General features: G+C 60.6%; 50 protein-coding genes and 1 tRNA gene (2 of these 51 only partly in view). 27 read left to right on the top strand and 24 right to left on the bottom strand.

Annotated features, from left to right (window positions below):
* From AC2FNZ_RS10845 to AC2FNZ_RS10880, 8 genes are all read left to right on the top strand, one after another.
* Positions 1 to 765, top strand: the 3' end of a protein-coding gene (locus AC2FNZ_RS10845; protein WP_496840611.1) for a hypothetical protein. 858 nt of this gene lie to the left of the window's left edge; only the last 765 of its 1,623 coding nucleotides appear in the window; its start codon lies off the left edge, out of view; the stop codon is at positions 763 to 765.
* Between the two features lie 106 nt (positions 766 to 871).
* Positions 872 to 1,681, top strand: coding sequence for a glucose-1-phosphate cytidylyltransferase (gene rfbF, locus AC2FNZ_RS10850; RefSeq protein ID WP_093963249.1), 810 nt, complete (start codon positions 872 to 874; stop codon positions 1,679 to 1,681).
* A gap of 7 nt (positions 1,682 to 1,688) precedes the next feature.
* Entirely contained in the window at positions 1,689 to 2,816 is a 1,128-nt protein-coding gene (gene rfbG / locus AC2FNZ_RS10855) for a CDP-glucose 4,6-dehydratase (protein WP_496840612.1), read from the top strand.
* A 19-nt stretch (positions 2,817 to 2,835) separates the two neighbouring features.
* Positions 2,836 to 4,050, top strand: coding sequence for a DegT/DnrJ/EryC1/StrS family aminotransferase (locus tag AC2FNZ_RS10860; RefSeq protein ID WP_496840614.1), 1,215 nt, complete (start codon positions 2,836 to 2,838; stop codon positions 4,048 to 4,050).
* Between the two features lie 215 nt (positions 4,051 to 4,265).
* Positions 4,266 to 5,219, top strand: a complete 954-nt coding sequence (locus AC2FNZ_RS10865; RefSeq protein ID WP_496840616.1) for an NAD-dependent epimerase/dehydratase family protein — start codon at positions 4,266 to 4,268, stop codon at positions 5,217 to 5,219.
* Complete coding sequence (locus AC2FNZ_RS10870) at positions 5,216 to 6,217, top strand: glycosyltransferase family 2 protein (RefSeq protein ID WP_496840618.1); 1,002 nt, start codon at positions 5,216 to 5,218, stop codon at positions 6,215 to 6,217. Before AC2FNZ_RS10865 ends, AC2FNZ_RS10870 begins: the two co-directional genes overlap by 4 nt.
* The gene (locus AC2FNZ_RS10875) at positions 6,214 to 7,347 is read left to right on the top strand and encodes a glycosyltransferase family 4 protein (RefSeq protein ID WP_496840620.1); all 1,134 of its coding nucleotides are present in this window, start codon (positions 6,214 to 6,216) and stop codon (positions 7,345 to 7,347) included. Before AC2FNZ_RS10870 ends, AC2FNZ_RS10875 begins: the two co-directional genes overlap by 4 nt.
* 51 nt (positions 7,348 to 7,398) lie before the next feature.
* Entirely contained in the window at positions 7,399 to 8,592 is a 1,194-nt protein-coding gene (locus AC2FNZ_RS10880) for a glycosyltransferase family 4 protein (protein ID WP_496840622.1), read from the top strand.
* 230 nt (positions 8,593 to 8,822) lie between these two features.
* On the opposite strand, the gene AC2FNZ_RS10885 is transcribed toward AC2FNZ_RS10880, so the two are convergent.
* Positions 8,823 to 9,836 (bottom strand): sulfotransferase, encoded by a 1,014-nt coding sequence (locus tag AC2FNZ_RS10885; protein WP_496840623.1) that lies wholly within the window; start codon positions 9,834 to 9,836, stop codon positions 8,823 to 8,825.
* Between the two features lie 289 nt (positions 9,837 to 10,125).
* On the opposite strand from AC2FNZ_RS10885, the gene AC2FNZ_RS10890 reads away from it, so the two are divergent.
* Together AC2FNZ_RS10890 and AC2FNZ_RS10895 are read left to right on the top strand one after the other, a co-directional pair.
* Entirely contained in the window at positions 10,126 to 11,442 is a 1,317-nt protein-coding gene (locus tag AC2FNZ_RS10890) for a lipopolysaccharide biosynthesis protein (RefSeq protein ID WP_496840625.1), read from the top strand.
* Between the two features lie 64 nt (positions 11,443 to 11,506).
* On the top strand, positions 11,507 to 12,667 hold the full coding sequence (locus AC2FNZ_RS10895) for a glycosyltransferase (protein ID WP_496840627.1): 1,161 nt from the start codon (positions 11,507 to 11,509) through the stop codon (positions 12,665 to 12,667).
* A 12-nt stretch (positions 12,668 to 12,679) separates the two neighbouring features.
* On the opposite strand, the gene AC2FNZ_RS10900 is transcribed toward AC2FNZ_RS10895, so the two are convergent.
* The gene (locus AC2FNZ_RS10900; RefSeq protein WP_496840629.1) at positions 12,680 to 14,257 is read right to left on the bottom strand and encodes a carbamoyltransferase C-terminal domain-containing protein; all 1,578 of its coding nucleotides are present in this window, start codon (positions 14,255 to 14,257) and stop codon (positions 12,680 to 12,682) included.
* Between the two features lie 476 nt (positions 14,258 to 14,733).
* On the opposite strand from AC2FNZ_RS10900, the gene AC2FNZ_RS10905 reads away from it, so the two are divergent.
* Together AC2FNZ_RS10905 and AC2FNZ_RS10910 are read left to right on the top strand one after the other, a co-directional pair.
* Positions 14,734 to 16,509, top strand: coding sequence for a carbamoyltransferase family protein (locus AC2FNZ_RS10905; protein WP_302477784.1), 1,776 nt, complete (start codon positions 14,734 to 14,736; stop codon positions 16,507 to 16,509).
* Complete coding sequence (locus tag AC2FNZ_RS10910) at positions 16,506 to 17,369, top strand: polysaccharide deacetylase family protein (RefSeq protein ID WP_496840631.1); 864 nt, start codon at positions 16,506 to 16,508, stop codon at positions 17,367 to 17,369. The genes AC2FNZ_RS10905 and AC2FNZ_RS10910 overlap by 4 nt, the downstream gene beginning before the upstream one ends.
* Before the next feature lie 50 nt (positions 17,370 to 17,419).
* On the opposite strand, the gene AC2FNZ_RS10915 is transcribed toward AC2FNZ_RS10910, so the two are convergent.
* The 12 genes from AC2FNZ_RS10915 to AC2FNZ_RS10970 form a co-directional block, all read right to left on the bottom strand.
* Positions 17,420 to 18,526: a transporter substrate-binding domain-containing protein gene (locus AC2FNZ_RS10915; protein ID WP_093963261.1), complete on the bottom strand. Its 1,107-nt coding sequence runs from the start codon at positions 18,524 to 18,526 to the stop codon at positions 17,420 to 17,422.
* 44 nt (positions 18,527 to 18,570) lie between these two features.
* Positions 18,571 to 19,821: a type 2 periplasmic-binding domain-containing protein gene (locus AC2FNZ_RS10920; RefSeq protein ID WP_496840633.1), complete on the bottom strand. Its 1,251-nt coding sequence runs from the start codon at positions 19,819 to 19,821 to the stop codon at positions 18,571 to 18,573.
* Positions 19,822 to 19,843: 22 nt separating this feature from the next.
* Positions 19,844 to 20,629, bottom strand: coding sequence for a PP2C family protein-serine/threonine phosphatase (locus tag AC2FNZ_RS10925; RefSeq protein WP_170341641.1), 786 nt, complete (start codon positions 20,627 to 20,629; stop codon positions 19,844 to 19,846).
* 3 nt (positions 20,630 to 20,632) lie between these two features.
* Positions 20,633 to 21,640 (bottom strand): FHA domain-containing protein, encoded by a 1,008-nt coding sequence (locus AC2FNZ_RS10930; RefSeq protein WP_496840635.1) that lies wholly within the window; start codon positions 21,638 to 21,640, stop codon positions 20,633 to 20,635.
* Between the two features lie 207 nt (positions 21,641 to 21,847).
* Positions 21,848 to 23,989 (bottom strand): serine/threonine-protein kinase, encoded by a 2,142-nt coding sequence (locus AC2FNZ_RS10935; RefSeq protein WP_496840636.1) that lies wholly within the window; start codon positions 23,987 to 23,989, stop codon positions 21,848 to 21,850.
* A 340-nt stretch (positions 23,990 to 24,329) separates the two neighbouring features.
* Positions 24,330 to 25,613 carry a dynamin family protein gene (locus AC2FNZ_RS10940; protein WP_093963266.1) on the bottom strand — a complete coding sequence of 428 codons (1,284 nt, stop codon included), beginning with the start codon at positions 25,611 to 25,613 and terminating at the stop codon, positions 24,330 to 24,332.
* On the bottom strand, positions 25,610 to 27,652 hold the full coding sequence (locus tag AC2FNZ_RS10945) for a dynamin family protein (RefSeq protein WP_170365735.1): 2,043 nt from the start codon (positions 27,650 to 27,652) through the stop codon (positions 25,610 to 25,612). Before AC2FNZ_RS10945 ends, AC2FNZ_RS10940 begins: the two co-directional genes overlap by 4 nt.
* Before the next feature lie 71 nt (positions 27,653 to 27,723).
* On the bottom strand, positions 27,724 to 28,578 hold the full coding sequence (locus AC2FNZ_RS10950) for a hypothetical protein (RefSeq protein ID WP_496840638.1): 855 nt from the start codon (positions 28,576 to 28,578) through the stop codon (positions 27,724 to 27,726).
* Positions 28,579 to 28,604: 26 nt separating this feature from the next.
* A complete protein-coding gene (locus AC2FNZ_RS10955) occupies positions 28,605 to 29,006 on the bottom strand; it encodes a hypothetical protein (protein WP_170365737.1) in 402 nt (133 codons plus the stop codon).
* A gap of 126 nt (positions 29,007 to 29,132) precedes the next feature.
* Complete coding sequence (locus AC2FNZ_RS10960; RefSeq protein WP_496840640.1) at positions 29,133 to 30,851, bottom strand: dynamin family protein; 1,719 nt, start codon at positions 30,849 to 30,851, stop codon at positions 29,133 to 29,135.
* Between the two features lie 7 nt (positions 30,852 to 30,858).
* Entirely contained in the window at positions 30,859 to 32,871 is a 2,013-nt protein-coding gene (locus tag AC2FNZ_RS10965; RefSeq protein WP_496840642.1) for a dynamin family protein, read from the bottom strand.
* 2 nt (positions 32,872 to 32,873) lie between these two features.
* On the bottom strand, positions 32,874 to 33,302 hold the full coding sequence (locus tag AC2FNZ_RS10970) for a hypothetical protein (RefSeq protein ID WP_093963272.1): 429 nt from the start codon (positions 33,300 to 33,302) through the stop codon (positions 32,874 to 32,876).
* Between the two features lie 738 nt (positions 33,303 to 34,040).
* On the opposite strand from AC2FNZ_RS10970, the gene AC2FNZ_RS10975 reads away from it, so the two are divergent.
* Positions 34,041 to 34,125 (top strand) — tRNA-Leu (locus AC2FNZ_RS10975).
* A gap of 50 nt (positions 34,126 to 34,175) precedes the next feature.
* Here AC2FNZ_RS10975 and AC2FNZ_RS10980 read toward each other — a convergent pair.
* The 3 genes from AC2FNZ_RS10980 to AC2FNZ_RS10990 all read right to left on the bottom strand — a co-directional run bounded on the left by AC2FNZ_RS10980 (position 34,176) and on the right by AC2FNZ_RS10990 (position 36,434).
* Positions 34,176 to 35,018, bottom strand: coding sequence for an ATP-grasp fold amidoligase family protein (locus tag AC2FNZ_RS10980; protein ID WP_496833654.1), 843 nt, complete (start codon positions 35,016 to 35,018; stop codon positions 34,176 to 34,178).
* Between the two features lie 71 nt (positions 35,019 to 35,089).
* Positions 35,090 to 35,947, bottom strand: coding sequence for a class I SAM-dependent methyltransferase (locus tag AC2FNZ_RS10985; protein ID WP_496833655.1), 858 nt, complete (start codon positions 35,945 to 35,947; stop codon positions 35,090 to 35,092).
* The gene (locus AC2FNZ_RS10990) at positions 35,913 to 36,434 is read right to left on the bottom strand and encodes a winged helix DNA-binding protein (protein ID WP_093963275.1); all 522 of its coding nucleotides are present in this window, start codon (positions 36,432 to 36,434) and stop codon (positions 35,913 to 35,915) included. The genes AC2FNZ_RS10985 and AC2FNZ_RS10990 overlap by 35 nt, the downstream gene beginning before the upstream one ends.
* A gap of 182 nt (positions 36,435 to 36,616) precedes the next feature.
* On the opposite strand from AC2FNZ_RS10990, the gene AC2FNZ_RS10995 reads away from it, so the two are divergent.
* The 6 genes from AC2FNZ_RS10995 (at position 36,617) to AC2FNZ_RS11020 (ending at position 42,049) form a co-directional block, all read left to right on the top strand.
* Positions 36,617 to 37,588, top strand: coding sequence for a TRAP transporter substrate-binding protein (locus AC2FNZ_RS10995; protein WP_496840644.1), 972 nt, complete (start codon positions 36,617 to 36,619; stop codon positions 37,586 to 37,588).
* 64 nt (positions 37,589 to 37,652) lie between these two features.
* Entirely contained in the window at positions 37,653 to 38,204 is a 552-nt protein-coding gene (locus AC2FNZ_RS11000) for a TRAP transporter small permease (protein WP_367646480.1), read from the top strand.
* A gap of 9 nt (positions 38,205 to 38,213) precedes the next feature.
* Positions 38,214 to 39,509 (top strand): TRAP transporter large permease, encoded by a 1,296-nt coding sequence (locus AC2FNZ_RS11005; protein WP_170341618.1) that lies wholly within the window; start codon positions 38,214 to 38,216, stop codon positions 39,507 to 39,509.
* Positions 39,510 to 39,517: 8 nt separating this feature from the next.
* Positions 39,518 to 40,246, top strand: coding sequence for a 5-oxoprolinase subunit B family protein (locus AC2FNZ_RS11010; protein ID WP_496840646.1), 729 nt, complete (start codon positions 39,518 to 39,520; stop codon positions 40,244 to 40,246).
* Positions 40,243 to 41,259: a 5-oxoprolinase subunit C family protein gene (locus AC2FNZ_RS11015; protein ID WP_496840648.1), complete on the top strand. Its 1,017-nt coding sequence runs from the start codon at positions 40,243 to 40,245 to the stop codon at positions 41,257 to 41,259. The genes AC2FNZ_RS11010 and AC2FNZ_RS11015 overlap by 4 nt, the downstream gene beginning before the upstream one ends.
* Before the next feature lie 16 nt (positions 41,260 to 41,275).
* Positions 41,276 to 42,049, top strand: coding sequence for a LamB/YcsF family protein (locus tag AC2FNZ_RS11020; protein ID WP_496840650.1), 774 nt, complete (start codon positions 41,276 to 41,278; stop codon positions 42,047 to 42,049).
* Between the two features lie 22 nt (positions 42,050 to 42,071).
* On the opposite strand, the gene AC2FNZ_RS11025 is transcribed toward AC2FNZ_RS11020, so the two are convergent.
* Positions 42,072 to 43,085: a LacI family DNA-binding transcriptional regulator gene (locus AC2FNZ_RS11025; RefSeq protein ID WP_496840652.1), complete on the bottom strand. Its 1,014-nt coding sequence runs from the start codon at positions 43,083 to 43,085 to the stop codon at positions 42,072 to 42,074.
* Positions 43,086 to 43,304: 219 nt separating this feature from the next.
* Here AC2FNZ_RS11025 and AC2FNZ_RS11030 point away from each other — a divergent pair, with 219 nt between their 5' ends.
* The 8 genes from AC2FNZ_RS11030 (at position 43,305) to nadC (ending at position 52,157) form a co-directional block, all read left to right on the top strand.
* A complete protein-coding gene (locus AC2FNZ_RS11030; protein ID WP_496840654.1) occupies positions 43,305 to 44,612 on the top strand; it encodes an extracellular solute-binding protein in 1,308 nt (435 codons plus the stop codon).
* A 63-nt stretch (positions 44,613 to 44,675) separates the two neighbouring features.
* A complete protein-coding gene (locus AC2FNZ_RS11035; protein ID WP_093963282.1) occupies positions 44,676 to 45,557 on the top strand; it encodes an ABC transporter permease subunit in 882 nt (293 codons plus the stop codon).
* 36 nt (positions 45,558 to 45,593) lie between these two features.
* On the top strand, positions 45,594 to 46,478 hold the full coding sequence (locus tag AC2FNZ_RS11040; RefSeq protein ID WP_093963283.1) for an ABC transporter permease subunit: 885 nt from the start codon (positions 45,594 to 45,596) through the stop codon (positions 46,476 to 46,478).
* Positions 46,479 to 46,488: 10 nt separating this feature from the next.
* Positions 46,489 to 47,529 (top strand): ABC transporter ATP-binding protein, encoded by a 1,041-nt coding sequence (locus AC2FNZ_RS11045; protein WP_496840656.1) that lies wholly within the window; start codon positions 46,489 to 46,491, stop codon positions 47,527 to 47,529.
* A complete protein-coding gene (locus tag AC2FNZ_RS11050) occupies positions 47,529 to 48,539 on the top strand; it encodes an endonuclease/exonuclease/phosphatase family protein (protein ID WP_496840748.1) in 1,011 nt (336 codons plus the stop codon). Before AC2FNZ_RS11045 ends, AC2FNZ_RS11050 begins: the two co-directional genes overlap by 1 nt.
* 143 nt (positions 48,540 to 48,682) lie before the next feature.
* Positions 48,683 to 49,735 carry a quinolinate synthase NadA gene (gene nadA / locus AC2FNZ_RS11055; RefSeq protein ID WP_496840658.1) on the top strand — a complete coding sequence of 351 codons (1,053 nt, stop codon included), beginning with the start codon at positions 48,683 to 48,685 and terminating at the stop codon, positions 49,733 to 49,735.
* A gap of 8 nt (positions 49,736 to 49,743) precedes the next feature.
* Complete coding sequence (locus AC2FNZ_RS11060) at positions 49,744 to 51,336, top strand: L-aspartate oxidase (RefSeq protein ID WP_496840660.1); 1,593 nt, start codon at positions 49,744 to 49,746, stop codon at positions 51,334 to 51,336.
* Complete coding sequence (nadC, locus tag AC2FNZ_RS11065; protein WP_496840662.1) at positions 51,309 to 52,157, top strand: carboxylating nicotinate-nucleotide diphosphorylase; 849 nt, start codon at positions 51,309 to 51,311, stop codon at positions 52,155 to 52,157. The genes AC2FNZ_RS11060 and nadC overlap by 28 nt, the downstream gene beginning before the upstream one ends.
* 7 nt (positions 52,158 to 52,164) lie before the next feature.
* Here nadC and AC2FNZ_RS11070 read toward each other — a convergent pair whose 3' ends face one another.
* The 6 genes from AC2FNZ_RS11070 to AC2FNZ_RS11095 form a co-directional block, all read right to left on the bottom strand.
* Positions 52,165 to 52,983, bottom strand: a complete 819-nt coding sequence (locus tag AC2FNZ_RS11070) for a M90 family metallopeptidase (protein WP_496840663.1) — start codon at positions 52,981 to 52,983, stop codon at positions 52,165 to 52,167.
* A gap of 41 nt (positions 52,984 to 53,024) precedes the next feature.
* Complete coding sequence (locus tag AC2FNZ_RS11075) at positions 53,025 to 54,869, bottom strand: amidohydrolase (protein ID WP_496840665.1); 1,845 nt, start codon at positions 54,867 to 54,869, stop codon at positions 53,025 to 53,027.
* Between the two features lie 98 nt (positions 54,870 to 54,967).
* The gene (locus tag AC2FNZ_RS11080) at positions 54,968 to 55,699 is read right to left on the bottom strand and encodes an amino acid ABC transporter ATP-binding protein (RefSeq protein ID WP_496840667.1); all 732 of its coding nucleotides are present in this window, start codon (positions 55,697 to 55,699) and stop codon (positions 54,968 to 54,970) included.
* The gene (locus AC2FNZ_RS11085) at positions 55,699 to 56,532 is read right to left on the bottom strand and encodes an amino acid ABC transporter permease (protein ID WP_496840669.1); all 834 of its coding nucleotides are present in this window, start codon (positions 56,530 to 56,532) and stop codon (positions 55,699 to 55,701) included. Before AC2FNZ_RS11085 ends, AC2FNZ_RS11080 begins: the two co-directional genes overlap by 1 nt.
* A gap of 1 nt (position 56,533) precedes the next feature.
* On the bottom strand, positions 56,534 to 57,349 hold the full coding sequence (locus tag AC2FNZ_RS11090; RefSeq protein WP_496840671.1) for an ABC transporter substrate-binding protein: 816 nt from the start codon (positions 57,347 to 57,349) through the stop codon (positions 56,534 to 56,536).
* 105 nt (positions 57,350 to 57,454) lie between these two features.
* Positions 57,455 to 57,671, bottom strand: partial view of an FAD-binding oxidoreductase gene (locus AC2FNZ_RS11095; RefSeq protein ID WP_496840672.1) — the 3' end only. Its footprint extends 1,199 nt past the window's final position; the window shows 217 of its 1,416 coding nt (coding positions 1,200-1,416); the start codon falls outside the window, past its right edge; its stop codon occupies positions 57,455 to 57,457.

Raw genomic sequence — 57,671 nt, forward strand, 5'->3', positions numbered from 1 at the left:
TTGGCCTATTCGGTCTGGTTGGGTGGGGCGGCACTGGTTTGCCTGTTCGTGGTTGCCTATCTGGCAGTTTTGGCCAGATCTGGCGGCATGCTGCTCTCCGAGCTCGGCGCGGTTCTATTGGTTTTGGTCCTGATCGCCGTGACCGCCGCCTTCAGCTTTGTGCCGTCGCCCGGGTTTCCGCAGTACTACATTCAGCCCTTGGTCATGATCCCCCTACTGGGCGCGTTGGTTTTCCGAAAGGTCGGGTCAGAGCAGCGTTCGCAGGTCACCCCGGTCCTTGCTGCCGGTTTCGTTCTGCTGGCAGTGCTGGGGGCGCCGCGCCTCGTTCCCGGTCTGGCAGCGCTGAGCGATCGCAGCGGCTTTACGACTACCCGAGTGGCGCAGGGTGGCGAAGCGTTAAAGGCCGCGCTTGAATCGAGTGCCCATCCAGACGGACCCGTGGCGACGATCATGCCGATCTACCCGCTTGAAGCGCAACTGCCGGTCTATCCGGAACTGTCTACTGGCCCTTTTGCCTATCGGATCGCGCCTTATACGGAACCTGACTTGGCCGCGAAATACGTGATGGCGGATGCGGCCGGGTTGCAGGCAGTGTTTGATTCCAACCCTCCCTCCGCTTTCCTGCTGGGATATGATCCGGCTCTTGAGCAGCCATTGTTGCGCTATGCGGAAACAAACGGCTACCAGCCCGTGGAAATTTCGGGATTGGGCAACCGCTACGGGCAAGGTGTGGTATACTTGAAGCCATCGGGAGCAACGGAATGAGCCCAACCCGATCCGCGGTCTCTGTTGGCCGGTTCGTCAAGCGGCCGGTGTGAGGCCCACGCAGACATGCAGATTTTAGTAACAAGTATTTGAGGGAGTGGCACGAATGAAAACGATACTGCTTGCTGGCGGTCTGGGGTCTCGGCTGGCCGAGGAAACAGTCTCGATCCCCAAGCCGATGGTCGAAATCGGCGGCCGGCCGATCATCGCGCGCGTCATGGATATCTACAGCCATTTCGGGCATCGCGATTTCGTCGTAGCCGCCGGATACAAGGCGCTTTTGCTCAAGCAGTTCTTCGCGAATTACCACCTCATCGCCAACAATATCTCGGTCGCTCTGGATACGGGAGAGCTCAAGCTGGTGCCTTCGGCGCCCGGCGGTTGGAACGTGTCGGTCGTCGATACCGGGGCTCATACCATGACAAGCGGGCGCATTCGGCGTCTCAAGGAATGGCTGGATCCGGGCGAGACCTTCATGTGCACCTATTCTGATGGCTTGGGGAACATCGACATCAACGCGTTGATCGATTTTCACAAGTCGCACGGCAAGCTGGCGACGGTCACGGCGGTTCAGCCGCCCGCGCGTTTCGGCAACATCGAGTTGAAGGGCGACCGCGTGGACGCGTTCACCGAAAAGGTGCGTCGCCGCGAGACCTGGATCAACGGTGGGTATTTCGTGTTCGAGCCCGGGGTCATGGATTACATGGTCGACGATATGGAGCCGCTGGAACAGTCGCCGCTTTCTCAGATGGCCCGCGACGGTGAGCTTATGGCCTATCGCCACGAGGGTTTCTGGCATCCGATGGATACCATCCGCGACCGCAACGCGTTGGAGGCCCTTTGCGAGGATGATACGCCGCCTTGGCTGCAATTTGATGCCAAGCCCTCGTCTGATTACCCCGCCATAGCGATCTGAGGAACGAATGACTGGTCAGTCCGATCAGATTTTCGGCGGTCAATTCACCGGCCGCCGGGTGCTTGTGACAGGGCATAGCGGGTTCAAGGGCGGGTGGATTTCAACCTGGCTGAACCGGCTGGGCGCGCAGGTCACAGGCATTGCCTTGCCGCCCGAGCCCGGGCCTTCCTTCTATCAGGCGTGCGCACTGGATCGGACCATGGACAGCCGTTTTGCCGATATTCGCGATCCGGCGGCCTTGGCACGGGCGACCGAGGGTCTGGATGCCGAAGTGGTGTTTCACATGGCTGCGCAACCTCTGGTGCGCAAATCCTACCGCGAACCGGCCGAGACATTTGCGACCAATGTCCAAGGTACGGTCAACGTTCTGGAGGCCGTGCGTCGAATGCCATCGCTGAAGGCCGTGGTCGTGATCACCAGCGACAAGTGTTATGACAATCGGGAGTGGCTGTGGGGTTATCGCGAAAACGACCCTTTGGGCGGCAAGGATCCGTACAGTGCCTCCAAGGCGGCAACCGAGCTTGTGGCCCAGTCGTATGCGCATACTTTCTTTTCTGACACGAGTGGCCCTCAGCTTTCGACGGTTCGGGCGGGCAATGTCTTCGGCGGAGGAGACTGGGGTGAAGACCGGTTGATACCGGACATCATTCGAGCCTGGCATGATGGCCAGCCGGTAACCATCAGAAACCCGGATAGCATTCGGCCATGGCAGCATGTGCTGGAGCCTGTCGCAGGGTATTTGCTGCTGGCCCAGAAGATTCTGAGCGACGGACAGCGTTTTGCAGGGGCATGGAATTTCGGGCCAGACGTTTCGGGCACCGTCAATGTCCGGGATCTGGCGGATATGATGTGGCGCGCCTGGGGGGCAGGCGCGCCCGGGTTCCGTTTCCCGGATGAGTCCGCAACGGCGCCCCACGAAGCTGGCATACTTCGGTTGGACAGCACCAAGGCGCAGACCCGTTTGGGCTGGCGGCCTCGGCTTGAACTGTCTCAAGCCATTGAACTGACAACCGACTGGTACAAGGCCCACGCTGCGGGCGACGACATGGGCAAGGTCACCCAATCGCAGATCACCGTGTACCAAGACCTCATGTCCGGCACGAGTTGCGACCAAACCGAGCTGGCCGCACAGTAGATTTCCAGGAGATTTTTTGATGAGAGTGAATTACGGACAGACAGTCCACGGCCAGGAAGAGATCGACGCCGTCGTCGAGGTTCTGAAAACATCCACCCAAATGGGACCCAAAGTCCGGGAGATGCAGCAGAAAGTCGCTGCACTGTTTTCGAAGGCACATGGGATCATGGTCAATTCCGGGTCCTCGGCGAACTATCTGGCCGTCGAAATCCTGGATCTTCCCAAGGGGTCCGAGGTGATCACCCCGGCTTTGACGTTTGCCACCACGGTCGCTCCGCTGGTGCGGCAAGGGCTTGTGCCTGCATTCGTTGATGCGGCCGAGGGAACCTACAACATAGATGTCGAACAGATCGAGCGGATGATTTCGCCCAAGACCTCGGCGATGATGATCCCCTCGTTGATAGGCAACCTCCCGGACTGGCGTCGGATCCGGGAACTGGCCGATGCACATGGCCTGAAGGTCATCGAAGACAGCGCCGACACATTGGGTGCCACGATCGACGGTGCCAGCACGGGCATCTGGTCGGATGTTTCGACCACCAGCTTCTACGGTAGCCATGTCATCAACGGCGCAGGAAATGGCGGAATGCTGTGCGTCAATGATGACGAGTTGGCACGCAAGGCATTGCTGATGCGGTCGTGGGGGCGCAGCTCGTCGCTGTTCGTCGAATCCGAGGCCATCGAGAACCGCTTCAACGTTCAGCTGGATGGGATCGAATATGATGCCAAGTTCCTGTTTGAGGCGCTCGGCTACAATCTTGAACCCTCCGAGATCAGCGCCGCTTTCGCCCTGGTGCAACTGGGCAAGCTTGAGAACAACATTCGGGTCCGCGAGGAAGCCTTTGCAGCCCATCGCGCGTTCTTTGCGCAGTATGAGGAATGGTTCATTCTGCCCGAACAGCTGCCGGGCGCACGCACCGGTTGGCTGGCGTTTCCGCTGACTCTGCGAGAAGGCTCTCCGTTTACCCGTCGCGAGATGCAGATTTTCCTGGAGAAGGCGGACATCCAGACCCGGCCGGTCTTTACCGGCAACATTTTGCGCCAGCCGGCCATGAAAGATGTTGAGTATCGCGCGGATACCGCAGGTTATCCTGTGTCTGATGCCGTGATGCGCGGCGGCATTCTGTTGGCATGCCATCACGGTCTGACTCAGGCTCATATCGACTATATGCATGAAAAGACGCAGGAATTCCTCAAGCCGTATATGACCGGGATGCCGCGCAAGGCATCTTGATCCGAGGTCTTCCAGCGGTCGCTTTCCGTCTGCGGTTCGTGGGTGCGGAATGATCGGTGTTGGCGAAACTATCCCAAGGGGTCCAAATTCCATAGTATCGAAGGGACCGGCCAGGGCGCAGGAATGAAACTGATGGCAACTGATCATGATACGGGTAACCCGCAAAGCGCGGATTTCACCAATCTGGCCCAGAACATGGCCGGCGGCGGGTTGTCATGACGAGGCGCGTTCTGATCACCGGGGCCGGAGGGTTCATCGGACAGCATCTGCTCCGAGCCTGTTTGGACAGTGGGGATCAGGTCGTGGCCTTGGTCCGACCCGGATTCCTCTCTGATGGAATGCCCGATGTCGAATTGCAGCGTGTCGACCTGAGCGACAAGGATACTTTGCGCCGCGTGTTTGACACGTCCCGGCCAGAGGTTGTGTTTCATGCGGCGGCAAACACCCGGGCTGTAGCGCGGCCCGGCCTCAAAGATGCCGAAACCAGCGTGAGCGACAATCTTGTGCCATTGATGGCAGTGTTGGGTGCCGCTGCGACCTGCGACGCACCGCCGGATGCGTTCATCCGTCTTGGAACCATTGCCGAATACGGTGAGGTTCCTTCTCCCTACACTGAAACCCAATGCGAAATGCCGCGCGACAGCTATGGGGCATCGATGCTGGCGGGGACCAAGTACTTGACCATGCTGCGGCCGCGCCTGCCATTCACGGCAATGACGGCCCGGCTTTCACTGACTTATGGTCCGGGTCAGACCGGGCCCCAGTTGGTCCCGTATCTGATCCGGACTTTGCTGAACGGGGATGCCGCGCGCATCGGACGCCCCGATGATATCCGGGATTTTCTGCATGTCGGCGATGCCGTGCGCGCCCTTTTGATGTTGGCGGACGCACCGCGGGTTGACGTTCCGGTAGTGAATGTCAGTACCGGAGTAGCTACTCGAGTCCGTGATGCGGCCGCGATTCTGGCTGAGCTGACCGGTTCCGGACCCGGGAAGCTCGACTATGCCGACCCGTCAGGTGAGCCGATGCACCTGGTCAACGATCCCGGACTTATCCATTCCCTTTATCCCTGGACCGCGCGGATCGCGGTGGAGGACGGCCTGCGAGACACAGTCGATTGGGCTACCTCTTCGGATGCGCAGAAGAACATGGCAGGACAAAACGCATGACGGTCATTTCCATTCTGATCCCCGCCTACAACGAGGAAGACAACGTCCGTACGGCCTATGAGCGCGTGCTGGCGGTGTTCGACAAACTGGATGGGTACGAGCCTGAAATCATCTTCACCGACAATCATTCCGAGGATCGGACGTTTGAAATCCTGTCTGAAATCGCGGGGAAGGACCCTCGGGTCCGAGTGATCCGCTTTGCGCGGAACATGGGGTACCAGGCTTCGGTTCTGACAGCATACAGGTCAGCGACCGGTGCCTGCGCGGTGCAGCTCGATTGCGATATGCAGGACCCGCCCGAGTTGATCCCTCAGATGTTGGACCTGTGGCGGCAGGGGAATCATGTCGTCTATGGTATTCGCCGCAGCCTGCCCGATGGCCCTGTTGTTGCCGCCGCCCGGCGGGGGTTCTATGCACTGATCGACATGATCAGCAACGATAATCTTCCGCGCAACGCGGGTGAGTTTCGTCTGACTGACAGACGGATATTGGACGAATTGCGCCGGGTCGATGACCGCTCGCCTTATGTTCGCGGACTGATCAGCGGCATGGGGTTTTCGCAGATTGGATTCGAATATGATCGCGCGGCCCGGACAGCGGGTGAATCCAAGTTTCCGGTCCGGGCGATGGTGGCGCTTGCTGTGGACGGGTTGATCAACCATTCCCTGCTCCCGCTGCGCCTGGCTTCGCTGATAAGCCTGACAGTAGGGCTGTCGATGTTCCTGTTGATGATCGGCTACCTCATCGGCAAACTGTTTTTCGGCCAGGATTGGCCCGCAGGTTTTGCAACCACGACCATCCTGCTGCTCTTGTCGATGACCCTGAATGCGATGTTCCTTGGCATCCTTGGGGAATATGTCGGCCGAATTTTTCTGCAGGCCAAAAACCTCAACCAACCCGTGGTTGAAACCGAGCTGAATGGCCCGGTGGAACAACTGGACACGTCTGGGAAACAGAACCGCGCCGACAGCGCGCAAATGGTGGAGCGGGCGCAGTGAAGATACTGATCGTTCAGGGTGGGTTCGGAGCTGGCGGTGCCGAAAAGATCGTCTCGGTTCTTGCAGCCCATCGGATCGGCCTTGGCGATCAGGTCTCGGTTGCGGGCATGACCATGCCCGAGGACGGGTCGTATTTTTCTTTCCCTGACAGCGTAAGCCTATTGGTCGCCGAAGGCGGATACGACGGGTTCAAGGGGCTGAAACAGCTGGCCCGCCTGCGCCGGATTCGTCGCTTCATCCGGGACGAGAACCCCGACGTGGTGGTATCCTTTCTGACCAAAATCAACGTCCTGACGCTCGCTGCAGCTCTGGGGCGGGGTGTTCCGGTGATCGTTTCAGAACGGAACAACCCGATTGTGCAAAACGCCAACCCTGTCTGGCGCCACGCTCAAAACATCCTTGGACATCGAGCCAGCACCGTGGTCATGCAGACTGAGCGGGTACGCCAGGACCTGCCGCCGTCATTGCGGAGCAAGGCGCGGGTCATTCCAAACCCCTGTGCGCCAATCGAAGGTGCAGCCCAGTTCCTTGGTTCGGGCGGCAATCGGCTGGTCGCGGTGGGGCGGTTGGATCCGCAAAAGGGGTTCGATCTGTTGATCGACGCAATGTCGGAAATCATCCAGAAAAACCCGGACGCGCGCCTGACGATTTTCGGGGAAGGCCCGGAACGTGCCGCGCTCGAGGCGCAGAGGGACCGGTTGCGACTGCAGGGCGTCATCTCCTTGCCCGGCGCGAGCGACACACCCGGAGCGTGGATGAAGGGCGCAGACATACTGGTGTTTTCCTCCCGCTTCGAAGGGTTTCCAAATGTGGTGGCAGAGGCGACCGTCGCAGGCTTGCCGGTTGTGTCTTTTGATTGCCCCTACGGACCGAGAGAGTTGATCCGACACGGTGAGAATGGATTGCTTGTTGCGCCCGAAGACACGGCGGAACTGGCCCGCGCAGTGCTGCAGCTGAGCGACGATCCTGAATTGCTGGACAAGATGCGTCAGGGATACCAACACAACAGGGACTGGCTGGCCCCAGACAGTATTCTTGAGAAATGGGACCGGATCATTGCCGATGCTGCTCGTCGCAGGGTTGGAGCGGGGGTCGAACATGGCCATAGCACCTGTCGCCCGGAGAGTTGAACCAAACCAGGCGGGCCGCAGCGCCTGCTCTGCCATCAGGAGTTGGCATTGTTGCAAAAGTTGAAACCGCAGGTCTCCCTCCCCACCCGGGCGCGACCACGGATCGTGGTTGTCGCCAATCTGACTGCGTCTTTGCTGAATTTCCGCTATGATCTGCTGAAGGAGCTGTCGGAGCGGGCTGAGGTCGTCGCCTGCGGTCCCGAGCGCCATGAAGCGACGGAAACTGCGCTCGCAGAAATCGGTGTGGAGTTCGTGCAGTTTCCGCTGTCACGTGCCGGGATGAACCCGGTTGAGGACATGCGCACGCTGCGTGCTCTTGTGCGCGTTTTCAAGGAATTCAAACCCGACATTGTCTTTGCCTACACCATGAAGCCGATCATCTATGGTTGCCTGGCCGCAAAATGGGCGGGAGTTGACCGGATCTATGCCATGAACACCGGGTTGGGCTATGTCTACAGCACCCATGGCCTGACTTTTCGGAGGCAGGCGGTTCGTGCCGTGTCATCGGTTCTTTATCGTATTGCGCTGAGAGGTGTGGACGAAGTGCTCGTCTACAACCGCGCAGATGCCGAAGAGTTCCGAGAAAGGCGTCTTGTTGCACCAGATGCCAAGCTCAGCATCGTGCCCGGGTCTGGCGTAAATCTGGATCGCTACGGATATACCGATTCCCCAGCTGGACCGCCTGTATTTCTGATGATCTCGCGCCTGCTGCGCGAGAAGGGCGTGTTTGATTTCGTTCAGGCTGCCCGTTTACTGAAAGAAACGCACCCCCAAGCAAGATGCCAATTGCTTGGTCCGATGGACGCCAACCCGGATTCCATCGGCCAACGCGAGATCGACGAATGGACGCGCGAAGGCGTGATCGAATACTTGGGAGAAACTTCGGACGTCCGGCCCTATCTGGCGGCGTGTTCGATCTTTGTGCTGCCGTCGGCCTACCGCGAAGGGATACCGCGCACGATCCTCGAAGCGATGTCCTCGGGGCGGGCTGTCATCACGTCAGATGCGCCGGGTTGCGCTGATCCGGTCATCAACGGCGAGACTGGTTACGTCGTGCCGGTCCGAAACCCCGAGGCCCTGAGCCGCGCCATGGCCTCGTTCGTCGAGAGTCCTGATCTGGTGGCCCGAATGGGTCTGGCATCGCGGAAACGTGCCGAGGATTCGTTCGACGTCCGTCGGATCAATGCGATCCTTCTCGGCAAGATGGGATTTTCGACCAATACCCGAGAGGATGAGGCAAGTTAAGGGGAGGCGGCTCTTCCAAGCATTTGTTATTTAATGATAAATGGGAATATTTGAAGGAATTCGCGGAAACTACGGGAAACCCCTAATTTCCAGGCCGCCTGAGACTGGCTAACTTTATTTCAACAGCGGAATTCGACCGGTGGGGCCGTTGGCCCGACCACTCACTCGACAAATGACCAGCATATGGGGTGCTGGTCATTTTGTTTTTTGGGGGGACAGAAAAGCGCAGTTCAGTCTGTGCTTGTGGTCGAAGGCAGCTGATATCCGAACTGACCTAAATCGAGGCCAGTCAAGGATTGGAGTTCGGCGTTTGACTCAGCAAAGGCACCGTCAAATCGGGACTGAATTCTGCCGACCAGCCGGTCTTTGAGCATCTGATCCAACTTGCTGGGAAAGATGCGTCCGATCGGCCGGCTCAATTTTCCAAATCTGCGCGTTGCGTTCGGAAACGGCAACAATGCGCCTTTGCTCAGCTGGTTGTCGCTGAGCGTGAAATTAACAAATCGCTGCAGAATCTGAAAACACTCCGATCTCTTCTCGTTCGTGACTTCAAATTCGCGCTTCTTGTGCTCGACGCCGACGAAATTGCACAGGGTTTCCACAAAGGAATCCGGCTCGGAAATGAACTGTTCGTAGGCCAATCCAAGCACACGATCCTTGCCAAACTTGTCTTGGTAAAATTTGAACAAGCGGTGATACCGGTAGAACTCCTCCGAGAACATCGGCGCGCGCCGCAGATTCGGTTCAGGTTCGGACAGATATGTCTTCAGCGATCCGTGGCCGCCATCGGTAATGTACTGGCTGTACATCGAGAGGATCGACGACAGCTGCTCGCGGAATACGACCAGGATGTAGGCGTCGGGAAAAGTGCGTTGCAGACGGTCGGCAATGATGGTGCTGTCGAACCCGCCGCTGGCCGGGTAACCCGAGAATCTCTCGTGAGAGAACACCGGAACCTGCCCGTTATCCTGCGATTTTCTAAGGAAACTCTCGTACATCTTGCGAGTTTCTCCGGGATCATAGGTCATCGGCTGCGGCAGCACGATCCGGTTCGAAAGAATGTATTTGCGATCGCCATGCGGAGTGGCGAACGGTGCGTCCGGCGCCGAGAACAGCTGCTGTTGCAGGGACGACGTAGCGGTTTTGTGGTAGCCGATATGGACAAGAACGGGTGCACGGGTCATGACGGAGTATTCAGCCTTCGGACCGGGTGTTTTCAGTCTGGCTTCGGGCGCGGTCGGCATCCGAGCCGCACCGGTTGGCACCCCGACAGGTGCTCCGAACAAGAATTGGTTTCTGTCGCAACTTCAAAAGCCCTTTCAACAATCAGTACTGGATTCAATCGGCAAACTGCGCTTTCGTAAAACGATATAATCCAAGACAACTAAATGATAGGAACGGAAACAACCGGAAACATGACTTAACCCGCCACAAATTTTGGAAACGTATTGAATTGTACCGAGTGCATGGGTGAATTGATGACCCGCTTCCTGAACACCGCGTGGATAGCGCCGCGTGGTTTCGCGTGAACCGATGAGTGAGCCAAGCTCGAAGCCGCTGCTGAAGCGGCTGGCCAAGAACATGTCATGGATGTTCTTGTCGCAGATCTTGGTTGGTCTGTTCGGTTTGGCCAGCCTCATCTTTACGGCTCGCGCGATCGGGCCGGCTGCGGTCGGGATTCTGGCGCTGGTGGATGCGTACATTCAGGTGATGGACAGGTTGTTCCGGCTCGAGCCGTGGCAGGCAACCATCAAATACGGCAGCGAGGCTCTGATCGAAGAGGATCAGAACAGATTTCGACAATTGATCAAGATGTCTATGGTGACCGATTGCCTTGGCGGGTTGCTGGCTGGTTCGGTGGCGATAATGCTGGCGCCAAAGCTTGCGCCGTTCATCGGGCTGTCTGAACCTGAAGGCGCGTCCTATATCACGCTGGTTGCCCTTGGCTTGTTTCTATCGCTCCGACCAACCGGCATTGGGGTTCTTCGAATTTTCGACCGGTTCGATGTGCTGGCGATCTCGGACATGGTAATTGCCGGCCTTCGGCTTGTTGGAGTCATCATCGCCTTTCTGCTGGATCTGGGGATCTGGGCATTTGTGGCTCTGTTGCTGATGCATCAGATCCTGACCGGGCTGGTTGCGTTCTTTCTGGCTCTGGTCGAATTGAAAAAACGCAACCTGCACAGGTTTTTGTCCCAGCCGCTGCGGCGGGCTTTTGCCCATAACCCCGGGTATCTGCGGTTCCTTTGGAATTCGAATTTCAACGTGATCCTGCGACAATCGACTCAGCGGTTGGATATTCTTGTCGTCGGCGCCTTGCTGGACGTGACATCAGTGGGCTTCTATCAAGTGGGCAAGCGCATCATGGCAAATGTTGTTCGGATTGGCGGCCCCGTCAGGCAAGTCCTGTACCCCGAGATGACTCGCCTATGGGCCGTGGGCGATTTCGGCCGGTTCTGGCGTCTTGTGCGGCTGGTTTCGCTCTCGGTTTGCGGGGTGTCGATCCTGGTCTCCATTCCGTTGGCGTTGAAGATGCCTGAATTGGCCGTTCTGCTGTTCGGGCCAGAGTTCCGTGGCGCCGCGCCCGTCATGACGATCTTGATGTATGCAGCGATCGTGTATCTGGGGGGCTTGGTGTTGAACCCCGCCTTGCTGAGCATGGGGTTGGACAGCGCGCTGGTGCGCACGACGATTGTTGCCACGGTGATCTTTGCCGCCTCATTTCTGCCGTTGCTATATTGGATGGGGATTGAAGGCATTGCCCTGGCCCATTTGTTGTTCAATCTGGTCTGGACGGTGGGCTGCATATTCGCCATCCGGTCTTATCTGGCCAGAAAACACGAAACATGATGGGTTGGTGTTCTTCCTGCCCTGTCCCTTAATCCCTTAAGTAACGAGTATTTTGAGACCATCTATGCCAAGACGTATTCTATTTCCCTTCGAAGGTGACACCGTTATTGGCGGCAGTCACGTGTCAGCCTTGAAACTTGCGGCGGCGTTGGACCGGTCGAAATATGTGCCCCACATCCTGGTCCACTACGAGGCCGGCCCGGCGGCGGAGTATGCCCGATCGCTGGGACTTGACGTCGAAATCCTGCACGATCCCAGCCTGATGTCTCCGGGCGGGCTCAGCTATCCGCGCGACTGTGGTCCGGGGCGATACCTGACTTCCAGCGCATGGAGGCTGGCGAGTGTCCTAAAGCGCATCGATGCCGACATCGTTCACACAAACGAAGGTCGCATGCATGCCAACTGGGTGCTGCCGGCCCGCCTGGCGGGCAGGAAACACATCTGGCACCACCGGCAGGATCCGACCGCGTTCGGGATCAACAAACTGGCGCCGCTTTTTTCCGACCACATCATCAGCGTTTCGCACTTTTCGAAGCCCAGCAACCCGGTGCGGTCAGTCGACAACAAGTTCACCGTGATCCGCAGCCCATTTGATTTCAACCCTCACGCACCGGATAGGTCCGAAGCCCGAGCAGCCGTAATCGCCGAGATGGGATTGCCCGATGGCGCGCTTCTTCTCGGATATTTCGGAAACTTCGTCACGCGCAAGCGTCCCGACCATTTTGTGAGGGTCATCGCGGCTGTGCAAAACGCGATGCCCGACACTCCGGTGCATGGTCTTCTGTTCGGCAGCGCGGCCGAGCGTGACGAACCGTTGCGCCAAACCTGCCTTCGCATCGCAGAAGAGGCGGGGATCAGCGAGCATATCCATATGATGGGGTTCCGTCAGCCGATCGATGGGTACATGGCGGCGATGGATGCCAATCTGGTGACCGCTCTGGACGAACCGTTTGGCCGTACGTTGATCGAAGCGATGTATTTGGGAACTCCGGTCATCGCGACCCGTCACGGCGGCAACATCGAAGCGATCACGGACTGGGAAACCGGTGTGCTGGTTGACCCGGACGATCCGCAGGCATTCGTGGAACCTGTGCGCAAGTTGCATCAGGACAGAGCGTTGTTCGAGAAGATTTCACAAGCGTCAAAGAACTATGCCCGTGCAAATTTCGGCTTGGATATTCATGTGAACGGGGTTTGCGAGATCTATGATCGGTTGCTCGCTTGATAGCTTGTTCGGTCAACGACGCGGGTTGTCGAATGTGTAATAAGTATTGCCCGCGACGAATCCATCCAACCCGACCAGCCGGGCATAATGTGCCAGATCCCGGGTTGTATTAATGAAGCCGGAGTTCTTGAAATTGAGCGAGGTGTTGCAGAGCACGCCCACCCCCGACACCGCCTTGAACGCGGCCAGAAGGTCGTAGAAATAGGGGTTCTGGTTGCGGTTGACCGTCTGTACCCGCGCCGATCCGTCGACGTGGGTTACTGCGGCCAAGTCCGGATTGGTAACGCGGTAAAAGTCCATCATGTATGGTGAGGGTGCGCTGATGTCGAAGTGCAGTGCTGCATCCTCTTCCAGGCAAGACGGCGCCACTGGACTGTTGCTGGCCCGTCCCTTGATCCGATTCAGTCGCGTACGTGTCTCCGGGGAAAACGGCGCGGCCAGGATTGACCGGTTTCCCAAAGCGCGCGGCCCAATCTCGCAATTGCCGCGGGTCCAGCCAATGATCTTTCCGTCCAGCAGGTCTTTGGCGATAGTGTTGAGGTTCAGTTCGGTTGCGGTCATGCCCAGCGTGTCGATGCGGTCGTCGCAGAAGGACTGGCCGGAATAGACCGACCATTCCAGTTTGGCTTGGCCGGTATAGTGGCGCATCGCGTCCACGGCGGTTCCGATAGCACATCCCGAGTCGCCGGTCGTCGGCGGAACGAAGACCTCGCGGAACAGCCCGCTTTGCTTCCACGCGGTATTCCAGTGTCCATTCAGGCCACACCCTCCGGCGATCAGCAGCGGATGCTTTTCAGGCAGGTTCTGTTCCGCATAGTCGCGAAACTTCTGGAATATCGCTTTGGACAGCTTGGTGGCCATGTTCTTCAGCTTTTGGCTATCCGTTCCAATGTTGAAGAAGGGCGAAGTCACAAAATCGCTTTTGCGAAGTGCGTCGCCGCCCAGGTCCGAGGAAAGCAACCGGTTGATCAGTTCCGTCTCGTCCGCATCTGGTGGACCGTCTTCGCCAAATGCGCAGGCTGCCATCAGGCGGCCGGGATCCTGTGGCCGGGGTGATTTGCCCGTGACCGGAAAGTCGGGGTCGGCGAGGGCATTGAGAAACGCAAAGCGCGTGCCCGGTGCCGTCATCACCTGCCCGCGATGACGAATGGTCAGGTCGCTGTCGATCTCGTAGAAATCTCCCAATGCACCTTCCCACAGAAGCACATAACAGGGCTCGCCCTGACGAAAGGGGGACATGGCATAGCTGCACCAGATATGCGCCCGTTCGTGAGTTGATGAGTAATAATCGACCGACTTGCCAAAAAAGGTTCGTTTGCCAACTGTTTCAGACCCCGCGCCGATGCCGAAGTATCCGGCCCCCGAAGTTGTAACGTGGTCGGCCCCGTTGCTTGACCACCCGCTGAGGGCCAGGACGTCCGGCAAATCCTTGAACCATAGACCCGCGTCAATGAACGTGTCGGGCGTAACGGGCGTATACCTTGGGAAACTGTTCTTTTCCGCCTCGTAGGAAAACAGCAGACGCCCGTCGGTGCTGTCGACACCCGCAACTGTGCCGTCATGTCCGGATTTGAAAGACAGGATTTTCATGAATAGCCCTTCCCTCGACAAGTCACGGTCTGAAGACCAGGTGCCTCGCAAACAGATGTGACAGTCCGACGGGTCAAAAATGCCGGGGCGATGACGGATCGAATTAACCGCAAATCCATTCCACGAATACCAAAACAAATGCCACGATTAAGCCTAGCAGAAGCTCGGTGTTTCGGGGAACCCAAGTTCGCAACCGGCTGCCGTCGGGCTAAACGCAGTGGCTATTCGTGAACGAAAGAGCACTTTTGGCGCGATTGTTCACTGGGTGGGCATTGCGTATCCCGCGCAGTGCCCGGCACCAGACCGGTGCAACAGGCTGACAAGTCCGGTGAATCACACTTGCATGGCTTCCGGTTGGCCGGGAAAGGCTGAAATTTGATCGAGCGGCACCTTCATCCGGGTTGCACCTACCAGCCTCTGACCGTTAACGTGGCCGCGTTATCAGGCAAGTTTTTTGGCCAAGGGTGTTTTAGGTTATGTCAGTAATTTTGGGTTTGGCTACAATGAGCAACAGCGCTGCCGCGCTGTTCAAGGACGGCAAGCTGGTTGCCGCAATCGAAGAAGAGCGGCTGACGCGGGTCAAGAATGACGGGGCATTTCCCCATCAGGCGATCGCCGAAGTTCTGCGCATTGCCGGGCTGAAGTTCTCGGACATCGATGAGGTTGCGGTCTATTGGCAGCCCTGGCGTATGGTCGGCCGCGGAATGGGCACGATGCGCAAGATTTTGCAGCGACCCTCGGCCGCCAAAAGCGTAACGGCGCGGATCGGGGCACTGTTCGTGTCAGATGCCTCGTCGGAAGAGTCACAGGACAGCGGCTGGATGGACCTGTTCCGCATCCGCAAGATCCTGACGGCCGAGCATGGTCCGGCCGATTTCAAGTTGCACTACATCAACCACCATCTGACCCATCAATTGTACGCCGAAGCGATGCGTGACTGGGACAGCTTCGTTTCGCTGTCCTATGACGGTGGCGGCGAGGAAAGCTCGACCATCGTGTCAGTTGTGCGGAACGGCAAGCGGGAAGGTCTTGCGGATCATCGCTGGCCCAACTCGCTGGGTCATTTCTACTCGACCTTCACCGGTTTTCTTGGCTTCAAGATGCTGGAAGGTGAATACAAGATGATGGGTTTGGCGCCGTACGGCAAACCCATCTACCGCGACGCCATCCTGCGCGAAATTCTGATCCTGGACGATGACGGCGGTTACCGCGTGAACACCGCGCTGTGCGACTATCACTCAGCCCTGCGCGGTGAGTTCCATCCACGTATGGAAGAACTGTTCGGCACCCGGCGCGAGCCTGGCACTGCGCCGAACGAACGCCACGTGGACCTGGCGGCATCCGTGCAAGCAGCGTTCGAGGCAGCCCTGCACCATATTCTGGAACCGGTCCGCAAAGCCAATCCGGACTTGCGCAAACTGGTAATTTCCGGCGGCTGCGCGTTGAATGTCACGGCGAATGGAACGCTGATCGCGGACGGCACGTTTGACGAGGTCATCATTCCACCGGCCCCACATGATGCTGGCTGTGCAGTTGGCGCAGGGCTGGCCTGCATTCCGAGCGAGCAGGTCGATCTGCCCTCGGTCCGCAGCCCTTATCAGGGTGCCGATTGGGCGGATGCCGACATCACCTCTGCGTTGGCTCAGTATTGTGCGGAACCGCAGCAGGCCCTGCCTGTCGATCAGTTCCTGGATCGTGTGTCCGACCTGCTGGCCGAGGGCAAGATCATCGCCTGGTTCCAGGGGCGGGCAGAGTTTGGCCCGCGTGCCCTGGGTGCCCGATCCTTCCTTGCAGACCCACGCAAGGACAGCATTCGCGACGATCTGAACGTCAAGATCAAGAAACGTGAGCATTTCCGGCCCTTTGCGCCCAGCGTTGCAGAGGAGGCGGCCTCGACCTTTTTCGAGATCGATCAGACCAGCCCATACATGAACATCGTTGCTCGTGTGCGTGATGATCGGGCGGCAGACATCCCGGCAATCACCCATACTGACCAGACGGCACGCGTACATACGGTGTCGCAGTCGGCGAACCCGCTGTACCACGCCTTGTTGACCCGGTTTGGCGAAAAGACCGGAGTGCCTGTGTTGTTGAACACCTCGTTCAATATCCAGGAGCCCATCGTCTATTCGCCTTTGGATGCTTGCGCGACATTTGCGGCATCGGGGGTGGATGCGCTGGTGATCGGTGACTACGTCGTGCTGCGGGAAGCGCTGAAGGATGACAGCGCCCGGGCCCAAGCTGTCGCGTGACCCGGCTGTTTCTCAGTGTCGATTTCGAAGACTTTGCGCATGATCTGAAACGCCTTCTGGGGGTCTGGGAAACCGGACCCCTCAGAGTTGAAGATCTGTGGCAAAGCTTTGAAACCATTGATGGCTTCCTTCGGTCGCATGGCGGATCAACGGGTTGCGCCGCAACGTTCTTTTGCACGGGGGTGGTGGCACGCGACGCGCCTGATCTGGTGGCCGAAATCGCAAAGCGGGGCCACGAGGTTGCCTGCCACTACTATTTTCATGACAGCATGGACCTGCAGTCTGCGGAGACCATAGACCGTATGCTGGGTCAGGCGCGGCAAGCTTTGGAAGAGGCCGGGAACACCCCTGTTCGAGGGTTTCGCGCCCCGCGCTTTCGATTGAACCGCGCAACGCCTGAACAGTACCGCCTGATTGAACGCCATTTCGACTACGACTGTTCGTCATTCTTCGCCTCGGCGCAGGAATGTGATCGGTTTTCCCGGGAAATGGGGCTGACCACGCTCCGGATCTTGCCGTTGTTCATGACGCCATTGGCGGTCAAGGGGCCGATGGTGCGTCTGGGAGGCAGCTATCTGAAGTTCATGACTTCGGATCTGGCGGGGAAACTGATCGAACGGTCTGAACAGGCCGGTATCGCGCCGCAAGTCTATCTGCATCCCTACGAGATCGTGGAACCTCGGTCATTCATGGTTTCAATGGACGAGCTCGCGGCCTTGGGATCTGCCAAAGCCGCTTACTGGGTGTTGCGGCAGTCACAGTGGCTGAACTTTGGCGGCGCGCGACTTCTGCGCAAGGTCGAGGGTTTGATCCCCGCAGGCGGCCTTGCGGGTCGGCTGGATCAGTTGGTCGGAGAATAAAAAAGGGGCCGGTCAGTCGACCAGCCCCAGTCATTCGCGGAACCGAGGGATCAGTTCGACGCGGCGTTCAGTTTTTCGTTTTGTTCACGCAACGTGTCCGAGATAATCGCGTACCATTCGCCCGATTCGCGCATCTCATTCAGACCTTTGTTCATCATTGCAATATATTCGCGCGCAAATGGGTTCGTCCGATGCGCAAGGAAGCTCATTGAGGACAAAGTAGAGACGTAGGGATTTTCAATGATGTCCGCCGACGTAAGTCCCATTTCCTTCATCGTGGCTGCAAAGAGTTCGACCTCGAAAGCTGCGACATCTGCGCTGCCGGTCAGAACGGCATCCAAGCACTCTCGGGCGGAGTTGGGTTGGACCACGGTTGTGTTGTCCCGGTTCAAACCGACTTCTTCGAGAACTACCATGCTCCAGCCTGCCATTCGGCAGATTGTTGCGCCTTCGAAGTCCGAGAACTCCGTCGCGGTGGCGTATTCGCTTTCTGGAAGGGTGAAGAAACCACCGACGATGTCATACACCGGCACCGAGGCGACAAATTGAGTACAACGGGCCTCGGTCTCCGCGGACCATTCATAAGAGCGATTGGTGCAGTCAGGTACAGTCCAAGCAATCGAGATATCAAAGGCTCCCAGGGGCAGCAATGTATCAAGGTGCGAGCTCCAGTCGTCCACGAAGCTGACCGAGTAATCGCGGCTGTTTCCCGCGCGCTGAAGGCTGGTCGTGGCCAGACGGGTCATGATACCGCCACCGCTCAGCTTTTCAGTTGTGAACGGTTCCCATCCGTTGCCCGCGACCATCTTGATCGGCGGAGCGTAGACATTGGAACGTTTGACGCTGGCGGCCCGCTTTTCTTCGGCAGCAATCACTTCTTGGGCGCTTCGGCCATTCGGTAGACTGCCATCCTCACAAGGAAGGGCCAATACCAAACCGGTTTCCAAGTTACCGGGGTTCGTAATAAGATTTCGGTTTGCGTTGAAGATGGGCTGATAGTTCGACGTACCGTAGGCCGCGATGGCGATGGTTGCCAAAGTGTCACCGTCCTGAACGGTGTAGTTTGTACAGGCCTCCTGAGCGGCGGCGGCGCCGGCGCTGAGGGCGGTTGTAGCGGTGGCTACCGCCACCAGTTTCTTCAGATTGATTTCAAACATGTCCACTTCCTCCAGACTTTTGTTTTGTCAGACCTTTCCGGCCCTTATCCGTTTTCCATTTGGTACTGCAGGGCGGTCGAGACGATGTCGCGCCATTCGCCCGATTGCTGCATGATCGCCAGACCCTGATTGAGCGTCTCGAGGATCGCTTCCCCATCCGGATTGTCCTTGTGGGTCATGACGTTGAGCGACTTGATCGCCGCCAGGTTGGGGTTTTCGATGATCTTGTGTTCATAGCCCAGCCGACCGATGGCCTCGACGGCCAGATGCGCTTCGATGGCGACAAGGTCAGCCCGCCCGTCCATGACTGCGTGGAAACACTCGTCCGGATCGACGGGGCGCAAGATGGTGATCGCAGGCTCATAAAGACCTACAGCGTCCATGTGCGAGGTTGACCAGCCCTCGGGGCGGCAGATCGTGGTGCCGACGAATTCCGCGTAGCTGAGCGAGGTTTCGTAGCCTGAGCCATCCTTGGCGAAGAACGTATCGACCACTTCATAGAACGGGTTCGAGAAGTTGTAGGTCTCGCACCGGTTCCGGTCGCTTTCCGAAAGTGTCTCGGCTTCTTCGCAGTTTGGGCGCGACCAAGGGAACGTGGCATCGAAGGCCAAGGTGGGCATCAGCAGGTCCAGATGCGATGACCAGTCGTTAACGAACTGGATCTTGTAGGCCTGTTCCGGCGCCGCCCGCAGCATCGCGGTTTCGACAAGGTTCGTGTACAGACCGCGATTGGGCAGGGCTTCGTCGGTAAACGGCGCGTAGTTGCCCCCGGTGATCAGCAGCAACTGGCGGTCGCGGATCTCGGGGCGGGTGCCGTCACCGGCGTTGCGGATCAACGCGGCACCTTCCGCGCGGGCGGCCTCGATTTCCTTCTTCGCGGCTGCCTTGGCTTCGATGACAGCCTCGTCGCTGGCCTGCTGGGCCTCCGCAACGCGGGCTTCGGCGTCGGCGATGGCCTTGGCGGCACGCTCTTCCGCGGCCTTGACCAGTTCGGCTGCCATCTCGGCGGCCATGCGCTCGGCCTCGGTTTCCGGTTCAGGTGCGGCGCGGCCGACATCCTCGAGGCAGGGGAAGGTCAGAACGTCGCCGACGCGGATGATGTTGGGGTTGGACCCGATCGTGTCGCGGTTGGCGTCGTAGATGATCCGGTAGTCTTCGGTCGCATAGACCTTGATGGCCAGTTCACGCAGGCTGTCGCCGCGCTGGATCTCGTAGGTCGAGCATGCCTCTTGCGCCGAGGCTGCCCCCGTTGCTGCCGCCAGGGCAATGCTGGATATGATCAGGTGTGTTCTCATGGGTCCTGTTGCTTTGCTTTTGTTATTGTCGGGCCGTTTTGATGACGGCGATTGAAATGTTGTCCTGATCCGGATCACCCTTGGCGATCAGCGCCTTGAGGAGGCTGTCGGCGATGTCCTGGGAGAGGGCCGAAGCGTTGTCCTGAAGGATGGACTGGATGTCGTGGTTGCCCAGATATTGCAGCCCGTCACTGCCGAGGATGAGGATGTCATCGGTCGTCAGTTCCAGCGCGTCTTCGGGGCAGTCGACCTTGGGGATCGCCGCGCCCATGATGACCGAGGTCAGTTGGTTGCGGTCGGGATGAACTTGCGCTTCGGCTTCGGACAGCTCCCCTCGGGATACCTGTGCGTCGATGACCGGTGCCATCGAGTGATCTTCGTTGATCTGGGACAGAACGCCGTTGCGGAACAGGTACAAAGGGCTGTCGCCGATCGAGATCCAGAACACTTTGTTGCCCAGCAGCAGAACTCCCAGCAGGGTCGAGCCCATGTTGAAGCCTTGTTGCTGGTCGTCGCCATACCCCGCCACGGCCGCGTTGGCCTGCATTGCGGCCATGGGCAGCGCATCCAGCAGCGTATTCTCGGTCAATTCCGGATTCTCCAGAACTGCGTCGAGCACTTCGCACCAGGACTTGACCACCAGATCCGAGGCCACTTCGCCCGCGGCGTGACCGCCCATGCCGTCTGCCACCACGACATAACCGGCGTTGGCGGCGTCAAAGACCCGCGAGGCAACCGCGTCTTCCTGCGTGTCGCGCTGACCCTGATCAAGGATCAGTGCAATGTCATATGCCGGAGTAGCCAGCATCCGTTACGCGTCCCGCCAGTCGAAGTTTTCGTCACAGAAGGCCACGAACCGCAGCGACGTTTCGCTGATGCGGATCAGGTCGCCGCTGGACAGCGGCACGGTGCTGAGGACGGGTTTGCCGTTCAGGCGCACAAGGTTGGCCTTGCCGCCATGACCCAGATAGCATTTGCGATCTTCGGGGTCATAGGCAATGACGGCGTGGTTCGACCGTGAAATCCCCGTGTCGCCAAAATCCAATTGGATCGCCTGGTCATCGTTGCGGCCAATCTGCATCAGCCCTTCGGTCAGTGTTATGCTGGACCCCCGGCCGGGGCCACTGGTCACTGCCAGCCAACCGACCGGGAATGTCGCGCCTGCGGTCTCGGTTTTGGCCACCGGCTCGGTGGTTTCGATCAGTTCCTGCACATGTGTGTCCGGGCGCTCGAACCCGAGGAAGGTGGTCTTGACGCGCGACCGACGATCCGAGGCCGGCGCTTCGGTTGCTTCCGGAGCGGCTTCGGCTTCTTCGGGCTCGCTGGCCACAGGTTCGGCATCTGCCGCTGCTTCGTCCGGGGCGGTTTCGATTGCAATGGGATCCGGCAGCTCGAACGGCGTTGGCGCCGAGGCCTCTTCCTCTTGGACTTCCTCCAGATCGGGTTCGGCAGATTCGGCCATGACCGACTGGATGGTCTTTTCTTCTTCGGTTGCCGCAACGTGCAGCGTCACGACCTGTTCGGCTTCTTCCGGCGCTTCAGGCGCGGCTTCGGCCGTTTCTTCGCTCTCTGTTGCCTCTTCCACCGTCGGTTCGGTCTCGGCGAAATCGGGCATCTTCTCTTCCGGAATCAGCTCGTCGGTTTCTTCGTAGCTGTCCGTGCTCAGGTTTCCACCAGCCAGAGCCTGGCGCAGTGCATTGAAGTCCGCAATCGGCTCGGCCTTGTCGGTCGTTTCGACTTCGGGTTCCGACCCTTCGGCTTCTTTGGCTTTGCCGGCACCCTCGAGAAGCCGGCTGAGTGGGCTTTTGTATTTGAACATGGTGTCGACACCTTTTGACTACTTGCACGGGCTTCGGTGACCCGTGGGGCTGCTACGAACCTCTGCGCATGGCGCAGCGGTACTGATGAAGTTGGAAACCTGAAACACTCTTACCTTCCGCGGCGGGTCGGTCCCCACCAGGAGGGCCAGAACGCGGCATCCTCCTCAGCAAACACAAACTGGCGGATCAAATACGTACCGGTCTGATCACTCCTGCGCCAAAGGCATCACGGCGGTTGTTTCCGCCCCGTTTCGAAGCACAACCAAACGTGCTTCGGGCTTGTTTTCGGAAACCAACGTGTTCAGCGCGGTATCCAGGCTGTCGGCAGCAATCATCTCGGTTCCCGAGACAGTCTCGCGGACAAGAATGTCGCCGGTCTGCAGGCCACCTGCCGTTGCGGCCGGTGCTCCGGCAACAACTGTCTGCCATTCGGGCAGATCGGCGCCGCGGGCTTCGAACGAGTAACCGTTGGCCAGCCCGAACTCGCGGATTGCGGGCAGAGCCAGCAGACCGTTCTGCGCGCGGGTCTGTCCGATGGGGCGATACCGCGCCGCGACACGGATATAGCCGTCAGGGTCAACCTGAAGGTTGTCCAGAACCTGCGCGGCAAGCGTCGTTCCGGCGCGCACAGGGTTGCCGTTCAGGGTATAGATCGCCGCGCCTCGCTGCACCCATTCACCGATCGTGGACATGTTCTGGCCGGCGTCCACACCGGTGATTGCGATGATATTTCCGGTCGAGGCGCGCCGTTGCGCGGTTGAGAACGGGATTTTGACATCCCAATGGGCATAGCTGACTTGGGTCTCGGCCAGATTGACCGGAGCGCTCGGTGCAACCGCTGCCACCTCCACGGGTTCTTCGGGCTGAGCCACTTCTTCCTGTGTTTCCACCGCCGGCGGTGTAACAGCCGCTGCGGCCTGCTCGACAGGCTGGTCTTCTGCCACCTGCTGTTCTGTTTCGGTTGCTGCTGCGGTTTCTTCTGCCTTGGTTGCTTCGGGCGCGATCACTGGTTCGGCCGTCTGCGTTTCGGCAGGTTCGGCCGTCTCGGTGGGCGTCGCGGTCTGGATCGGTGTCGGGTCCGTCTCGGTCGAGCCGCCGGACATCACGAAGAAGCCACCAGCGGCCAGAATCGCGATTGCGGCGACACCCGCGACCAACTTGCCGTTGCCGCCCGATCCTTTTTGGACGACAGTGTCCACTGCCGCTGCGGGCTCGTCCTTCTGGGCAAAACTTGCCGGACCGTCGTCGTTCTTTTCGCCATGCCCAAGAGCCAGATCGGAGTTGCCGGCCAGCAGGGCTGTTACAACCGCTTCGGCATTTTCGCTTTCGGCCTTGATGCGGGCCTTTTCGGCCTCTTCGTCCTTGCGGTCCAAGGCCACGATTACCGAAACGGGGCGGTAGGCAAAGCTGTCGAATTCGACACCGGGGCCGCGGAACATCCGCAACCAGTCCAGTGCAGATTGAAGGCGGTCGGTCGCGTGGACCTCCATGGCCTTGTCGATCGCCTCAAGGAAGCCATCCGGGTAACCCTGGAAGCGACCGGTCAGCGGCTGATAGGGATCCTTCTGTCCGTTGTTGAAGGCATTCAGGCGCGATTGGCCGTCGATCGGGCGCTCGCCGCTGATCGCGTGGTAGAGCGTTGCCGCCAACACATACAAGTCGCTACTGGGACCCTGCTCCGAGCCGCGCACGTAGAACTCGTGCGGCGAGTACCCGTCCTTGATCACCCGAAGCGTCAACAGGGCCGCGGATTGGTTGGCAGCCTGTTCACGCGCGGCGCCGAAGTCGATCAGGATCGGTTCGCCGTTTTCGTCGATCAGGATGTTGTCGGGCGAAATGTCCCGATGAAGCATCCCGCTTTGGTGGATGAACGACACCGCGGACAGCATCTTTTCGGTGACTTGGACGATAAAGTCCGGACCGGTTTCGGTCTTGGGGTCCTCGATGTAATCCAGCAGATCGCATCCGCGGATCAGGTCCATCGCGATATATGCAGTATCGTTGTCTTCAAAGACCTGGTGCACGTCGACGATATTGGGGTGGACCAGGCGGGCATGGTTGCGGGCTTCCTGAATGAACAGGTCGATGATCGCGCGCAGGTCGTCCTTGAAGGCCGGATCATTGGGTTCGACCAGGTCACCGTTGCGGCGACACAGAGCACCCGGATAGCATTCCTTGATGACCACATCGCGTTCCAGGCTGTCACGCGCCAAATACGTGATGCCGAACCCGCCATTGCTGAGGAAGCGAAGAATTTCGTACTGGCCGCGCAGCAGTTTCGCGCCCGGTTGCAGACCTTGAATTTGAGGTTCGTCGTGCGATGCACCGACAGCCTGGTTGTGGTTCATTTCTTCCCGCCCATCATTCCAAAAACTTGCGGCCAAAATAACCGGGCAATCAGCCCGCGAACTCACAACCAACACAACCGCAGGACACTTGAGAACGGTTAGACGTTTCAAATTTGACTTTAATGGGGCCGCCTCGTGGCTTCACTGAGAACGGCTTCGGACGCAGATCAATATATTGATTCCAACACCAGTGAAACGCATATATATAGTGTCGCCCGGCGAACAAAAAGGATTCAGTCCGGGCGCCAGACGACCCATGGTCCACGGATTCGAAACAATGGAATCATGATTCCAGTCTTAACGATTCGCCGCGCCGCGGCTCAATCTTTGCGGGAATGACTCAGGTTCCGGTCTTCGGAGGGGCCGAAGCGACCGTGCTGCCGGCCCACGCCAGGTTGTCGCTGAGCTGCGCCAGTATGCTGATCGCATCCTTGAGTGGCCCTTCGCCGCTCTCGAATTGAAGCAGCAGAAGCAGGTCGGTGGCCTTTTCGAACTCGCCCGGAATCCAGTCGGCTTCGGGGTCGATCTCGGACCCGTTTTCCAGCCGTTCAGCAAAATCCTCGACAATTTCCTGACAGCTTTGCAGGAAGGCGGCTGGTTCGATGTCCGAGCTGTCGCGCAGGTCCTCGTAAATGCTGGCGATTGCCGCCAGCCAGTCTTCGAGGATCGGGTTGTCCAACGGCGGCAGCGCAGATTCCAGACTGGGCTGAACCGTTCTGGTGTCCGAGGCTGCGGGTTCGCCCGCGCCGGTCAAGGTCTCCAAGAACGGCAGGAAGTCCGCGGCAAGGTCCTGCCGCGCGGCCTCCAGATCCGTCCGGCGGCGATGCGACGCAATTTCAAGCACCTTCTCCGCAAGGTTCTGACCGCCGCAGGTTTCCCACAAGGCGAAGTCCGGTTCCGGCTCCTGCGCCATGGCGCGAACGGCAACTGGTGTCCCGATCGGTACGATCGCGCGGAACATGCCCGACTTCTCCTTCTCCAACCGCGACAGAACGCGATCGAGGGCGTCGCGGACAGGCGGCAGGTCCGTGTGAGTGACGGCCAGCAAGCTGTTGTCGCGCAGGTTTTGCGGGACCTGTGCCCACAAATGGCGCTCGGTTTCACGCCAGGCGTTGGTTCCGTTCGTGCACCAGATGGCGCAATCGACGAATTTCAGCAGATCGAGCGTTTGTTTGTAAGTGTCGTCCAGCGCACCCGAGCCGGGCAGGTCGAACAACGAGATTTCGCGCAGGGCAGGGGTGTTCAGTCCCACCGAAATGAAATCAGGATTGTCGGCCGCGGCCTTTTCCAGCGCGATGCCGGAATAAACCTTTGGCTCGCGATCCCACCACCCAACGGTCGTTTCAGGCGTGTCCGCATAGGTGACAATCACCAAAGGCAATTTCAGATGTTGCGGACCCGTGGGCAGGATGTCAGCTCCGGCGAGCATGTTGGCAAGACTGGACTTCCCGGCGCCGAATTCCCCGGCAAAACCGATTGAAACCGCGTTTGACAAACGCTCGGCGTGGGACTGTGCCCGCGCGCGCATGTCGTCCAACTCGGGCGTGGACGGAAGGCGTTCGGTTGCGGTCAGAAAACGGTCAAGCTGACGCACTTCCGTCTCGGTTCCGGGAAATTCAATCACTCGGCGGCCTCCGCTTGTCGTTCGTCGCTGTGTTCAGCGCCAAAGGTCGATTGCAATTCGTCCGCGATCCGGCGTGCGCGGTCGAAATCGACCTGCGCCTGGGTGCGCTCGCATGTCTCGCCCGTCGCGGTGCGGTTTTCAAGATGCCCGGCGAGCAGGGCCAGGAAATGGTCCAGAGCGGTATTCAGGCGCTCCAGCAGGTTCTCGCGTGCGGTATCGATCAGATCATCTCCGATCATCTCGAATTCCTGCACGATCATGCGCTCGGCGCGAGAGACGACGGATTTCCGCGAAATCAGACGCGACAACCAGTTCACCCGCAACTCGACCGTAATCCCCCGGGTCAATGCGGTGGTGTCCGGACGGAACCAGCGCACGGCACTGGTGTTCATACGGCTGTCTGTCGGCTCCTGCCAGCCCGGCAGGGACCGCAGAGACGCGTTGGCCTGCATGTCGATGGCATAGAGTTCGCTGAGCATCCGCTGGCGAATGACCTGAGTCGCACCCTGCACCAGTTCGCGCATGCGTTCGCGCAACGGTGTAAAGTTCAGTTCGGTTGCGCCACCTTTGGCAAGCAACGGGGATTGCCCGTCGGGTCCGCGCACAACCGATACGACGGCTTCGGCCACAGTGTCGTCCATCACACCACGCAAGTTTGCCAGAACATCATCCATGTCGCGGGTGATTTCCGCGGTTTTGTCCGATACCAGCTTGCGCAACTCGGCGAGGGTCTTGTCATTCTCGCCAGCCGCATCGTCCGATGGTTGGCCATCTTCTTCCAGCGCGCGGAGGCGGGCCTTGCTGCGCTCCAGCTCGCCCTGGGCAAAGCCGTTCAGATGTTGCCACGCCATACGCAGTTGTTCGTTGCGCGGGCCGTCAGTCAGCGCGGTGGTGACATGCCGGCGCAGGTCGGGCAAGCCCGAGGCAATCATCGCAGCATACCGCAGAACCGCCTCGCGGCTGATCGGGCCGGGGCCGCGTTTGATCTCTTCGACGCCGGCAAGGTATTGCTTCATCTGTTCGGGATGCGCCCGCAGCCAGGCGAGGATGTGATCGTGGTTGACGCCGGTTTCGTCCCCGGTCAGTGCGTAATGCGCCCACTGAGCGCTGCCCATCAGAACGTCGATGCTGGACTTCCCCAGCGCCTTTTCCAACCCGTCCAAAACGTCGGCGCGCACTTTCGCCGCGTCTTCCGCACCGCCGCCCAATTCGTCGACCCTGTTGATGAAAACCACGATCTGACCCAGCTCAAGCGCCTGCATCAGCCGGAACAGCTTCAAATCGGCGCGCGACAGGGCCTGGTGCGCGGACAGAACCACGACGAAAAAGTCGGATTCCTTGAGGTACTGGCGCGAGATCTCTTCGCGGATCAACAGCGGATCATTGACGCCGGGCGTGTCGGTCACGGTCAGCGGGAACGGGAAGTGGCCCAGATCGAAATATACCTCGGCCTTGCGGGTGATGTCGCTGTACAAACCCCGGTCCGATCCCGGATCATGTTCGGCTTCGTCGGTCGGATCATCCCCGGCACAGACATAGCGGGCTAGATCATCCGAGGTCAGCTCCTCGAGGTCGTGATGCTGACCCATCAGCTGTTCGAAACTGTCACCCAAGCGCAGACGAGCGCGGGTTTTCATCGCCTCGACCTGCTCCTCGATCATCTCGCGCTTATAGCTGTCCTCATCGTCGGGGAACATGTTGCGCAGTTCTTCGCCTTCGGCGATCAGCGCCTGCCATTGGCGGTTGTCGAAGAAATGGAATTCGGCCCCCGATGTGCGCCCGGAGGGATGTCCGAAATGCATGTCGGTGATCACGGTCGTCCACGGGTTCACGTCCGACGGCAGAAATTCTGCCTGTCCCGTAAAGCCGTTGATCAGGCGGGACTTCCCGGCCTTGATCTGCCCGACGAATGCAATCGATGGTTTCAGGCCGCTGAGGTCGTCAACGATGCGAGAGATGAACTGACAGGTCTCGTCATTGCTCACCTCTTTCATTTCGCTGGCGATCCGGATCAATTCCCGGCGGTTGGTTTCACTCATAACACTACCCTAAAAACTGGTACCCAAGATTTGCTTCAAACTTAACTTCAACTGTCGCGAAAGCGGTGCCATCAGACCGACTCCCGCAGAGATTTCCACAGGTTGACGACGGCACCCAGCTTGCGCGCGTCATGTACGGCGGCGGCTATATTGCGACCATCCCGGACCAGAGCGACACCCGCGCCCTTGCCACCTGACGGCCGCATGACGATCAGTTGCGGCTGCTCGAGCAGCCCGGCATTGTCGGCATCCCATCCCGCCAGATCCTGTGCGAACCGGGTCAACAGATCATCCGAAGGGTGAAGAGGCTGTCCATCGGCGCACACGCCATCGAACTGTTGGGTCGCACCCTCCGCACTTGTCAGCAGGCGTCCCATGGCGAACCGCTCGGCGCCGTCGAAGAAAGCCGCGGCTACGCTAGGTTCTTGCCCTTCAGCGCTGTCCTGTTCTTTCGTGTCCTCGACGGGGTCCGGGACAACCGAAACCCGTGGCTCGGACGGCAGAACGATCTCGTCACAAGCCTTCTGCATCTCGCTGAACGTGATGCCGACGTCATCCGCCTCCAGCGGCCCGTCCGGTTTCAGAGACACCACTTCGATCGGAGGGGCGGTCGCTGCCAGGTCGGACACGAGCCGCGCCAGCTTTTCGATCAGCGCTTCGCGCGGTTCGGTTTCGAAATCCGGAAGGGCGCCGGTGCTCGCCGAATAAACATCCGTGATCCGTGAGCTGTTCACCTCGATCGCCAGGATCGTTCCGTTCTGGGCGTTGAACTCCAAGCGTCTTGGAAGAACCGTTCCCCGGATCAGGTTCAGAATACTGGCCCGCCGGGCCTCGGCCGTGTCCCCGGTCAACCGAACGGCCGGCGACAAACGGGGCGTCGCGGACCGCCCGATGTTTTCGAGCATGTCGATTATGTCTGTCGCCATCATGCCGTGACCCCCTCTGGTCCCGTCTAAACTGCGGCCGCTACCGGCCCCAGGCTGAGATGTGATTTCGTAAGCGTCAGCCCGATATTCGCGCTGTCGCGGCAGATGTAGCAGACCACGTGTTCCGGATAGGCCCGGGTCCGCATGAAGATGTGCAGCCGGTCGTTCGAAAACACCGAGATTTCCCCAAATCCCGGGTTCTCCGGATCCTGTAGTCCGGCCGAGGCCAACAGCGCTTCGAATGCTTGAACGCCCCGGCCCTGAAACAGATTTGCCACCGCAACGGCGAGGGTTTCCAAGGCTGCGCCATCCTCGGTCCCGGTTGCCGACATGCCCAGAAGCATGCCCGTTTCCATGTCGACATATCCCGCTGCGATGCAGTCGGGAATGGTCTCCATGGCAGTGGTCAATGCGGCGTCAATCGTCATCTAAAGCTCTGTTATCCCTTATTAAGCCCAAAGGCGCAGCGGTTTGAAACCGTCGCGCCGCTGAGTAGCATTGCCGTTCGGGACGGGAAACGGTCTATCGTTTCCCAAGTGTTCCTTGAGGCCCCGTTACAACACATGCCACTCCGCCCTGTCTTTCGGATTTGGCACGGGTTGAATCGTATCCTGTTCGTCGCGCCCGGTGTGCTCGTGAGCGATCTTGTCGAACTCCTCAAGAAAGGCCTGGAACACGGCGTGCAGCCCGTCCACGTCTTGGGGAATATCTTCGCTGGCCGCGATTTCCCGCCACATCGCCGCCGCGCTGAGCGGAGCTCCTGCCGGCACGCTCAAAAGGTGTTCCAGCGAGGTTTCGCCTTCGCTGACCTGCTCACAAGGCGCTTCGGGTTCCTGGTCTTCAGGGGTTTGTGCCGCGACCAGGCCGTTCGATTCCGGCTCAGGTTCATAGGTCGTGGCATCGTCACCCTGTTGCTGGGACAACAGCGAAGCGATGGACGAGACCGAGTCCTCGACACTGGGTCCCGGGGTCTCGTCCTGTTCGTCCGTTACCGGCGCGGGGGTCTCGCCAACCAAACGTTCGGACAGCGTGGCCAGCAGATCTTCGTCCTGGGCACCCTGCTCGGTGGTCTGGTCATCGGTATCTGCGACCAGCATTTCGTCGTCCTCGACATCGAGCCTATCGTCATCGATCTCGTCAAAGTCTTCGTCGTCCAGCTGAGCCACCGCTGTCGAAGCTGCCGCGACGCTGAGCCGATCCTCATTCTCGTCCCGGAACAAGGCCCGCAAATCGTCATCGGGCACCGGCGTCATTTCGGCGCGCAAACGGTCGGCGTCATCCGGGTTGATCCGTTCGCGTTCGGTCGACTCGCCGCGGCGCTCCACCCGGGCCGGTCGAACCGGGAAGGTTGCGATCACATCGTCCGAGTTCCGGACCGCTTCGAATCCATCATCCTGATCCAGCGGGTTGGTCAACTTGAAAGGCGCGGGCTCTTCCGCTGCGGTCTGGCGATCGGATCGTTCGGGCCGCACCGGTTGTACCGGGGGCGTGCCGGCGAGGCTCTTGTCGATCTGGTAGCGGGCGAGCTTTTCCGCACGGCTGTCCATGATCTGCTCGGTGATCTCGAGAAAGCTGTCAATCATCTTGCCGCCGCCGCTGCGCGACCACAGCTCGGCGTCGCCCGTTTTGTCACGCGCGATGATCGCGTCACGGGCGGAAAACAGGATTGTCCGATTGAACAGGTGCCCCGCTTCGCGGTTGATGCGGCGCAGCACTTTCTGGCGGTCTTTCAGATCCAATGCGTCCGCGCGCGTCACCAACAGAAGCGAGTTGTGCTGAAGCCGTTCAGGCAACGAAACCCACGTGGCGCGTTCGGTCTCGCGCCAGGCTTGGGTCGAGTGGGTACACCACAGCACCCCGTTGGCCTGACCCACCGCACGGCGCCAGACATCGGCCTGGATTTTGGGGTCTGAAATGCCGGGCGTGTCGATCAGGTCTACGGCCTCGAGAATGTCCGCTTCAAGATAGATGCGGATGAACTGCGCGTCGTTGACGCCCACCTTGTCCAGTTCGTCCAAACCAATCGGAGAAGTGGTCCCGTCATGGCGCTGGACGTAAGCCGGTTTGTTGCCCCAACTGAACCAGACCGGCGGCAGCTGGGTGGCCGTCACCTGCGTCGGTAGGGCCTGCTTGCGCAGCAGGAAGTTCATGAGCGTGGACTTGCCGGCGCTGAACTCTCCCATCAGCGCAAAAACCGGTTTGCGGCGGGACCACTGCTCGATGCGTTCCCATGCCCGAGGAGAGACGAAGCGGATTTGTGAATCTTTTGCCATGGCTTTCTTACGCTGCTTCGTTGCTGAGATCTTTGAGGATGTCGCCGAGGATTTCGTCACGAGATTTCTTCGGCTCGAGCCCGGCCATCAGGTCCGGGGCGGTCCCCGGTGCCTTCTCGGCCGATTGCGAGATGCTCAGAAGGGTTTCCTGCTGCTCGCGCATGAAATCCGACAGGACGGCCCGAACATTCTCCAGAACGGCTGCGATCTGGGTTTCTTCAAGGTCCTTGGTGATCGAATTGGCTTCTGACGCGATCAGGCGGGTGTAGTCCGCCGCATAGGCTTCAAACCCTTTGCGGCGTTGCCACCAGCGTCGCCACCATGTGCTTTGAAGGTCCAGGGCGATCGTTCGGCCAATGCCCAATGGAGGCGGTACGCGCGGCACAATGGGTGCCTCGATGCTGAATTCGCCCAAGTGGTTGCCCAGCAGCTTCTGATACAGGGCCTCGACATCCGCGGCGGCTGCGGAATACAGCGCGCCGGCGTCCTTGCGCATTGCGCGGGCAAAGCTGAAATAGGCGGCCTTCTGCAGGGTACGAAGCCCGGCCGGGTCGTATTGCCAGGTGCCCTGTTCGCCGTTCTGCTCGAGATGCGCGATCAACGAGTCGGTAGCACGTTTGACGAAGTTTGCCTCGGCCGATGCCAGACGTTCCAACACCTTGTCGCGCAGGGATGTCGTCAGGGCAGCAGCTTTCTTGTCATATTCGGCCGCGACAGTGGCGATCGCATCTTCGGGTGACACGCCGTCCAGATCGCGAACAACACCGCCTCCGCCAGACAGGCTCTTGGCGACCGAGGTGGCGCGAATCTGACTTGCGATGTTGCGGGCGCGGTGACGGACCCGATCCAGAAGACGCGTGCCTGCGCCTTGGGCGATCCGTTCGTTCATGGCCAACAGCAGGTCAGGCAGACCAGAAAGGGCCCAGATCTTGTCTAGCGATGCGGCCTGATCACCAAAACCGGCGGCCAGATAGAACGTGTTGAGGGCCTGGCGGGAATCGTCGGTGAGAATATCGGGGTTGCCGGTCAGCGCGGCCTCGGCCCACAACGCACTTCCGAAAACGACACTGGTGCTTGTGTCGATGCCATTCTGCTTGAGCGTGTCCTGAATGCGGTCGCGAATTTCGGGGACTTGCTTGACCGGGTCGGTCAGTTCGTCGATCCGGTTGACGAACAGGACGATCTGCCGGTTCTCGAACTGCGCGATGATCCGCATCAGCGCCATGTCCATCGTGGTCAGCGCCTGGCTTGCCGCCAAGACCACGACGCAGACTTCCGATCCGCGCAGGCTGCGCAGAGTGATCTGTTCGCGCACCATGAACGTGTCGTTGACGCCCGGCGTGTCGCACAGTTTCAGCGCGATCGGGTACTGCGGAATGTCCATATACAATTCCGCGGCTTTGGTCACGTCGGCGAACCGGCCCGTTTTCGGATTGATGTCCGGATCGTCTTCGTCACCCAGGCAGACATAGCGCTGGATCAGCTCTTCGTCGAAATAGTCATACTGGTGGCTTTGGCCCAGGATCAGGTCGAAGTGCTTGCCAAGGCGTTCCTCGGACTTGGCCTTCATCTGCGCGATCTGACGACGGATGTCTTCCATTTCGTCGTCGGCGCCTGCGCGATTGGCCAGTTCGCCCAAACGGCCACCGCCGACCATCAGGTTGTCCCATTCTTCCTGCTCGAAGAAGGTGAACTTGGATCTGTATTCACCGGGCATGCGGGTGTTGATGTTCAGCGTGGTCACAACTGAGGTCCACGGGTTCACATCCGACGGCAGCAGACCCGGCCGACCGGCCAGAATGTTGACGATCGAAGATTTGCCCGCCTTCACCTGGCCGACGAAAGTGACGCTGGCGGTGAAGTTTTCCATACGGGTCTTGAGCGTGGCCAGCCGCGCAGTCGAGCGCGCATCCGCCACCTCTGTCAGTTGGTCGATCTGTGTCGTCAGTGCGGACATGGCTTCCGACATCGGCGCCAATGCCTCGTTTCCTACGGACAAAAGGTGGTCGTTGCGGGCCATGTTCAGCCTCCGGTTCCGGTTGCAGCGATTTGGGTATGCCCGGATTCCGTCAAACTGGCAGGCGCCATGCCTGAAAAGCTGTCGATCCGGGCGATCAGTTCGAGAGCGTTGCCCAGCATCTCGGCCTCGGTTCCGGGCGAGATGGTATCGAAGGCACGCGAATCGGCCAGCACTTCGATCGAGCTGAACCGGGTTCCATTGTCCAGGCGCGCGACCCGACGTCCGGTCGGAAACCCATTGGATTTGGCCGATGGAAGGGGCATTCGCGCATTTGCCAACAGGTATTCGTTGCCCTCATGTGTCTTCAGGGCAATGCCGAAACCCGTGTTCGGGAATTGCTGGTTGAGGTTTTTGAGCTCGCCGACAAAGCTTTCTCTTGCAAGAAAGACGACGTCTTGCTCGGTGGCAGCGGAGTTGATCTGTTCGGTCACGACTGAGACCCTTGTACTGGAGTTGAGCAAAAAACTCGTACGGTGCCAAAAAGGCGAAAAAGACTCATTAACTCCTTGGTAGACAGAATTACCTTCATCACGGTGTTATTTTGACGTGATTGAGATATTTTGGCGTTTGAAATGTGGCGCAATTGTGGTGGGCGTTGCATGACAATGCCGCAACTTCAGGATGTATTAATCAAAACAGGCAAGACCGCTGGGTGTGAATTCGGGGTGTGTTTTTGCGTGCAATTTGGGTTGTCGTGATGATCTCGATCGATGGATAAATCTCAGAAAAATATACGGAAAATAGGAAGGCGAATCGAAGGCTAAGTGCGCGTCTCGGCAGAAGGCGGAGGGACCGCATTACTTTGGGCGCAGGGTGGGGTTGATAACGGTGGTCTAGGCGCCCCCATGCGATCCACAACGTCAGCGAGAATTTTGTAATTTTCGAAAATTTGGGAATGTGTCCAAAAACAGAACAATTATGGCGTTTTGTTTCGTTCCAAAAACGACGGGTCTCAGCGTTATGAATTCCATTTGGCTATAAAAATAAACTGGGAAGCCGGATGCCACACATTCTTGCGCCGTTGCGCGGGTCGATCTTCCCCTCGCCTTGGTAATTTCCATTGTTTCCCAATGGGGGTCAATATTCCGCCGCAGACGGCAAGATTCCCTCTCGCGCTTGTCCAAAAGGTTTGTTATCAGCCCTTCCATTCGGCGCGTCGGCGCCGTGTTGCGGGTGTGGCGAAATTGGTAGACGCACCAGATTTAGGTTCTGGCGCCGCAAGGCGTGGGGGTTCAAGTCCCTCCACCCGCACCACTTGTTCCAAGAGCGACCGTTGAATCAAACGTCTCGGCCGCGTTTTCGCATCAAACGGTCTTTTTCGGGTCAATCGAACCGAAGATATGGCGAGACAATGCAAGCTCATCTTCAAGGCTGGCAAACTGTTCGTTGCCGCCGTTGTGCAGGTGGGTGATTTCACCGAGCAGCACTCTTTCAGGGTCGGCGTAGAAGTCGATGCGGACAAAGTCGAAGGGTTTGGACAGTTTGGCGGCGGCTTGCAGCATCTCATCAAGTCTGTCGGGCCGTGGTGGCTGGGGGCGATCTTGCACTGCAGGGCTTAGCGGAATCGGCAATTCTGTCCAATCCGTGTCGAATAGTACGCGGTAGAACTCGTGGTGGCGGTCGTTTGCGTACAATATGCAGCGCGGCTCCCCGCGCCAGCAGAAAACCTTGTAGTCGTTGACGGGCTGTCCGGCAAAAAGCATCGGCTCAACGATGAGCTTTCCCTGCAGGTCTCTGTAGTTCCTCTCGCGATATTGGTAATAGTAGTTCTCGGCCAGCTGAGACTTCATCAACGATCGGTCGGGCGTATCGCCGGGGAACAGGAAATGAATGCCTCCGCAGCCTTGAGTCGGTTTGACCACGCAAGGGGTAGGAAACTCGTAGTTGTCGATCTCTGCCTCGGTTCGCAGAACGGCCAAAGTCGGAACGACATGGTCAGCACCGATCAGCGGGATGGCGAATTCCTTGACCAATTCCTTGTCAGATGTAGCGACCCGATCCGGCCGGACCATGGCATCGGTTGTTTTCAATCGGTACAGCACGTCATTGAAAATCATCTTGGAGCTGGGAAAGCGGTCATGCTGAACGAAGAACCAGTACCAGAGTGCAAGCTTGTCGCCCCAATCGTTGTAGGGGGCGTAGCGCACCGGGTATCGGAACAGATCGAGTATGAGGCGTCGACGAAGTCTGCGAAGAAGGTGTGTCATGGTGATTTCATTTATTGAGGTGCTGGGCGGCCTTTCCCGTGTTGGCCAAGCTCTTCGATCGAGATTTTCTTGTGGCCACCGGTCGGCTGGATCGGGCCGAGCCTGCGAATATTGCGTTCCGGATTGAGAAAAACGGTAGTCGCTTGGGTGTATGTGTTGATTGGCGTGAACCCACAGAAATCAACCCGCCACCAACCCAGCGCGTGTTCCAGGCGCGAGATCGTCTCCGGGTACCAATCTGAATTGTCGAACACTATGAGGGCTGGTTTCGCGCGTCCTGCCCCGATCTCGGCGGTAACAAAGTCGACACAAGGTACGCGGTGCGTTCCGTCTATCACCACCAGATCCGCATCGTTGATTTCAGGGCGCTCTGCATACTCTTTGGCTTCGGTCGCGTGATGTATCGCAAAGCCATCCAGTCCGGCCAAACGCTGCGAAGTGATTTCGAACCACTCCCTGTCATGTTCGATGGCCGTCACCACCGCCCCGCGGGACGCAAAAAAGGCCGAGGAGTTTCCGCTTCCATATTCGAACACACTCAGCCCGGACAACTCGAGGCCATCCAGAAATTCGATAGCCGGATAGCAATACCATGGAATCTCGGCCCCTTGGGCATCAACCGGCCGGCCTTCGACCAAAGAGCGATAGTGGCCGAATGTGTCGCTGAGCAGGCGATAGACTTTCGTTTCTTCACGTTGCTTTTTGGACAAAAACAGTTTCAACGACTTCCAGCCAAAATTCGTGAGCATCGGGTCCTCCGGGTTGGTTGTACTTGGCCTAAAGTCTCGAAGGGATCGATGCAACAGGCCTTGGCCGCGGGGCTTTGCCGACTGGCTACAAAGATGCCGCCGCGCGGCTGGCTTGATCATAATGGCCGGACAGGGCGCGCAGGTCGCGGGCCAGGTCCCTCAGATCCGGGCCCGACAGGTCGGTGGCTGACAGCCCTTCCAGCAGGCACTGCTGGCGAACTTTCCGGTAGGCGTCGCATAGCTCCACGCCCTCGGGTGAGGTGCGGTAGAACACCTCTTTGCCGCGCTTTTCCGACGTCAGAAGACCGGCCTTCAGCAGTTTCCGCAGGGCGTAGTTCACGGTGTGGCTGTCCTCGATGTTCAGAAGAAAGCAGATGTCCGTCAAGCGCTTGTCGCGGCCGCGGTGATTGACATTGTGCAGGATCAGGATGTCGAGCGGTCCCAGATCGGCCTGCCCAGCTGCGGCCATGCAGCGGGTCATCCAGCGGGAGAACGCGTTGTAGACAATGATCAGGCCGAATTCGAGTTCGGACAGTTCCCAGCCTTCGCCCTCGGCCAAGTGGCGAGAGGAAACGATGCGGCGCGTGTCGGGGGAAGAATCGGTCATGTTGCGGCCTTTTGATCTGCAAAACGCTGAGAAATTATCAGTGTTTTGGCATGGAGTGCGTGTGTTTTCAACGTGCTGACCTTTGGACTCTGCAGCGTTTCGGTCAAAACGATAACAAAACGTTGACAAATTGCAAACGTTGAGTCAGCTTCTGCGCCAGTACTCAAGCAGGGAGAGCCAAAATGAAACTGATGAAGATTGCCGGTGGCGCGGTTGCCGCGCTGGCCGGGTTGGCCATGCAGGTGCAGGCCGAGACCTGGGACATGCCGACGCCCTATCCGGATGCCACCTTCCATACCGTGAACATCCACGACTTCGCCAAGGACGTAGCCGCGGCCACCGACGGCGCCCTTGAAATCAAGGTCCATTCCGCAGGGTCGCTGTTCAAGCACCCCGAGATCAGCAAGGCCGTGCGCAGTGGTCAGGTGCCGGTCGGAGAGTTTTTCCTGTCGTTGCTGGCCAATGACAACCCGGCCTTCGGCGCGGATTCGCTGCCATTCCTGGCCACCAACTATGACGACGCCCAAAAGCTGTGGGTGGCACAGAAAGACGTGATCAACGGCCTGCTGGATGAGCAGGGCATGATGGTGCTGTACGCCGTGCCGTGGCCGCCGCAGGGCTTGTACACCACCAAGGAAATCAACAGCGTGGATGACTTGGCGGGCCTGAAGTTCCGAACCTACAACGCTACGCTGGAAGAATTCGCCAACCTTGCGGGGGCCGCACCCACGCAGGTCGAGGTTCCGGACATTCCGCAGGCCTTCAGCACCGGTCGGGTCGAAGCGATGATCACCTCGCCCTCGACCGGGGTGAACTCGAAGGCGTGGGACTTCCTGACCCATTACACCGACATCCAGGCCTGGATTCCCAAGAACGTGGTCGTGGTGAACAAGCGCGCCTTCCGCCGTCTGGATGACGCGACTCAGGCCGCCGTGTTGGAGGCCGCCGCCGCCGCCGAAGCCCGCGGCTGGGAGATGAGCCAGGCCGAGACCGCCAAGCAGACCGCGGTTCTGCAGGAAAACGGCATCACCGTGGTGCAGCCGTCCGAAGAACTGATGGCCGGCCTGCGCGCGATCGGTGCGCAGATGCTCGAGAACTGGACCGCCGAGGCCGGCGACTCGGGCGCTGCGTTGCTGCAGGCCTATCAGCAGTAAACGATCCGACCCGGCCGGGCGCGACACGTCCGGCCGGGTTCGATAACAATGGGAGGGGATGGCGATGCTGCGGCGCAGTCTTGATTTCATCTATCGTGCGGCCGGCGGATTGGCGGCGCTGTTCATTCTGGCCATCGTCGTGCTGGTCTTTGCGCAGGTCGGGCTCAACCTGGCCGACAAGATCTGGGCCGCGTTGACCGGGCAGGGCGTGGGCCTGACCATCCCGTCCTATGCCGATTTCACCGGATTCTTTCTGGCCGCATCCAGCTTTCTGGCGCTGGCCTATGCGCTGCGCGCCGGCGGGCATATCCGGGTGACGCTGCTTATTGGGCGGATGCCCAAGGGGCCGCGCCGCCTGACCGAGATTTGCGTGGTGACGATTGCCCTCGCCATGAGCGCCTATGCCACCTGGTATCTGGGTCTGCTGGTGTTGGAATCTCTGGAATATGGCGACCGCAGCCCCGGCATGGTGTCGGTGCCGTTGTGGATCGTGCAGATGCCGGTCCTGCTGGGGCTGGCCATCCTGACACTTGCCCTGATCGACGAGCTGGTCGGTCTGCTAGCGGGCCGCGCGCCCAGCTGGGACGGCAAGGGCGAAAACCTTCTGAGCGAATAGGGCCAGCAGATGTCGATTGCCACGCTTTCCATCATTCTTCTTGTTCTGCTGTTCGCCTTTCTGGGGTCTGGCCTTTGGGTGGCGTTTTCGCTGCTGGGGGTCGGGATCGCGGCGATGGCGCTGTTCTCCGATGCGCCGCTGGGGCTGGTCATGGCCACAACCTTGTGGGGGCACAGCAACTCTTGGGCTTTGGCGGCACTGCCGCTGTTCATCTGGATGGGCGAGATCCTGTTCCGCTCGCGCCTGTCCGAAGACATGTTTACAGGCCTGTCGCCCTGGATGAACCGGCTGCCGGGGCAGTTGCTGCATGTGAACGTCTTTGCCTGCGGGATCTTTGCGGCTGTGTCGGGGTCTTCGGCGGCCACCGCAGCCACCATCGGCAAACTGTCGATCCCGGAACTCTCGCGCCGCGGCTATCCCGAGAAGATGATCATCGGCACGCTGGCCGGCTCGGCCACGCTGGGCCTGCTGATCCCGCCGTCGATCATCCTGATCGTCTATGGCGTGGCGACCGAGCAATCCATCGCCCGCCTGTTCGTGGCCGGAGTTCTGCCGGGACTGCTGTTGGTGGGGCTGTTCGTGGGCTATGTCGCAATCTGGGCGCTGATCAACCGCGCCAACCTGCCCACCGAGGACATCCGCGCGAGTTTTGCGGAAAAGCTGCGCCGCTCGCGCCGACTGGTGCCGGTGATCCTGCTGATCGTCGGTGTGATCGGCTCGATCTATGCCGGGATCGCCTCGCCCACCGATGCGGCCGCCGTGGGCGTGGTGCTGGCGCTGCTGCTGTCCTGGCGCGAGGGCACATTGACCCGCGCAAGCTTCGTCGACGGGCTGATGGGGGCCACCGTGACCTCGTGCATGATCGCCTTCATTCTTGCAGGGGCCTCGTTCCTGACCGTGGCGATGGGCTTTACCGGCATCCCGCGCGTGCTGGCGGAATGGATCGGGTCGCTGGGCCTGTCCACCTTCACGCTGCTGGCGGCGCTGACCGTGTTCTTCGTGATCATGGGATGCTTCCTTGACGGCATCTCGGTTGTGGTGCTGACCGCTTCGGTCATCATGCCGATGGTGATGCAGGCGGGGATCGACCCGCTGTGGTTCGGGATCTTCCTGGTGATCGTGGTCGAGATGTCGCAGATCACACCGCCCGTGGGCTTCAACCTGTTCGTGCTGCAATCGCTGACCGGGCGCGACATCCTTCGGGTGGCCCATGCGGCGCTGCCGTTCTTCTTCCTGATGATCGTGGCTCTGGTGATCATCGTGGTTTTCCCCGGCATCGTGACCTATCTGCCGAACCAGATGTGACGGGGGCGATGCAGGATTTTCCGATCATACGAACCGCCGGGGTGGACGGGCTGCTGATCAGCTTTGCCGCCGCACTCAGCGAACCGGCCAACCGGGCTGCGCTGGCCTTTCGCGCCGCGCTCGAGGCGGAGGGCTGGGAGGGGGTCCAAGAAACCTCGTCCTCGCTGGTCTCGGCCTTTGTCAGGTTCGATCCGCTGCGCCTGACGCATGCCGCGTTGCACCAGCAAGTGCAGGCGCTGCTGGACCAGCGAGACTGGTACGCGGCCGACTTGCCCGGCGGGCGCAGGTTCTGGCGGGTGCCCACCGTCTTCGGTACGGATTTGGCGCCGCAGCTGGGGCAGGCGGCGCAGGCGGCGGGCCTGTCCGAGGCCGAGGCGGTCCGGTCGCTTTCCCAGGCGCGGGTGCGGGTGCAAACCATCGGCTTTGCCCCCGGCCAGCCTTATCTGGGTGAATTGCCGCCCGCCTGGGACATCCCCAGGCAAAAAGAATTGACCCCGCGCGTGCCCGAAGGCGCGCTGGCGGTGGCGCTGCGGCAGCTTGTGCTGTTCTCGGTCACCACGCCGACCGGCTGGCAGCATGTGGGCCAGACCGCCATCCGTCTGTTCCAGCCGGATGTTCCCGAACCTTTCCTTTTGCGCCCCGGGGATGAGGTGCAGTTCACGCCCACCGACCCGGAAACGCTGGCGCGGATGCGCAGCGATCCGCGCGGCGGCGCCAGTTGCGAGGCGCTGGCATGAGCGCGCATCTGACCATTTTGCGCGCCGGGCCCGGCCTGACGGTGCAGGACATGGGGCGGCCCGGATATCTGGACATGGGCCTGTCGCGCGGCGGTGCAGTAGACCGCCTTGCCCTGGCCGAAGGCGCGGCGTTGCTGGGGCAGCCCGACAGTCTTGCCGCCGTGGAAATGGCCGGGATGGGCGGCGAGTTCCAGGCCGATCAGGACCTGCGCATCGCTCTGACAGGCGCCCGGATGCGGGCGCAGATCGATGGCGCGACCGCGGTCTGGAACGCCTCGCACCTGCTGCCTGCGGGCGCGCGGTTGAGCATCGGACCAACCGTGGCCGGCAGCTATGGATATCTCAGCGTCGGCGGCGGGGTTCAGGGCGATCCGGTTCTGGGCGCTTGTTCGGCGCATCTGACGGCGGGGATCGGTGCTCTGCTGAAGGCAGGGGACCGGCTGGCGATCGGCCCGGACGCGGGCGGTGCAACCGGGATGACCTTCGACCCTGACGACCGGTTTTCGGGCGGGGAAATCCGCATCGTGGCCAGCTTCCAGACTGACCTGTTCGCCCCAGACGTTCTGGAGCGGCTGCAAGCCACCGCGTTCCGTCGGGACGCGCGCGCCAACCGCATGGGCGTGCGGCTGGAAAGCGACGGACCGGGTTTTCATGTCTCGGGCGGGCGCAGCGTGCTCTCGGAAACCATCGTGCCGGGTGACATCCAGGTCACCGGCGACGGCACGCCCTTCGTGCTGATGGCCGAATGCCAGACAACGGGCGGCTATCCCCGCATCGGCACCGTTCTGCCCTGCGACCTGCCCAAGGTGGCGCAGGCCCCGGTCGGGGCCGACCTGAGGTTCCGCTTCGTGTCGCTGGACGAAGCGGTGGCGGCCGAGCGCGCCGCCGCCCAGGCTCGCGCCGCGCTGCCCCGGGCGCTGCGCCCGCTGATCCGCGATCCGCGCAGCATGTCCGACCTTCTATCCTATCAACTGATCAGCGGCGCCATCGCCCGCGAAGAGGACGTTTTGTAGAAAAGGAGCCTGTGCCATGGCACATCAAGTCGATCTGAATGCCGATATGGGCGAAAGCTTTGGCCCCTGGAAAATGGGCGATGACGCGGCGCTGCTGAAGATCGTGACGTCGGCCAACGTGGCCTGCGGGATTCATGCGGGTGATTGGGACGTGATGGCCACGACGATGGCGCAGGCGGTCGAAAACGGCGTGGGCATCGGTGCGCATCCCGGCTTTGCCGATCTGCACGGCTTCGGGCGTCAGCGGATGCACTATCCTCTGCCGTCGCTGCAGAACCTGATCCGCTATCAGGTCGGCGCGGCGCAGGCGATGGCGCGGGCGGCCGGCGGACAGGTGCGTCATCTGAAATTGCACGGCGCGCTGGCCAACATGGCGTCCGAGGATCAGGCGATGGCGCGGGCGTGCTATGAAGCGGCGCTGTCGGTTGCCCCGGATCTGATCATCATGGTTCTGGCCGGAACCGCCCAGCAGCGCGCTGCGCGCGAACTGGGCTGTCCGGTGGCCTGCGAGATCTTTGCCGATCGCGCCTACAACGATGACGCCACGCTGGTCGACCGCAGCCTGCCCGGCGCGGTGATCAATGACCCCGACCGGGCCGCCGCGCGTATGGTCGAGATGGTCAAGGCCGGGGCGATCATCACCGAAAGCGGTAAGCATATCCCGACCCGCATCGACACGATCTGCCTGCACGGAGACACGCCAACGGCCGTTTCGATTGCGGCCGGTGTCCGCCGTGCCCTGCAGGAGAGCGGAGTGGAACTCAAGCAGTTCGCCGGTGGCCCTGCCTAGGCTTCTCGATTGATGCAGCTGTTCAATGCGTCTCGCGTTCGATGACGCTGGGGTCCAAAAAGATACTCTCTTCGGGACGGCCGGGATCGACCAGCCTACGCTCCAGCAGCGCGATGATCGCGTCAACGGCGGCGTCGATGGGGTTCCGGACTGTCGTGAGGCGGAATGTCGGCCATTTCGCCATGGCGATGTCGTCGAAACCAACAATCGCCAAATCGCCGGGAACGTTCAGAGACAGATCGCGCGCAGCCGATAGCGCCCCGATCGCCGTGGCGTCATTGGCGCAGACAAGCGCATCCAGAGAGGCGCGGGACAGCAGGCTGCGCGCGGCGCCGTATCCGCTGTCGACCGAGTAATCAGTCGGGTGTTCGGCCACGAGGTCAAGCCCCGCCCGATCCAGCGCCTGGAGAACCCCGGCGCGGCGCCGCGAAGACGAGTAGAACTCCTCGGGCCCGCTGAGAAACCCGAACCGGCGCCGTCCCCTGCTGATCAGCAAGTCGGTGATCATGGTCATGCCATCGGCATTGCGGCAGCAGACATTGTCGACACGGGGCCCTTGGACGGGACGGCCTGACGAGATCATCGGGATGCCGAAGCGCGCACATCTGTCCACGATTTCTTCGGACATGCTGCCGCCGCGCAGAATCAATGCGTCCAACGGATAGCGCAGCAGTTCTCGCAGCGCCTGATCCGTGTTGGCGCCGGTTCGGTCGATCAGAATGGGCCATTTCTTCAACCCGCTCAGGGCTTGGGCCAGTTCACCGACAAAGGCCGAGTCGTAGGGGCTGCGCATGTTGCCGACGAAGACGGCGACCAAATTTGATTGCCCCGCCTTGAGGCCAGCCGCCAGTGCATTCGGTTGATACCCTGTATCGGCCGCGATCTTCAGGATACGTCGACGCTTCTCGGAGGCGACGTAGGCTCCGGGCGTGAAAGCGCGCGAAACAGCTGAACGCGAGACGCCCGCAAGGTCTGCAACGGTCTGGGCCGTTGCGCGCCGGGGGCGTTTTGCGTCCTTGTTTCTATCGCTACACATGCGGTTGGCGTTTCACCTTTTCAGAGGGTTTCAACATTCTTGCAATGAATCGAATCTTTCATCAAACTGTCACGGTTGGAAGCTAGTGAACACGTGTGCACATTTTGCGAAAGGTGTCAGCCTTTTTCTGGATGTGAAATACGTCATCGGGGGAAATACCCCGTAGTTTCCAGGGCTTTGGCCCGCCCGTAGGGGCGCAACATGAATCGGAGGAACTACATGATAAACGTCAAAACAGGTGCTGCTGCTGCCGCGTTCGCGATGATGGCGAATACGGTCTCGGCCGAAGTCGAGATTACGTGGTGGCACGCCATGGGAGGAGCCCTGGGTGACACCGTCAACCAGATTGCCGAGGATTTCAACGCGTCCCAGGACGACTACAAAATCACGCCGGTTTTCAAGGGTACGTATGAAGAGACTCTGACTGCCGGCATCGCCGCATTCCGTGCGGGTGAACAGCCCAACGTCCTGCAGGTATTCGACGCCGGCGCCGCCACCGTGATTGGCGCCAAGGGCGCGACTGTTCCGGTTCAGGACCTGCTGGAACAGAACGGCGTTACGTTCGACATCGAGGACTATATCTCGGGTGTTCGCTACTTCTATGCCGACAGCGACGGCAAGATGATCGGGATGCCGTTCAACTCGTCCTCGCCCATCATGTATTACAACGTCGATGCGCTGGAAAAAGCGGGTGTGACGCCGCCGAAAACCTGGGAAGAGTTCCAGACCGTGACGGCCCCGGCGCTGAAAGAGGCCGGCTATATCGGCCTGTCGCAGTCGCATCTGCCCTGGATCTTCACCGAGAACTTCCATTCGCGCCACGACCTGCCGTTTGCCACCAACGACAACGGCTATGAAGGCGCTGACGGCACCAAGATTCTTGTCAACAACGACGCGATCAAGGCACATTTCAGCGCCGTCAAAGACTGGAAAGACAACGGGTTCTTCGAATGGTACGGCACCGGCTGGAGCGACAACCAGACCCCGTTTGAAGAAGGCAAGGTTGCCATTTGGCTGGGCTCGTCCGGTTCGTTCGGCGGCCTGTCCAAGAAGGATCTGCCGTTTGAGTTTTCGGCCACCTTCCTGCCCTATTGGGAAGCGGTGACCAAAGAGCCCAAGCAGACCTTCATCGGCGGCGCGGCCCTGTTCGCGATGGCCGGCAAGAGCGACGAGGAAAACAAAGCGACCGCGGCATTCTTCGAGTTCCTGACCAAGCCCGAAACCCAGTACATGTGGCACCGCGAGACCGGCTATGTTCCGATCACCACCGCCGCCTATGAAATGGCGAAGGGCGATGGTCACTATGACCGTGCCCCGGCGGCCGAGGTCGGCATCAAGCAGCTGTCGCTGCCTGCGGGTGAGAACACCAAGGGTTATCGCATGGGCTTCTACGTCCAGATCCGCGACGTGATGAACCGCGAATATGGCCGGATCCTGACCGGTGAAACCTCGGTCGAGGACGCCTTCAAAGCAATCGAGGACGAAGCCAACGGTCTGCTCGAGCGTTTCGCAAAAACCCAGAGCTGATCCCACTCGCCAAGAAACGGGCGGTCGCAGAAGTGCGACCGTCCTCCCTTTTTCGGAGTTTTCATGAAACGCGCTGGTTTTTCCACTCGCTGGCTGCCGGTTCTACTGCTGTTGCCGCAGCTGTTGATCATCGCGGTCTTTTTCTACTGGCCTGCCGCTCACGCGGTGCAGTCTTCGTTCTTCCTTCAGGATCCGTTCGGGTTTGGGTCGACCTTCGTCGGGCTGGACAACTACAGCGACCTTGCCGGGAATTCCGAGTATCTCAGCATTGCCTGGTTCACGGTGATCTTCACCGTTCTGGTCACGTTCTTTTCGCTGTCGATCGCGTTGTTGCTAGCCGTGAAGGCCGACAATGTGCTGCGCGGCGCCAAGACCTATCGCACGCTGCTGATGTGGGTCTATGCTGTGGCGCCGCCGGTGGCGGGTTTCATCGGCCTGATCCTGTTCAACCAGAGCTGGGGGCCATTGACCGAACTGGCGCGTTCGATCGGGTGGGATTTCAAACTGGGCGTGAATTTCAATGACACCGCCACGGCGATGGTTATCGTTTCGGTCTGGAAACAGGTTCCGGTGAACTTCATCTTCTTTCTGTCTGGCCTGCAATCGATTCCGCGATCGGTGCGTGAGGCGGCTTTGATCGACAACCGCTCGTCCACGGGCCGGTTCTGGGACGTGACTTTCCCCCTGTTGGCGCCGACCGGGTTTTTCCTGCTGATCATCAATATCACCTACGCATTGTTTGATACTTTCGGTGTGATCGACACGATGGTGAAGGGTGAGCCGGGCAACAACCCGATGACGCTGGTCTACAAGGTTTACGTGGACGGCTTCCGAGGCAACGATCTGGGTGGCAGCTCGGCGCAGTCGGTTGTTCTGATGGTGCTGGTTTTGGCCCTGACGGTGTTCCAGTTCCGGCTGGTCGAACGCCGCATCCACTACACGTAAGGAGGGCAGACAATGACCGAAGCACATACCCCTGCGATGGCGTCCGCCACTTCACCCACCCAAACGCGAAAGCGCGGCATCCGACTGTCCACGATCCTTGATCACACGATCCTGATCGTCGGCTCGTTGTTCATGATGCTGCCGCTGCTGATGATCTTCCAGATGACGACCGTTCCGGATGTCGAGGTTATCAAGACCGGACCCAGCCTGACGATCGGGGACCAACTTGCCCCCAACTTCCAGAAGGCAATGTTCGAGGCCTCGGGATTTTCCGGCCAGAACACGGGCATGAACATGCTCAAGAACTCGTTCATCCTGGGCATCGGTTTTGCCCTCGGCAAGATCATCATCGGCATGATGGCGGCCTATGCGATCGTGTATTTCCGTCTGCGCTTCGCCACGCTGGCTTTCTGGGTGATCTTCACCACGTTGTTGCTGCCGCTCGAGGTGCGCATTCTGCCCTCGTACGAAGTGGTGCAGAAACTGGGGATGCTGAACACCTATCAGGGCCTTATCATCCCGCTGATCGCCTCGGCCACGGCCACGTTCTTCTTCCGGCAATTCTTCCGCTCGGTCCCCGAAGAACTGGTCGAGGCCGCGCGTATCGATGGCGCCGGCCCGGTGAAATTCTTCATCGACATCCTGGTGCCGCTGTCGCGTACCATGATTGCGGCGATGTTCATCATCATGTTCGTGTTCGGGTGGAACCAGTACCTGTGGCCCACCATGATCACTACCGAAGAGGACATGTTCACCCTGGTGCGCGGGATCAAGCAGATCACGCAGGTGCTGGAGGGCAACCGCATTCCCGAATACGGCCGGGCCAACCTGCTGGCGATCATCGCCATCATCCCCCCGGTCATGGTCGTCATCTTTTTCCAAAGCTGGTTCGTCAAGGGCCTGACGGAATCCGACAAGTAAGGCAGAATCAATGGCTCAGGTATCCCTGAAGAACATCCGAAAAATCTATCCCAACGGCGCCGAGGCGCTGACCCCGTCCAGTTTCGACATCGGTGACGGCGAGTTCGTGGTTCTTGTCGGCCCGTCGGGCTGCGGCAAGTCCACACTGCTGCGCATGGTGGCCGGGCTGGAAGAAATCACCGAAGGCGAATTGACGATCAATGGCCGCGTCATGAATGATGTTGACCCGGCCGATCGCGATATCGCCATGGTGTTCCAGAACTATGCGCTGTACCCGCATATGACCGTGCGCAAGAATATCGCCTATGGTCTGAAAAATCGAAAGACGCCCAAGGACGAAATCGAACGCAAGGTGGCCGAAGCCGCTTCGATGCTGAACCTGAACGAATTTCTGGATCGCAAGCCCTCACAGCTGTCGGGCGGTCAACGCCAGCGGGTCGCCATGGGGCGGGCCATCGTGCGTGATCCGGCGCTGTTCCTGTTCGACGAGCCGCTTTCGAACCTCGATGCCAAGCTGCGCAACCAGATGCGCATCGAGATCAAGGCGTTGCAGAGGCGTCTGGGCGTGACCTCGATCTACGTCACCCATGACCAGGTCGAGGCGATGACCATGGCTGACCGCATCATCGTGATGAACGCGGGCCGGATCGAACAGATCGGCACCCCGGCCGAGATCTATCACCGCCCGGCCTCGACCTTCGTGGCCAGCTTTATGGGCGCTCCGCCGATGAACCTGATCGGCGCACGTCTGGAGGGCGGCCGCGTGATGATCAACGGCGATACGGTGCTTGCCACGGCCGAAGGGTCTGGCGCGGTGACTGTAGGTGTGCGGCCCGAAGATGTACTGATCGGGGCGGAGGGCTCGATCGCCTTTCACGTCGAAATCATCGAAGAGCTTGGCGCGCACCGCCTGTTGCACGGGCGTCTGGCAGATCAGGAGTTCACGATCCACGTGGGCAAGGATGTCGAAGCCGCGCCCGGAGAAACGCGGATCTCACTCAAGCCCGACGCGATCAGCCTGTTCCACCCGGAAACTGGAAAAGCCTTGTGATCACGGAGATCGTGTCGTCTTTGCCGCCGGTCTCGGATGATGTCCGAGACCGCATATTGGCGGCGCCGCGAACGGCCAAGGCGCACCGCGCCCTGATGGCGCAGACACCGGCGATGAACGCGGTGCAACTGGGCGGAAACGCAACCCGGGACGTTTTGGGCGCGCGTTTCTCGGCTGCGGCTTGGAATGTGGAACGCTGCCTGTTCCCCGAAGAGAACGCAACCCACCTGGCGGCTGTGACCCCGGACATCGTTCTGCTGTCCGAGGTGGACCACGGTATGTCCCGTACCGGTCAACGTCACACGACGGCCGAAATGGCCGACAAGCTGGGTATGGCCTACGCCTTTGGAGTCGAGTTCTACGAACTGGATCTGGGCGGTCCGACCGAGCGCGCCTTTTGCAAGGATGATTTCAACACCCTCGGGTGGCATGGGAACGCGATTCTGTCCTCGGTTCCGTTCAAACGCGTGGCCATGATCCGTCTTGACGACCATGGCCACTGGTTTGCGGCCGAGTCCGGGGCGTCGGATCCGCAACAACCGCGGCTGGGTGGCCGAATGGCGATTGCAGCAGAAGTCGCGACCGAGAACGGGCCTGTATGCGTGGTCTCCACCCATCTGGAAAGCAACGCCGCGGCCGCGCATCGCCATGCGCAGTTTCAGCTACTGCTGGATGCGCTCGATGAGTTTGCGCCCGGGATGCCGGTGCTGATCGGTGGCGATCTGAATACCGGCAACCACCTGCCACCGGATTTCGACTGGCGCCGGGAAACCCTGTTTGCTTTGGCGGAGCAGCGCGGATTTTCCTGGGAGTTCACGACCGAAGGCCACACCACCCGGCCCAGCCTGATCACGCCGCACCCGGACCGGGTGATGAAGCTGGACTGGTTTGCCGGCAAGGGGATGATCTGCCGCGACCGGGGTCTGCTGTCGTCGCTGACCGCTGACGCCAAGCCGCTTTCGGATCATGACTGTGTCTGGTGCACGGTTGAGGTGCCTGACGCCGGGTGACTCCGGCCTGTCCGCGATATTTGGTCACGTAGCCCAACGTCCCGATGAACTTCGGGGCGTTTTTTCGCGGTTCGACTGTGGAAAACGGTTTGGAAACCCCATAAGAACGAGGCCACCTATGCAACAGGCGGAAAACCAGTCCAGTGTTTGACCTCCCCGCGCAGCGCGCGCCTCTTTCCGAGAAATTCGACCTGACCCCGTCGCCCGAGCTGGCCGCCAGCATGAGCGATATCTACGACCGCATGTCGCGTGTCGTCACGCCAGCGGACTGGGCGATCTACGCGCCCTATGTCAAGGCGATCAACGATCTGAAAGCCGAACGCAACGCGGTGATCCTGGGCCACAACTACATGACGCCCGAGATCTATCACGGCATTTCGGACTTCGTCGGCGACAGCCTGCAGCTGGCCATCAAGGCGACCGAGGTCGAGGCCGAGGTGATCGTGCAATGCGGCGTGCATTTCATGGCCGAGACCTCAAAGATCCTCAGCCCCGAAAAGACGGTTCTGATGCCCGACATGGAGGCCGGCTGTTCGCTGGCCGAGTCGATCACCGCCGAAGGCATCGCCGAGATGCGCCACCGTTATCCCGGCGCGCCGGTCGTGTCCTATGTGAACACCACGGCCGAGGTGAAGGCGGCATCCGACATCTGCTGCACGTCGTCCAACGCGGCGCAGATCGTGGCGGCGATGGACAGCGACACGGTCATCATGACCCCCGACCAGTACCTGGCGCAGAACGTGGCCCGCGACGTGCCGCAGAAGAACGTGGTCTGGTGGGAAGGCTCGTGCATCGTGCACGAGCAATACACGGCGCAGGACCTGCGTGAGTTCCGCGAATGGAACCCGGGCACCCGCCTGATTGCGCATCCCGAATGCCCGCCCGATGTTGTGGCCGAGGCCGATTTCTCGGGTTCGACCAGCGGCATCATCAAATATGTCACCGACGAACAGCCCGAAAAGGCGATGCTGATCACCGAGTGTTCGATGGCGTCGAACATCGCGGATGCGCTGCCGCAGGTCGATTTCGTCGGCCCCTGCAACATGTGCCCCTACATGAAAAAGATCACGCTGGAAAAGGTGTTGTACGCGCTGGACACCATGACCGGGCAGGTCGAGGTTGACCCCGACGTGGCGGAAAAAGCGCGCCTTTCCGTGCAGCGGATGATCGACCTGTCGCGCAAGCTGGGAATTTGATCGGGGCGATGCAGACGGTCTCGACCCCTCGGGTGGTCATCATCGGCGGCGGGCTGGCCGCGGTCTATACAGCGCTCAAGCTCGATCCGCACCCGGTGGTGGTGATCTCGCCCGAGCCGCTGGGCTCGGGTGCCAGTTCGGCTTGGGCGCAGGGAGGGGTGGCGGCGGCAATGGACCCGTCCGACAGCCCAGAAGCCCATGCCCGCGACACGATGCGCGCCGGTGCAGGGTCCGTCCTGCAGGAGGTGGCCGAGTTCGTCACCCGCGCGGCGCGGGATCACATTCTGGACCTGTCCGATCTGGGCACCGGGTTCGACCGGGACGCCGAAGGCGGGTTCATCCAATCGCAGGAGGCCGCCCATTCGGTGGCCCGCGTGGTGCGCGTCAAGGGCGACCAGGCCGGTGCCGAGATCATGCGCGCCCTGATCGCCGAGCTAAGGCGGCGTACTTCGGTCCAGGTGATCGAAGGTGCGCTGGCGGTGGGGCTGGAAAGCGACGGGGCCAAGGTGTCGGGCGTATATCTGGCGCCGACCGACGCGCCGGGGGCCGAACCGGTGCTGCTGCGCGGGGCGGCGCATGTACTGGCCACGGGCGGGTCGGCTGGGCTTTTTGCCGGCACGACCAACCCGGCGCGCATCCGCGGGCAGGGGATCGGCATGGCCGCACGGGCCGGAGCCCGGATCGCCGATGCCGAGTTCATTCAGTTTCACCCCACCGCGATCGACGTGGGCGAAGACCCGATGCCGCTGGCCACCGAGGCCCTGCGCGGCGAGGGCGCCGTACTGATCAACCGCCACGGCGAACGGTTCATGCAAGGCATCCACCCCGATGCCGAGCTGGCCCCACGTGATGTCGTGGCGCGCGCCGTCTATCTGGAAACCAAGGCCGGCAACCGGCCCGCGCTGGATACCCGCGCAGCGATCGGCGCGGCGATCCGCAGTCAGTTTCCGGCGGTGACCGAGGCCTGCCTGCGCAACGGTGTCGACCCCGTGACCCAACCGATCCCGGTGGCGGCGGCGGCGCACTACCACATGGGCGGCGTGGCCACCGACCTGAACGGCCGCAGTTCGCTGGCCGGGCTCTGGGCCTGTGGCGAGGCGGCCTCGACCGGGTTGCACGGGGCGAACCGGCTGGCGTCGAACGGTCTGCTCGAGGCGCTGGTCTTTGCCCGCGCCTGCGCCCGTGACATCGCCGGCACCCTGACGGTGGCCGACGCACCCGAGGTGCGGCTGCGCCTGCCATCGGGCGGTACCGAGCCCGACCCGCAGGCAGTGACCGAACTGCGCCAGGTCATGACCGATTGCGTGGGCGTGGTGCGCGACGCGGACCGGCTGCGCCGCGCCTTGGGCCGGATCGCCGTGTTGGAGTCGCTGCACGGTCAGTCGCACCTGTTCCGTAACATGACCGCAACCGCCACGCTGATCGCGGCGGCTGCGCTGAAGCGCACCGAAAGCCGCGGTGCGCACTACCGATCCGATTGTCCTGATACGGCCACGGGGCCGGGGCGGCGGTCTGATCTGACACTGGACGAGGCCGTGGCGCTGCGGTCGAAAATCTTCAAGGAAACCGCAACATGCATCATGCCACTGTCCCCGACCTGATCCTCGAACCGATGGTCCGCGCCGCGCTGACCGAGGATCTGGGTACCTGCGGCGACATCACCACCCGCACGGTGATCCCGTCGGACGTGACCTATGCCGCGCGGCTGAACGCGCGCGAGGATGCGGTTGTGTCGGGCATGCAGGTGGCGGCCTTGGCGTTCCGGCTTGTGGACCCGACGTTGAAGATCAAGCCGCTTGTGGCCGACGGGGACCGCTGCACCAAGGGCCAGACCCTCATGGAGATCACCGGCAGCGCGGCTTCGATCCTGTCCGGCGAACGCGTGGCGCTGAACTTTGCCGGTCGTCTGACCGGGGTGGCGACCCTGACCGCCAAGCTGGTGGCGCAGACCGCCGGGACCAAGGCGCGCATCACCTGCACCCGCAAGACCACCCCGGGCCTGCGCATCGTCGAGAAACTGGCCGTGCTGCATGGCGGCGGGTTCAATCACCGCCATTCGCTGTCGGATGCGATCCTGATCAAGGACAACCACATCGCCGCCGCCGGCGGGGTGCGCGCGGTGTTGGGGGCGGTCAAGGCGCGTGCGTCGCACATGATGAAGGTCGAGATCGAAGTGGACCGGTTGGACCAGCTGGCCGAGGTTCTGGACACTGGCGGCGCTGATGTCGTGCTGCTGGACAACATGACGCCCGATACATTGGCCGAGGCCGTGGCGATGGTGAACGGGCGTCTGGTGACCGAGGCGTCGGGCAATGTCACTGTGGGGACGGTCGCAGCGATCGCGGCGACCGGAGTCGACTATATCTCGTCCGGGGCGCTGACCCATTCCTATCGGACAATCGATCTGGGTCTGGATTTCTGATCATAGATCATGACGGTTTCGGCCATTTGATTGGATCCAGCCGGAAGTATTTGGACAGCTGCCCGTAGAATTCGGGCGCGGTATCCCTGAGGGCCTCGGGGCGTTCGAAGAACAGCTCGACCGTGACGGCAAAGAACTCTTCGTGTCCGGTGGCGCCATAGGGGTCGATCACCGTGCGCCGGCCTGTCTCGACCGCGTGCAGATGCGCGTCATACGCGGCCAGAAAAACACGTTCCCACTCGGCATAGCTTTGATCTCTGGCCAGAACTGGCACACCGTTGGTGCCGCCGGACAGATCATCCAGCTGATGCGCGAATTCATGAAACACGACGTTGTGCCCGTCATGATCGTTTGCCGCGCCCTGTTGGCTGTGCGCCCAGGACAGGATCACCGGCCCCCGATCCCAGCTTTCGCCGGTTCGGATGATCTCTTGTTCGGTCACGACATAGCCGCTGTGCCGCTGTTGGCGGGACTTGAAGGCATTGGGATAGATCAGGACCGTCGTCAGATTATCGTACCATTGGTCCGAGTTGACGACTAGCAGGCAGGCCTGCGCGGCAATCGACAGGCGCATCTCTTCCGTCACCTCCAGCCCGTCGCAGCCGATGAAATCGACCTGGTTCAGGAACAAGTTGATCTTGCCCTCCAAAGTGGCGCGCAACTTGGCAGGCAGCCGCTCGAGGATCGGCACCATCGCATGGATGGTTCGCCGCTCCTCATCGCTCAGGGGTGTTTGCAACAGCTCGGCCCTGGCCCTGAACTTCGACCAGAAGTACCAGGCCACCAGACCGGCGATTGCCGCAACAAGGGTCAGAAAAAGCACCATGTGGCGACGGTATCTCTATTGCCCCACCTCGGAAAGCCGATTCATTCGGTCGAGGGCTGCGTGAAGTTCGCCAGCCAAGGCCGTTCGACATCCATGCCCTGATACAGCGCATGCAGCAGCAGATGTGCCGTCACCGGGTCGGGGGCAAGGGGGCGTAGGTCCAAGCGCCCCTCTTTGACCGCCGTATCGGCGTCGAAGATCACCGCATCCTCTTTGATGGTGGTCAGCACCCGAAGCTGGGCCAGCGTTTCGGGGTCGACCGCGGTCGGGTCATCCGAAAGGATCACGAAATCGGCCAGCTTACCCACTTCGATCGAGCCCTTCTGGTCTTCTTCGAAATGCTGCCATGCCGGCCAGATCGTCATGGCCTTGAGCGCCGTCATCACATCGACCCGTTGATGCGGGCCCAGGATGTCGCCCGACCGGGTGCGCCGGGTGACCGTTGCGGCCAGAACCCGCATGCTGTCGGGAAACGCCACAGGCGCGTCGTGATGCGTGCCGAACATCATGCCGCGTTCGGTCACCCAGCCGGTCGGCGAGATGTTGTCGGCATTGACCGGCCCGACCGTGTGGTCGCGGTGCCAATCGCCCCAGTAGAAGGTGTGCATCGGAAACAGCGATGGGAACACGCCCAATCTTTTGAGGCTGGCCACCTGATCCTCCCGCAGGAACTGACCATGCACCAGAACCGGCCGGTTGCCCGGATCGCCATAGGTCAGCCGCGCCTCGTCGATGGCGGCGACCAGCATATCCGTGGCGCCCTCGCCATTGGAATGGGTCAGGATCTGGTGACCGTTCTCGAAACACCAGTTCACCGCATCCTGCAACTGCTCGCGCGTGATGGCGGCGTATCCGGCATAGCCGGGCGGGTAATCCCCGACCGGATCGTAGTAGGGCCGATCCCGCAGCGCGGTAAATCCTTGCGGCGAGCCGTCGATTGTCAGCTTGCACCCGCCGACTCGCACCCGGTCGGCATAGGTGCGCGAGGCGTCCGACGCGATGAAATCGCGCGATTCCAGAATGTCGGGAAAGGCCACGACGTCGATCGGAAGGTCGCCGTCTGCGGCCACCCGGCGCAGGGCCTGAACCACCGCGCCCGAGGAGCGCCCCTCTTGCGCGGTGGTGTAGCCAAAGCGCGCCCACATCCGGCTGCCGGCGCGCGCGAAAGTCTGCAGCCCGTCTTCGCCGACATTGCCAAGCAGAGGCACCAAGGCGCCGAAGAATGCGTATTCCTCCAGCACACCGTTCGGCTCGCCGGCCTCGTCCTTTCGGATCACACCTCCTGGCGGGTTCTCGGTTTCTGCGGTGATCCCGGCCAATTCGAGCGCTTTGGAATTGCCCACCCCCAGATGCCCCGATTGGTGGATGATCATGATCGGAACGTCGCGCGAGACCGCGTCCAGTTCGGAACGGGTGGGGTGGCGCAGCTCGGCCAGTTGCGCGTTGTCATAGCCAAAGCCGATGATCACCCCCATCGCTTCGACCGTGTCGCTATTGGCCTCGGCCCACGCGGACAACGCCGCCTGCAGGCTGGCAATGTCGGTGACCTTGCCATCCGGTGGGGCCAGCAGGTTCGCCGACAAGGCTTGCAAACCGCCCATGACGACGTGGCCGTGGCTGTCGACAAAACCGGGCAGCATTGCGCGCCCGTCCAGATCAAAGATCGTCGTTTCTTCGCCCTGATGACTGCGCATCTCGGCCAGTTCACCTATTGCGATGATCCGCCCATCCTTGACCGCGACCGCCTGTACCGTGGGCTGAGCGTCAGTGATCGTCAGAATCGGACCGCCGGTATAGATCGTGTCCGCGACCTGTTGGGCCAAAGCCATGTTGCCGAGGGTCAGACCCGCTGCAACGCTCACGGCAGACAGGGATGAAAGACGCATTCCGAACCTCCAGCAGCATATGGCAATGCGATGGAGTCTAGCACGAAGTCCGCGTCTGGCCCGTGCAATATTCAGTTGTCGAACCGGCGCGCCGGCGTTTACTTGAGCGCGCGCGCGAGGAATTGCCGTGTGGCGTCTTGCTGCGGGTGGTCGAACAGCTGCTCGGGCGGGCCTTCCTCGACGATGCGGCCGTTCTGCAGGAAACACACCTTGTCTGCGGCCTGCCGGGCAAAGCCCATCTCGTGGGTGGCCATCACCATCGTCATGCCCTGCTGTTTGAGCATCAGCAGCACGTCCAGAACCTCGCCCACCAGTTGCGGGTCCAGGGCCGAGGTGATCTCGTCGAACAGCATCACCTCGGGCTGCATGGCCAATGCCCGCACGATGGCGACGCGCTGCTGCTGTCCGCCTGACAGCTGGTCAGGATAATTGTGCATCCGGTCGGCCAGCCCGAAGCGTTCGAACATCTCTTCGATCTGGGGCAGCAGTTCGGCGCGCGTGCGTCCGCGCACGCGGCGCGGCGCCAGCATCACGTTGTCCAGCGCTGTCATGTGCGGAAACAGGTTGAAGCTCTGGAACACGATACCGATGCGCGCGCGCACCGATTGCGGATCCAGACCCGGCACCGAAATGTCAACCCCGTCCAGCAGGATCTCACCATCCTCAATCGGCTCAAGCAGGTTGATGCAGCGCAGAACGGTGGATTTTCCCGCCCCTGAAGCGCCGATCAGGCAGACCATCTGCCCCTCGTCCACGGTTAGGTCGATGCCGTCGCAGACGGTGCGGTCGCCAAAGCGTTTGACGACGTTCTGCAGGTTCAGTTTCGACATCAGCGCCGCTCTCGCATTTGTCGGGCCATCAGGTGGTCGGCATAGCGCGTTGCCGGGATGGTCACGATCAGGAAGATGATCGCCGCGCCCACGTAAGGCGTGAAATTGGCCAGCAGCGATTTGAACACGCCGGCCTGGCGGAAGATCTCGACCGGGCCGATGAAACTGAGAAGCGACACGTCCTTTTGCAGCGCGATCAGCATGTTCATCTGCGAGGGCACGACGTTGCGGACGGCCTGAGGCAGCACCACGTCGCGCATCACCTGTCCTTCGGTCAGGCCCAGCGACAGGGCGGCGGCGCGCTGACTGTGGTGTACGCTGTCGATGCCCGAGCGGAAAATCTCGGCCACATAGGCCGAATAGGTCAGGATCAGCGCCAGCGACCCCCAGATATAGGGCGAGTTCCATGGCCGGGTCAGGCCCAGCCCGGGAATGCCGAAGCCGATCAAATAGACGGTCAGGATCACAGGCACGCCACGGAAGATGTCGGTGAAAGCCGCGCCGAAGATGCGCAACGGGAACAGCGCGGGTGATTTGGTGTCGCGGGCCAGCGCGATCAGCAGCCCCAGCACCGCGATCGCGGGCGCCGACCAGGCAAAGATCATCACGTTGATCTTGAAGGCTTCAAGCAGCTTCGGGAAGGTCTTGACCAGCACCTCGCCGTTGAAAAAGCTCTGCTGGACCTTGGCCCAGCCCGGCGCCAGCGGTACCAGCACGATCAGCGCCACGACGACCAGAACGGTGCTGGTCGCGGCGATCCGGATCGACCGCCGCCGCTGCTGCGCCTCAAAAAGTTCGCGGCGGGTCGGGCCCGCCGTTCTGTTTCCTGTCATGTCACTTGATCAGCGGAACGCCCGTCGTGTCCTGCAGCCACTTGGCCTCGATCTCGGCCAGCTTGCCGCTTTCAGTCAGCGCGGCGATGGCCGCATCCACGCAGGATTTCAGCGGGTTGCCTGCCTCCATCAGCATGCCGAACTGGTCGGGATTGTCGCCTTGATCGGCAGGGAACTGGCCGATGACCTTGGAGCCTTCGATCATAACCGCGCTCAGGAACAGGGCGGTGGGCAGGTCGAACAGCGCGGCGTCGATCTGGTTCGCAGTCATGGCCGCGTTCACGTCGGCATTGTCGCCATAGAGCAGCGGATCGGCATCCGGCTGGATCACGCTGGCCAGTTTCGGCACGGCGGTGGTCGACCCGACCGCGCCCCATTGCAGGCCCTTCAGCGCCTCGAGCGTGGGCGGGGTGTCAACGGCGTTTGCGCTGACCAGAACGGCCATCGGCGCGGTGTAGTAGGGGGCCGAAAAATCGACGACCTGATCGCGCTCGGGCGTGATCGAGTATTGCTGGATGTTCACGTCGAAATTCTTGGCACCGGGCTGGATCGCCTCGTCAAAGGACGACCGGACCCAGACCACGTCATCCGCGGCAAAGCCCATCTCTTCGGCCACGGCATAGGCGACGGCGGCTTCAAAGCCCTGGCCGGATTCGGGCGCGTCATCCATCACCCACGGGTAATAGGCCGGGTTTCCGGTGGCCACGGTAAACTTGCCCTCGGTCAGGGTCTTGCCCGCGGCGCAATGCCCATCCGCAAGGGTCGAAGTTGTGGTGAACGCAAGGGTTGCGGCCGCGATCGAAAGCATCTTGGACATGAGTCTGGGTCTCCTGTTGGGAATGTCGGGCCCACGGTAGTGTTGCCCGCCGACCCTGTCCAGTTGGTCGCGGTCTATGCCAGACACCGCAAGAAGTTCAAGCCGTCACGCGGGTGGAATGTTGTGATTCACCCGGAAGAGATTGCCTGGATCGTAACGACCCTTGATGCGCGACAGCTGCGTGGCATTGGCTCCGTATGCGCCGGACAGATGATCGGCCTCGTCCGCTGGCATGAAATTGACATAGGCACTGCCGGTTGCATGCGGCGACATGCGGTCATAGAGCGCACGCGCCCAGGCGATGCAGGTGTCATCCTTGGCC

The organism is Ruegeria sp. SAZA006, assembly GCF_059613465.1.

Bases quoted from the DNA above. Each gene is read 5' to 3' on its own strand.
- rfbF (WP_093963249.1), top strand. From the start codon at position 872: ATGAAAACGATACTGCTTGCTGGCGGTCTGGGGTCTCGGCTGGCCGAG.
- rfbG (WP_496840612.1), top strand. From the start codon at position 1,689: ATGACTGGTCAGTCCGATCAGATTTTCGGCGGTCAATTCACCGGCCGC.
- AC2FNZ_RS10860 (WP_496840614.1), top strand. From the start codon at position 2,836: ATGAGAGTGAATTACGGACAGACAGTCCACGGCCAGGAAGAGATCGAC.
- AC2FNZ_RS10865 (WP_496840616.1), top strand. From the start codon at position 4,266: ATGACGAGGCGCGTTCTGATCACCGGGGCCGGAGGGTTCATCGGACAG.
- AC2FNZ_RS10870 (WP_496840618.1), top strand. From the start codon at position 5,216: ATGACGGTCATTTCCATTCTGATCCCCGCCTACAACGAGGAAGACAAC.
- AC2FNZ_RS10885 (WP_496840623.1), bottom strand. From the start codon at position 9,836: ATGCCGACCGCGCCCGAAGCCAGACTGAAAACACCCGGTCCGAAGGCT.
- AC2FNZ_RS10890 (WP_496840625.1), top strand. From the start codon at position 10,126: ATGAGTGAGCCAAGCTCGAAGCCGCTGCTGAAGCGGCTGGCCAAGAAC.
- AC2FNZ_RS10895 (WP_496840627.1), top strand. From the start codon at position 11,507: ATGCCAAGACGTATTCTATTTCCCTTCGAAGGTGACACCGTTATTGGC.
- AC2FNZ_RS10900 (WP_496840629.1), bottom strand. From the start codon at position 14,257: ATGAAAATCCTGTCTTTCAAATCCGGACATGACGGCACAGTTGCGGGT.
- AC2FNZ_RS10905 (WP_302477784.1), top strand. From the start codon at position 14,734: ATGTCAGTAATTTTGGGTTTGGCTACAATGAGCAACAGCGCTGCCGCG.
- AC2FNZ_RS10915 (WP_093963261.1), bottom strand. From the start codon at position 18,526: ATGTTTGAAATCAATCTGAAGAAACTGGTGGCGGTAGCCACCGCTACA.
- AC2FNZ_RS10920 (WP_496840633.1), bottom strand. From the start codon at position 19,821: ATGAGAACACACCTGATCATATCCAGCATTGCCCTGGCGGCAGCAACG.
- AC2FNZ_RS10925 (WP_170341641.1), bottom strand. From the start codon at position 20,629: ATGCTGGCTACTCCGGCATATGACATTGCACTGATCCTTGATCAGGGT.
- AC2FNZ_RS10930 (WP_496840635.1), bottom strand. From the start codon at position 21,640: ATGTTCAAATACAAAAGCCCACTCAGCCGGCTTCTCGAGGGTGCCGGC.
- AC2FNZ_RS10935 (WP_496840636.1), bottom strand. From the start codon at position 23,989: ATGAACCACAACCAGGCTGTCGGTGCATCGCACGACGAACCTCAAATT.
- AC2FNZ_RS10945 (WP_170365735.1), bottom strand. From the start codon at position 27,652: ATGAGTGAAACCAACCGCCGGGAATTGATCCGGATCGCCAGCGAAATG.
- AC2FNZ_RS10950 (WP_496840638.1), bottom strand. From the start codon at position 28,578: ATGGCGACAGACATAATCGACATGCTCGAAAACATCGGGCGGTCCGCG.
- AC2FNZ_RS10955 (WP_170365737.1), bottom strand. From the start codon at position 29,006: ATGACGATTGACGCCGCATTGACCACTGCCATGGAGACCATTCCCGAC.
- AC2FNZ_RS10960 (WP_496840640.1), bottom strand. From the start codon at position 30,851: ATGGCAAAAGATTCACAAATCCGCTTCGTCTCTCCTCGGGCATGGGAA.
- AC2FNZ_RS10965 (WP_496840642.1), bottom strand. From the start codon at position 32,871: ATGGCCCGCAACGACCACCTTTTGTCCGTAGGAAACGAGGCATTGGCG.
- AC2FNZ_RS10985 (WP_496833655.1), bottom strand. From the start codon at position 35,947: ATGATCAAGCCAGCCGCGCGGCGGCATCTTTGTAGCCAGTCGGCAAAG.
- AC2FNZ_RS10990 (WP_093963275.1), bottom strand. From the start codon at position 36,434: ATGACCGATTCTTCCCCCGACACGCGCCGCATCGTTTCCTCTCGCCAC.
- AC2FNZ_RS10995 (WP_496840644.1), top strand. From the start codon at position 36,617: ATGAAACTGATGAAGATTGCCGGTGGCGCGGTTGCCGCGCTGGCCGGG.
- AC2FNZ_RS11000 (WP_367646480.1), top strand. From the start codon at position 37,653: ATGCTGCGGCGCAGTCTTGATTTCATCTATCGTGCGGCCGGCGGATTG.
- AC2FNZ_RS11005 (WP_170341618.1), top strand. From the start codon at position 38,214: ATGTCGATTGCCACGCTTTCCATCATTCTTCTTGTTCTGCTGTTCGCC.
- AC2FNZ_RS11010 (WP_496840646.1), top strand. From the start codon at position 39,518: ATGCAGGATTTTCCGATCATACGAACCGCCGGGGTGGACGGGCTGCTG.
- AC2FNZ_RS11015 (WP_496840648.1), top strand. From the start codon at position 40,243: ATGAGCGCGCATCTGACCATTTTGCGCGCCGGGCCCGGCCTGACGGTG.
- AC2FNZ_RS11020 (WP_496840650.1), top strand. From the start codon at position 41,276: ATGGCACATCAAGTCGATCTGAATGCCGATATGGGCGAAAGCTTTGGC.
- AC2FNZ_RS11025 (WP_496840652.1), bottom strand. From the start codon at position 43,085: ATGTGTAGCGATAGAAACAAGGACGCAAAACGCCCCCGGCGCGCAACG.
- AC2FNZ_RS11030 (WP_496840654.1), top strand. From the start codon at position 43,305: ATGATAAACGTCAAAACAGGTGCTGCTGCTGCCGCGTTCGCGATGATG.
- AC2FNZ_RS11035 (WP_093963282.1), top strand. From the start codon at position 44,676: ATGAAACGCGCTGGTTTTTCCACTCGCTGGCTGCCGGTTCTACTGCTG.
- AC2FNZ_RS11040 (WP_093963283.1), top strand. From the start codon at position 45,594: ATGGCGTCCGCCACTTCACCCACCCAAACGCGAAAGCGCGGCATCCGA.
- AC2FNZ_RS11045 (WP_496840656.1), top strand. From the start codon at position 46,489: ATGGCTCAGGTATCCCTGAAGAACATCCGAAAAATCTATCCCAACGGC.
- AC2FNZ_RS11060 (WP_496840660.1), top strand. From the start codon at position 49,744: ATGCAGACGGTCTCGACCCCTCGGGTGGTCATCATCGGCGGCGGGCTG.
- nadC (WP_496840662.1), top strand. From the start codon at position 51,309: ATGCATCATGCCACTGTCCCCGACCTGATCCTCGAACCGATGGTCCGC.
- AC2FNZ_RS11070 (WP_496840663.1), bottom strand. From the start codon at position 52,983: ATGGTGCTTTTTCTGACCCTTGTTGCGGCAATCGCCGGTCTGGTGGCC.
- AC2FNZ_RS11075 (WP_496840665.1), bottom strand. From the start codon at position 54,869: ATGCGTCTTTCATCCCTGTCTGCCGTGAGCGTTGCAGCGGGTCTGACC.
- AC2FNZ_RS11080 (WP_496840667.1), bottom strand. From the start codon at position 55,699: ATGTCGAAACTGAACCTGCAGAACGTCGTCAAACGCTTTGGCGACCGC.
- AC2FNZ_RS11085 (WP_496840669.1), bottom strand. From the start codon at position 56,532: ATGACAGGAAACAGAACGGCGGGCCCGACCCGCCGCGAACTTTTTGAG.
- AC2FNZ_RS11090 (WP_496840671.1), bottom strand. From the start codon at position 57,349: ATGTCCAAGATGCTTTCGATCGCGGCCGCAACCCTTGCGTTCACCACA.